At 69.6% G+C, this 56409-nt stretch carries 51 protein-coding genes and 3 pseudogenes (1 of these 54 cut by a window edge); 18 read left to right on the forward strand and 36 right to left on the reverse strand.

Annotated elements, in window-relative coordinates; genetic code table 11:
* Positions 1 to 387 carry the final stretch of a GNAT family N-acetyltransferase gene (locus ACZ592_RS34945; protein ID WP_471585736.1) on the forward strand. It extends 528 nt beyond the left edge of the window, so only the last 387 of its 915 coding nucleotides appear in the window; its start codon lies beyond the left edge, outside the window; its stop codon occupies positions 385 to 387.
* 90 nt (positions 388 to 477) lie between these two features.
* On the opposite strand, the gene ACZ592_RS34950 is transcribed toward ACZ592_RS34945, so the two are convergent.
* From ACZ592_RS34950 to ACZ592_RS34960, 3 genes are all read right to left on the reverse strand, one after another.
* Positions 478 to 1182: a 2-phosphosulfolactate phosphatase gene (locus ACZ592_RS34950; protein ID WP_471585737.1), complete on the reverse strand. Its 705-nt coding sequence runs from the start codon at positions 1180 to 1182 to the stop codon at positions 478 to 480.
* Between the two features lie 635 nt (positions 1183 to 1817).
* Positions 1818 to 2267, reverse strand: coding sequence for a spore-associated protein (locus tag ACZ592_RS34955; RefSeq protein WP_471585738.1), 450 nt, complete (start codon positions 2265 to 2267; stop codon positions 1818 to 1820).
* A gap of 224 nt (positions 2268 to 2491) precedes the next feature.
* Complete coding sequence (locus tag ACZ592_RS34960; protein WP_471585739.1) at positions 2492 to 2716, reverse strand: hypothetical protein; 225 nt, start codon at positions 2714 to 2716, stop codon at positions 2492 to 2494.
* Between the two features lie 87 nt (positions 2717 to 2803).
* Between ACZ592_RS34960 and ACZ592_RS34965 the strand changes: the two are divergent.
* The 3 genes and pseudogenes from ACZ592_RS34965 to ACZ592_RS34975 form a co-directional block, all read left to right on the forward strand.
* Positions 2804 to 3213, forward strand: a pseudogene (locus tag ACZ592_RS34965) (methylmalonyl-CoA mutase family protein); the annotation flags it as partial.
* Positions 3214 to 3445: 232 nt separating this feature from the next.
* Positions 3446 to 4312 (forward strand): GNAT family N-acetyltransferase, encoded by an 867-nt coding sequence (locus tag ACZ592_RS34970; protein WP_471585740.1) that lies wholly within the window; start codon positions 3446 to 3448, stop codon positions 4310 to 4312.
* Between the two features lie 197 nt (positions 4313 to 4509).
* The gene (locus ACZ592_RS34975) at positions 4510 to 5154 is read left to right on the forward strand and encodes a DinB family protein (RefSeq protein ID WP_471585741.1); all 645 of its coding nucleotides are present in this window, start codon (positions 4510 to 4512) and stop codon (positions 5152 to 5154) included.
* Positions 5155 to 5265: 111 nt separating this feature from the next.
* Here the strand turns inward: ACZ592_RS34975 and ACZ592_RS34980 are convergent, their stop codons facing one another.
* Positions 5266 to 5862, reverse strand: a complete 597-nt coding sequence (locus ACZ592_RS34980; protein ID WP_471585742.1) for a TetR/AcrR family transcriptional regulator — start codon at positions 5860 to 5862, stop codon at positions 5266 to 5268.
* A 326-nt stretch (positions 5863 to 6188) separates the two neighbouring features.
* Here ACZ592_RS34980 and ACZ592_RS34985 point away from each other — a divergent pair, with 326 nt between their 5' ends.
* Entirely contained in the window at positions 6189 to 7160 is a 972-nt protein-coding gene (locus tag ACZ592_RS34985) for an alpha/beta hydrolase family protein (protein WP_471585743.1), read from the forward strand.
* A gap of 171 nt (positions 7161 to 7331) precedes the next feature.
* Here ACZ592_RS34985 and ACZ592_RS34990 read toward each other — a convergent pair whose 3' ends face one another.
* The 4 genes from ACZ592_RS34990 to ACZ592_RS35005 all read right to left on the reverse strand — a co-directional run bounded on the left by ACZ592_RS34990 (position 7332) and on the right by ACZ592_RS35005 (position 13968).
* Positions 7332 to 8777, reverse strand: a complete 1446-nt coding sequence (locus ACZ592_RS34990) for an FG-GAP-like repeat-containing protein (protein ID WP_471585744.1) — start codon at positions 8775 to 8777, stop codon at positions 7332 to 7334.
* A gap of 199 nt (positions 8778 to 8976) precedes the next feature.
* Positions 8977 to 9774 (reverse strand): SAM-dependent methyltransferase, encoded by a 798-nt coding sequence (locus ACZ592_RS34995; protein ID WP_471585745.1) that lies wholly within the window; start codon positions 9772 to 9774, stop codon positions 8977 to 8979.
* A 184-nt stretch (positions 9775 to 9958) separates the two neighbouring features.
* Positions 9959 to 11839 (reverse strand): RICIN domain-containing protein, encoded by a 1881-nt coding sequence (locus ACZ592_RS35000; protein ID WP_471585746.1) that lies wholly within the window; start codon positions 11837 to 11839, stop codon positions 9959 to 9961.
* Between the two features lie 56 nt (positions 11840 to 11895).
* Positions 11896 to 13968, reverse strand: a complete 2073-nt coding sequence (locus ACZ592_RS35005; protein ID WP_471585747.1) for a hypothetical protein — start codon at positions 13966 to 13968, stop codon at positions 11896 to 11898.
* Between the two features lie 274 nt (positions 13969 to 14242).
* Here ACZ592_RS35005 and ACZ592_RS35010 point away from each other — a divergent pair, with 274 nt between their 5' ends.
* Both ACZ592_RS35010 and ACZ592_RS35015 read left to right on the forward strand, forming a co-directional pair.
* Positions 14243 to 15526, forward strand: coding sequence for an ROK family transcriptional regulator (locus tag ACZ592_RS35010; RefSeq protein WP_471585748.1), 1284 nt, complete (start codon positions 14243 to 14245; stop codon positions 15524 to 15526).
* Between the two features lie 158 nt (positions 15527 to 15684).
* Entirely contained in the window at positions 15685 to 16716 is a 1032-nt protein-coding gene (locus ACZ592_RS35015; RefSeq protein WP_471585749.1) for an NAD(P)/FAD-dependent oxidoreductase, read from the forward strand.
* Positions 16717 to 17254: 538 nt separating this feature from the next.
* Here ACZ592_RS35015 and ACZ592_RS35020 read toward each other — a convergent pair.
* Together ACZ592_RS35020 and ACZ592_RS35025 are read right to left on the reverse strand one after the other, a co-directional pair.
* Complete coding sequence (locus ACZ592_RS35020) at positions 17255 to 17728, reverse strand: hypothetical protein (protein WP_471585750.1); 474 nt, start codon at positions 17726 to 17728, stop codon at positions 17255 to 17257.
* A 216-nt stretch (positions 17729 to 17944) separates the two neighbouring features.
* Entirely contained in the window at positions 17945 to 18889 is a 945-nt protein-coding gene (locus ACZ592_RS35025; protein WP_471585751.1) for an SDR family oxidoreductase, read from the reverse strand.
* A gap of 173 nt (positions 18890 to 19062) precedes the next feature.
* On the opposite strand from ACZ592_RS35025, the gene ACZ592_RS35030 reads away from it, so the two are divergent.
* Both ACZ592_RS35030 and ACZ592_RS35035 read left to right on the forward strand, forming a co-directional pair.
* A complete protein-coding gene (locus ACZ592_RS35030) occupies positions 19063 to 19629 on the forward strand; it encodes a TetR/AcrR family transcriptional regulator (RefSeq protein WP_471585752.1) in 567 nt (188 codons plus the stop codon).
* Between the two features lie 53 nt (positions 19630 to 19682).
* Positions 19683 to 19929, forward strand: a pseudogene (locus tag ACZ592_RS35035) (IS5/IS1182 family transposase); the annotation flags it as partial.
* A 125-nt stretch (positions 19930 to 20054) separates the two neighbouring features.
* Here ACZ592_RS35035 and ACZ592_RS35040 read toward each other — a convergent pair.
* The 6 genes from ACZ592_RS35040 to ACZ592_RS35065 all read right to left on the reverse strand — a co-directional run bounded on the left by ACZ592_RS35040 (position 20055) and on the right by ACZ592_RS35065 (position 30087).
* Positions 20055 to 20807 (reverse strand): nuclear transport factor 2 family protein, encoded by a 753-nt coding sequence (locus tag ACZ592_RS35040; protein WP_471585753.1) that lies wholly within the window; start codon positions 20805 to 20807, stop codon positions 20055 to 20057.
* Positions 20808 to 20835: 28 nt separating this feature from the next.
* Positions 20836 to 22272 (reverse strand): aldehyde dehydrogenase family protein, encoded by a 1437-nt coding sequence (locus tag ACZ592_RS35045; protein WP_471585754.1) that lies wholly within the window; start codon positions 22270 to 22272, stop codon positions 20836 to 20838.
* A 35-nt stretch (positions 22273 to 22307) separates the two neighbouring features.
* On the reverse strand, positions 22308 to 23018 hold the full coding sequence (locus tag ACZ592_RS35050) for a CoA transferase (protein WP_471585755.1): 711 nt from the start codon (positions 23016 to 23018) through the stop codon (positions 22308 to 22310).
* 21 nt (positions 23019 to 23039) lie between these two features.
* Complete coding sequence (locus tag ACZ592_RS35055) at positions 23040 to 24302, reverse strand: pyridoxal-dependent decarboxylase (protein ID WP_471585756.1); 1263 nt, start codon at positions 24300 to 24302, stop codon at positions 23040 to 23042.
* Between the two features lie 1301 nt (positions 24303 to 25603).
* A complete protein-coding gene (locus ACZ592_RS35060) occupies positions 25604 to 26914 on the reverse strand; it encodes a lanthionine synthetase C family protein (protein WP_471585757.1) in 1311 nt (436 codons plus the stop codon).
* Positions 26911 to 30087 (reverse strand): lantibiotic dehydratase, encoded by a 3177-nt coding sequence (locus tag ACZ592_RS35065; protein WP_471585822.1) that lies wholly within the window; start codon positions 30085 to 30087, stop codon positions 26911 to 26913. Before ACZ592_RS35065 ends, ACZ592_RS35060 begins: the two co-directional genes overlap by 4 nt.
* Before the next feature lie 195 nt (positions 30088 to 30282).
* Between ACZ592_RS35065 and ACZ592_RS35070 the strand changes: the two genes are divergently transcribed.
* Positions 30283 to 30426 carry a hypothetical protein gene (locus ACZ592_RS35070; protein WP_471585758.1) on the forward strand — a complete coding sequence of 48 codons (144 nt, stop codon included), beginning with the start codon at positions 30283 to 30285 and terminating at the stop codon, positions 30424 to 30426.
* A gap of 337 nt (positions 30427 to 30763) precedes the next feature.
* On the opposite strand, the gene ACZ592_RS35075 is transcribed toward ACZ592_RS35070, so the two are convergent.
* The 14 genes and pseudogenes from ACZ592_RS35075 to ACZ592_RS35140 form a co-directional block, all read right to left on the reverse strand.
* The gene (locus ACZ592_RS35075; RefSeq protein WP_471585823.1) at positions 30764 to 32353 is read right to left on the reverse strand and encodes an amidase family protein; all 1590 of its coding nucleotides are present in this window, start codon (positions 32351 to 32353) and stop codon (positions 30764 to 30766) included.
* Between the two features lie 111 nt (positions 32354 to 32464).
* Positions 32465 to 32836, reverse strand: a complete 372-nt coding sequence (locus ACZ592_RS35080; protein WP_471585759.1) for a VOC family protein — start codon at positions 32834 to 32836, stop codon at positions 32465 to 32467.
* Between the two features lie 281 nt (positions 32837 to 33117).
* The gene (locus ACZ592_RS35085; protein WP_471585760.1) at positions 33118 to 33669 is read right to left on the reverse strand and encodes an EF-hand domain-containing protein; all 552 of its coding nucleotides are present in this window, start codon (positions 33667 to 33669) and stop codon (positions 33118 to 33120) included.
* Between the two features lie 134 nt (positions 33670 to 33803).
* On the reverse strand, positions 33804 to 36116 hold the full coding sequence (locus tag ACZ592_RS35090) for a molybdopterin-dependent oxidoreductase (protein ID WP_471585761.1): 2313 nt from the start codon (positions 36114 to 36116) through the stop codon (positions 33804 to 33806).
* Positions 36117 to 36270: 154 nt separating this feature from the next.
* Positions 36271 to 36375 (reverse strand): annotated as a pseudogene (locus tag ACZ592_RS35095) (IS481 family transposase); the annotation flags it as partial.
* 228 nt (positions 36376 to 36603) lie between these two features.
* Positions 36604 to 37833, reverse strand: a complete 1230-nt coding sequence (locus tag ACZ592_RS35100) for an IS701 family transposase (protein WP_471585762.1) — start codon at positions 37831 to 37833, stop codon at positions 36604 to 36606.
* A 74-nt stretch (positions 37834 to 37907) separates the two neighbouring features.
* Positions 37908 to 38876 carry a trypsin-like serine peptidase gene (locus tag ACZ592_RS35105; RefSeq protein WP_471585763.1) on the reverse strand — a complete coding sequence of 323 codons (969 nt, stop codon included), beginning with the start codon at positions 38874 to 38876 and terminating at the stop codon, positions 37908 to 37910.
* A 534-nt stretch (positions 38877 to 39410) separates the two neighbouring features.
* Entirely contained in the window at positions 39411 to 40058 is a 648-nt protein-coding gene (locus ACZ592_RS35110) for a TMEM175 family protein (protein ID WP_471585764.1), read from the reverse strand.
* 443 nt (positions 40059 to 40501) lie between these two features.
* The gene (locus ACZ592_RS35115; protein ID WP_471585765.1) at positions 40502 to 40828 is read right to left on the reverse strand and encodes a hypothetical protein; all 327 of its coding nucleotides are present in this window, start codon (positions 40826 to 40828) and stop codon (positions 40502 to 40504) included.
* A 54-nt stretch (positions 40829 to 40882) separates the two neighbouring features.
* Complete coding sequence (locus ACZ592_RS35120) at positions 40883 to 41125, reverse strand: maleylpyruvate isomerase N-terminal domain-containing protein (RefSeq protein ID WP_471585766.1); 243 nt, start codon at positions 41123 to 41125, stop codon at positions 40883 to 40885.
* Between the two features lie 242 nt (positions 41126 to 41367).
* A protein-coding gene (locus ACZ592_RS35125; protein WP_471585824.1) for an IS5 family transposase occupies positions 41368 to 42227 on the reverse strand; the annotation gives its coding sequence in 2 pieces (ribosomal slippage) (positions 41368 to 41870 and positions 41870 to 42227; 861 coding nt in all).
* 22 nt (positions 42228 to 42249) lie between these two features.
* Positions 42250 to 43836: an alpha/beta fold hydrolase gene (locus ACZ592_RS35130; RefSeq protein WP_471585767.1), complete on the reverse strand. Its 1587-nt coding sequence runs from the start codon at positions 43834 to 43836 to the stop codon at positions 42250 to 42252.
* A 203-nt stretch (positions 43837 to 44039) separates the two neighbouring features.
* A complete protein-coding gene (locus tag ACZ592_RS35135; RefSeq protein WP_471585768.1) occupies positions 44040 to 44522 on the reverse strand; it encodes a serine hydrolase in 483 nt (160 codons plus the stop codon).
* A gap of 596 nt (positions 44523 to 45118) precedes the next feature.
* On the reverse strand, positions 45119 to 45559 hold the full coding sequence (locus ACZ592_RS35140) for a hypothetical protein (protein WP_471585769.1): 441 nt from the start codon (positions 45557 to 45559) through the stop codon (positions 45119 to 45121).
* Between the two features lie 151 nt (positions 45560 to 45710).
* Here ACZ592_RS35140 and ACZ592_RS35145 point away from each other — a divergent pair, with 151 nt between their 5' ends.
* From ACZ592_RS35145 to arr, 5 genes are all read left to right on the forward strand, one after another.
* Complete coding sequence (locus ACZ592_RS35145) at positions 45711 to 46967, forward strand: sensor histidine kinase (protein WP_471585770.1); 1257 nt, start codon at positions 45711 to 45713, stop codon at positions 46965 to 46967.
* Entirely contained in the window at positions 46955 to 47602 is a 648-nt protein-coding gene (locus ACZ592_RS35150; protein WP_471585771.1) for a response regulator transcription factor, read from the forward strand. The genes ACZ592_RS35145 and ACZ592_RS35150 overlap by 13 nt, the downstream gene beginning before the upstream one ends.
* A 145-nt stretch (positions 47603 to 47747) precedes the next feature.
* A complete protein-coding gene (locus tag ACZ592_RS35155; protein ID WP_471585772.1) occupies positions 47748 to 47948 on the forward strand; it encodes a zinc finger domain-containing protein in 201 nt (66 codons plus the stop codon).
* Positions 47949 to 49111: 1163 nt separating this feature from the next.
* Positions 49112 to 49585, forward strand: coding sequence for a hypothetical protein (locus tag ACZ592_RS35160; protein ID WP_471585773.1), 474 nt, complete (start codon positions 49112 to 49114; stop codon positions 49583 to 49585).
* Between the two features lie 107 nt (positions 49586 to 49692).
* Entirely contained in the window at positions 49693 to 50121 is a 429-nt protein-coding gene (arr, locus tag ACZ592_RS35165; protein ID WP_471585774.1) for an NAD(+)--rifampin ADP-ribosyltransferase, read from the forward strand.
* A 119-nt stretch (positions 50122 to 50240) separates the two neighbouring features.
* Here the strand turns inward: arr and ACZ592_RS35170 are convergent, their stop codons facing one another.
* Positions 50241 to 50489: a hypothetical protein gene (locus ACZ592_RS35170; RefSeq protein WP_471585775.1), complete on the reverse strand. Its 249-nt coding sequence runs from the start codon at positions 50487 to 50489 to the stop codon at positions 50241 to 50243.
* Positions 50490 to 50661: 172 nt separating this feature from the next.
* Positions 50662 to 51228 (reverse strand): TetR/AcrR family transcriptional regulator, encoded by a 567-nt coding sequence (locus ACZ592_RS35175; protein ID WP_471585776.1) that lies wholly within the window; start codon positions 51226 to 51228, stop codon positions 50662 to 50664.
* 113 nt (positions 51229 to 51341) lie between these two features.
* Here ACZ592_RS35175 and ACZ592_RS35180 point away from each other — a divergent pair, with 113 nt between their 5' ends.
* Positions 51342 to 52265: an NmrA/HSCARG family protein gene (locus ACZ592_RS35180; RefSeq protein ID WP_471585777.1), complete on the forward strand. Its 924-nt coding sequence runs from the start codon at positions 51342 to 51344 to the stop codon at positions 52263 to 52265.
* Positions 52266 to 52556: 291 nt separating this feature from the next.
* Here the strand turns inward: ACZ592_RS35180 and ACZ592_RS35185 are convergent, their stop codons facing one another.
* The 4 genes from ACZ592_RS35185 to ACZ592_RS35200 form a co-directional block, all read right to left on the reverse strand.
* Complete coding sequence (locus ACZ592_RS35185; protein ID WP_471585778.1) at positions 52557 to 52982, reverse strand: NlpC/P60 family protein; 426 nt, start codon at positions 52980 to 52982, stop codon at positions 52557 to 52559.
* A gap of 29 nt (positions 52983 to 53011) precedes the next feature.
* Entirely contained in the window at positions 53012 to 53419 is a 408-nt protein-coding gene (locus ACZ592_RS35190; RefSeq protein WP_471585779.1) for a VOC family protein, read from the reverse strand.
* Positions 53420 to 53539: 120 nt separating this feature from the next.
* Entirely contained in the window at positions 53540 to 53719 is a 180-nt protein-coding gene (locus ACZ592_RS35195) for a hypothetical protein (protein ID WP_471585780.1), read from the reverse strand.
* A 469-nt stretch (positions 53720 to 54188) separates the two neighbouring features.
* A complete protein-coding gene (locus tag ACZ592_RS35200; protein ID WP_471585781.1) occupies positions 54189 to 54938 on the reverse strand; it encodes a S1 family peptidase in 750 nt (249 codons plus the stop codon).
* A gap of 133 nt (positions 54939 to 55071) precedes the next feature.
* Here ACZ592_RS35200 and ACZ592_RS35205 point away from each other — a divergent pair, with 133 nt between their 5' ends.
* Together ACZ592_RS35205 and ACZ592_RS35210 are read left to right on the forward strand one after the other, a co-directional pair.
* Positions 55072 to 55620, forward strand: a complete 549-nt coding sequence (locus ACZ592_RS35205) for a GNAT family N-acetyltransferase (RefSeq protein ID WP_471585782.1) — start codon at positions 55072 to 55074, stop codon at positions 55618 to 55620.
* A gap of 212 nt (positions 55621 to 55832) precedes the next feature.
* Positions 55833 to 56327: a GNAT family N-acetyltransferase gene (locus ACZ592_RS35210; protein WP_471585783.1), complete on the forward strand. Its 495-nt coding sequence runs from the start codon at positions 55833 to 55835 to the stop codon at positions 56325 to 56327.
* The last annotated feature ends 82 nt before the right edge of the window (positions 56328 to 56409 follow it).

Genomic DNA, 56409 nt, shown 5'->3' on the forward strand with positions numbered 1-56409 from the left:
CTCGTCCAGGACGCCTTCGACGAGTGGCAGGAGCGACGCCAGGCGTACGAGGAGTGGGCCACTCACACCGTCGAGCGCCCGGGGTTCGCTCCGGCGCAGTCGACTCTGGCCTTCGTAGGCGGTCAACTGGTGGGCGCGGTAATGGCCTTGGACGGTCCGGACGCGAAGGAGGGGCACCTGGAGCAGGTCGCCGTGCATGCCGGTCACCGTGGCCAAGGGATCGCCCGGCTGCTGCTGCGCCACACGTTCCGCGCGTTCCATCGGGCGGGCCGCAGTTCCTGCACCCTGTGGACCCATTCGGACACCGGTGCGCTCGGCCTGTATCGAGGAGTGGGCATGACAGTCCGGCACAGCTCGACGGTCTTCCGCAAGGACCTGCGTTCTTAGGCGCCGAGTACGGGGGCCGTGGTCCCTGACCGCTGCCGCCGCCTCCCCCATGGGGCGGAAACGGTCGCGCCCTCGCGCCCGGCCATGCCACTACGGCCGGGCGCGACCGGACAGGAAGTCAGGCACCTCAATAGGACGGAGCGCCAGAAGGGACTCTTCCCGACGAGCCACCATCGCAAAGGGGAATCTGTCGACTTCCAGGCAGAGATCGACATCGTCCGGGTCGTATCCGCTCCGCAACCCTGCGGCGAGGTCGGCCGCGGCGCGCGAAGCCCTCGCGCGGTGGAGGTAGGGGGCGGCCTCGGGCCGGCCCCCGTCCACGCACTGACCTATGTACTCAGCGCAGGCCAGGTCCTCCTCTGCCCGGCCTCCCTCACCCGTGACGACGAACGTCACCGGCCCTGCATTCTCGGTCCGCAGGAACTGTGCGGTCGGACCGGCCACCACGAAGCTCGCACACAGGACCAGCGGCGCGTCCGCGACGGCGAGCGCGCCGACGGTTCCTGCCGTCGTCTTCTGCACCAGCGTGCGCCCCATGAGATCGCGGGACCTCAGCAGGCCGGGCGAGTTCACCGCGTCGAAGCCCGCCGCCGGCGCCCCGTCCTTCAGGGCCAGCCACCCGGAGTGGCCGGCTTTCAAGGCAAGCGCCTCCCTCTCCGTCTCGGCGAGAACGATCCTCTCGACGCCACGCGCGAAGGCCCAGGCAGCCACGGTGAAGGCCCGCATGACATCGATGACGACCGCGACGCGAGGAACCGCGGTCACCTCCGGGATACCGACGAAGTGATGATCCATCGCGCCATTGTGAAGCACTTCGATCACTGGCTCTACCGGGGACCGTCCAGCCTGAACGTTCCCTTCGGGAAACAGCCGTGGGTCCCTGGGATCCACCCATTCCAGCGCCTGACTACCGATCAGCACCGGCCAGTTGTAGGACGACTCGCCGTCCCGGTAGGCATGTCGTCGTGGTCTCCCACCCCGTTCGCCAAGCCAGGCTCCGGTCGGCCCGGGGGCGGCGACCCGGCGCGCTCGTCGCACGACCCGCCGTTCCCACCTGTTCGGGGCCAAGACGGTTCAGAGTCAGCGCCAGCCGTGCGAAGCCAGTGGGTGAACCCGGCCGACGGGAGCCGTCCACTGTTCGCTGGTGACTGCCGTCGGGTTCAGGAGGATGCTCCCTGCGTGGCTGGAGCGAGCACGGCATCGGAGCTCTCCTGAATTGTCCTTTTCACCGGGCTGAGTTCATGCGGCCGACCGAGCCCGGAGCCGACGCGCCGATCTTTCGCAGGTGCCGATCGGGACAGGCGGCGTGACGTCTGGAAGGGGGCTCGGCGCTGCACTCAGCGCCGAGCCCCCTTCCACGCCTGACCGGTTCCTCAGCCCTCGCAGCCCCACTGCGACGTCGTACGCAGCGGGCGCGGAGACCCAAGGCCTCAGCGGATGGTAGTGACCCGCTTCTCCTTCAGTGCGGCACAGTTGGAGCCGTAGACGGATACGTAGACGTTCTTGATGTTGCCGCCCCAGTCGACGCAGTGACCCTTGCCGTAGACGGTGGCCGGCCCGGCGTAGGACGTGTAGTTGCCGGAGTCGGAGGCCCCCTGGTCGGTGTCGGCGACGTAGATCCACGTCCCCGTGTCCACGGCGCTTCCGGGAGAACTGCGGATGGTGGCAACGCAGTTGCGGCCGTTGGAAGAGTTGTACGTCAGGTAGACGGTACCCAGCGAACCCACCGGCGCGGAGTTGACGGTCTTGTAGCTGCTGCCGCAGACCTTCTGCGGGGTGGTGTTCGCCGCCGCGGATGCCGGTGACACCAGAACCACCGTGGAGCCCGCCGCCAGCGCGGTCACCGCAGCCACGGACAGCATGGCACGCGTAAGTCGCATATCTCCCCCTTGGGTCACTTCAAGCGTTTCTTCCTGCTAGGTGTGACACGCCCGACAGAGGAACGGTTGTCCTAGGTTCTGCGGTGTGGCCGAGAGTCGAGAAATTGTCTGAAAACAATGCCTGCCGCGTGTGGTCGGTGAGGTATTGATCGCACCCGGACGGCGCAGGTGGGGGCGCTCACCCTCAGGGCACCGCCCGCCCCCCTCCAGGATGCCCCTGCCACTCAGCGGGACAGGTCATACGTCAGGCGATTGAGGGAGGTCGAGGGGACGACCGTCACCGGGGCCCCTTCCGTATCCGGCTGGATGTGCAGGAACGCTCCGTCGAAGGCGACCCGCGCACCGTTGATCGAGGCCTTCCGGTCGCCCTCCCGCTCGTGCTGTCCCGACGAGATCGAAGGGGCGCTCAACTGCACCAGATTGGCCGCATACCAGGTGAGATCGCTCATGTCTCCAGCATCCCCCCGTGGACGGCCTCCTGCACGCATTGGGAGCCGCGGCTTCTTCTCCATGTTGTGGAATCCACGGTGGCGACACTCGCGATGATGGCGAAGGTTCAGGACCTCGGCGGCGCGGTCAGCGCTATCGAGCACGGGTTCCAGAAGTCGGAGATCGAGCGTTCCGCGTACCGGATCGCGCAGGAGACTGACTCCGGAGAGCGGGTCGTCGTCGGGGTGAACCGCTATCAGCTCGACACCGAGGAGCCCTACGAGCCGCTACGCGTGGACCCGGCGATCGCGGCCCAGCAAGCCGAACGGCTGCGCCGAGCCCGACCAACAGGCCGTCGACGCCGCGCTGTCCCCACTCAAGAAGGCAGCTAAGGGCGCGAACAACATCCTCTATCCGATGAAGAACGCCCTGCGCGCGGGCGACTGTCGGCGAGGTCTGCGACACGTTGCGGGAGGTGTGGGGGGCGTACGTACCCACCGACGCCTACTACGATTGACGCTGACGGACTTCCGGTGGCCGGCAGCCGGCGCATCCGACTGCGGTCGGGGCCTCAACCGTTCGAACCAGCAACGCAGCTGGACGAGCCCGTCCACCGGACCGCGGCGTCCCGCTCCGCCCCACCCCTCTCGGGCACATCACCGACCCCGGGCTGCGGCATGTCCTCTCGAACCGACTGGCTGGGCAAAACCAGGTGCGGCCGGTCGCCGCGATGGTGTGAGATCCGAGACATGACGATCGTTCTGAACAAGCCCGGCGTCGACGGACTGACCGGGGTCCTGGATGCCCTCCGCGAATGGCAGGACGACCGCACGCCGCTGCAACTCCATCCGGGAGACCTCGGCTGGGCCTGGGCGCTGGGTGCCGAGAAGCTGGCCGCGGCCGTCCGCACCTGGAGCATGGACGGACGGATCATTGCCGTCGGATACCTGGACGACCCTGATGTGCTGCGCATGACGACCGCGCCGGATCTGCGTCAGGACGGCGATCTGGCGCGTCAGCTGCTGGCGGACCTCGATGATCCGGAGCGCGGGGTCCTGCCGCCCGGGAAGGTCAGCCTCGAAATCCCCAACGGCGCCCTGCTCCGCGAGGTCCTCTTGGAGGTGGGCTGGATTCCGGACGAGCCGTGGACGCCGCTGCGCCACGACCTCGCCGAGCCGGTGAAGGAATCCGGCCTGCGGATCGAGGTGGCCGGTCCGGAGACGGCGGGGGTACGGACCGCAGTGCATCGCTCGGCGTTCAGCAGCGCGGCATTCACCGAGGAGACTTGGCACGTGCTCGCGGCCGGTCCGGTCTATGCCGACGCCCGCTGCCTGATCGGCTACGACGACCAGGACAACGCGGTGGCCGCGGCAACGGTCTGGTCGGCCGGGCCCGGCAAGCCCGGCCTGCTGGAGCCGATGGGCGTGCACGCCGACCATCGCGGTCGCGGCTACGGGACGGCGATCAGCGTCGCCGCCTCGGCGGTGCTGCGTGAACTGGGTGCGTCAAGCGCACTCGTCAGCACCCCGACCTCGAACGCTGCCGCCGTCGCCGCCTACAGGGCAGCTGGATACGAGCCGTCGTCCGAACGGCTGGACGTCAGTCGAGCTGCCTGAAACTGATCAGGCGGGTCCGCGTGTGGGACCACGAGAACGACAGCCGACGGCGGCTCGCCCGGAACCTGCGGGACTACGTCAGCCGATCCCGGACGGACGAGGAGGATGACTGGTACAGGTAGGTACTGGCACAGGTAAGTAGCCGTCAATCAGAGCCTCTTGTCGGCCGACGGCCGTACGTGACAGGCTCGCGCCCTGTGATCGATGATTTCGCGAAAGAGCGTCTGCGGAGCGACCTGCGAAGTGTCCGCGAGGCAATGCTCTGGAAGCTCGACGGGCTCGGCGAGTACGACATCCGCCGCCCCCTGACGCCCACAGGCACCAATCTTCTCGGCCTCATCAAGCATCTGTCGCTCTGGGAGGCCCGGTACTTCGGCGAAGCCTTCGACCGCCCGTTCCCCGAGCCCCTGCCCCGGTGGGACGATCCCTCGGAGCACGGAGCCGACCTGTGGGCGACCGAGCACGAAACACGTGCGGAAATCATCGACCGCTACCGCCGCGTGTGGCAGCACTCGGACGCGACGATCGCCGCCCTCGCCCTCGACTCCCCCGGCCACGTGCCCTGGTGGCCACGCCCCGACGTCAAACTGTTCAGCGTCCTGCTCCACATACTCACCGAGACCACTCGGCATGCAGGGCACGCCGACATCCTGCGCGAACAACTCGACGGTTCGACCGGGACAGCAGCCGGACACCCGGCCCCGCAGAGCGACCCAGGCCTCTGCGCGGCCATCGAGCAAGCCGCGCGGGCAGCCGCCGCCAAGCACGGTCACGCTGTTTCCACAGCAGCACTATGTTCCCGAGGCGAAGGCTCGGGGGCAGCGGCAGAGCCCCGCTCGTAGGCCCCTCGATGGACTGAGCCGCTTCGGGTCGTGCAGGGGCGGTCGCGCGGCGGACGGGGCAGGGAGCGGTCCTGTTCCGCCCTCGCCGGGAGCCCTCTGCCGTGACCTGCTTCAGGACGCGCGAGGTTGCCGCAGGCCCTGGAGGAGGAGGGCGATGAGGCGCCGGGGGTCGTAGCGGGGGTCGTTGTCGCGTCCGATGCAGAGGTTGCCGATGCCGCGCATCAGCTCGTAGGACTGCGTGCCGGGCCTGATGTCCCCGGCCTCGAGCGCGGCGTCGAGCAGTTGGTCGCAGACGGGCAGCAGGCGGTCGAGGAAGTACGTGTGCAGCGCGGCGAAGCGGTCACTGTCGGACTGCATCGCGTCGGCGAGTCCGTGCTTGGTGACCAGGAAGTCGACGAAATGGTCGATCCATTGGCGCAGCGCGTCGAACGGTGAGTCGGCGTCGGCCAGCAGGCGCGGCCCGGCCTCGGCGCACTCCTCGATCTGGTGGCGGTAGACGGCGGTGACGAGATCCGCCCGGGTCGGGAAGTGACGGTAGATCGTCGCCATCCCGACGCCTGCCTGAGCCGCGATCCGGCGGATCGGCGCGTCCACGCCGGAGGTGGCGAACACCGCGGCGGCGGCGGTCAGCACCGTCTGCCGGTTCCGCTGGGCGTCGACCCGCTTGCTTCGGGACGGCGACTCCCCTGCACGGTCTTCGGCGACCATCACGTACTCCTTCTCCACCGGCCGACAGACCGGTTGCTGCACCGATTACTGCACCCACAACTGCGACGGTCCCCGGCACCGGCCACGTCACCTGCCACTGCACCGGTCACTGCACCGGTCACTGCACTGATTGACAAAACGAAGCGCTGCTCCGGATACTAAATGGAGCAACGTTCCGTTTCAGCTTAGCCGAAACGTGCCGCTCCCGTCCGCCTGCCCATTGCCCGCGCCCCTCGCCCGCGCCCCTGCATCAGGAACGCATGAGGCCGCATCAGGACCGCATCAGGAGACCTGCGGGCGCAGGTACCACCGAAAGGGAATCCACCGTGAGCACATCCACCACCATCGCCGCCACCACCGACGCCTTGGGCGCGCCCGTCCCGGTCCTGTCCTTCAGCCCCGTAGTCCTCTCCGTTCCCGGACGTCCCGTGGACCTCCAGGTACGCGTCAGCGCACCCGTGACCGGAACAAGCCTTCCCGTCATCCTCCTCTCCCACGGCCACGGCCCCTCGAACAACCTCTCCTCACTGCACGGCTACGCGCCGCTCGCCGACTTCTGGGCGGCACGCGGGTTCGTCGTCATCCAGCCCACGCACCTCACCTCCAAGACACTGGCCGACGTGGTCGCCGACACCCCCGGAGCGCCCGACTTCTGGCGCTCCCGCGCCGAGGACATGTCCCACATCCTCGACCGGCTCGACGTGATCGAGAGCACCGTGCCGGAGCTGGCCGGACGGCTGGACCACATCAAGGTCGCCGTCGCCGGGCACTCGCTCGGCGGCTTCACCGCCGCCCTCCTCCTGGGCGCCGGGATCACCGACCCCGACACCGGGAAGGTGGTGCGCCTCGTCGAGCCTCGGATCAAGGCCGGCGTCCTGCTCGCCGCGCCCGGTCGGGGCGGCGACGTCTTCAACGGGCCCATGGCCGAGCGGTGGCCGATCATCGGGGCCACCGACTTCTCCACCATGACCACGCCCACGCTGGTCGTCGCCGGTGACAAGGACGACTCCCGGCACTTCACGGACATGGGGCCGGACTGGCACGCCGACCCGTACACCCTCGCCCCTGGGCCCAAGACCCTGCTCACCCTCTTCGACGCGGAGCACGGACTCGGCGGGATCGCCGGGTACGACGCCGCCGAGACCACCGACGAGAGCCCCGAGCGAGTCGCCGCCCTCGCCCGGCTCGCCGCCGCCTACCTCCACACCCGGCTCCATCCCGGCGCCCCCACCTGGCAGAGCGCGCGCGAGGCACTGACCACCGGTCCCGATCCGGTAGGACGCGTCGAATCGAAGTAGGGGTATGGCCCGCCCGACCGCGCGGGATCACCTGATCGGCCAAGCCGCGCGCGGTTCCCATGCATATCCCGTACAGAAAGTTCCCATACGGATCCCAGACAGAAAGGGGGGCGAGCCCACCAATCGGTGGACCCGCCCCCCTCACTCCCTCTCAGGAGCTGGATCAGCAGCTCAACCAGCCATCCGGTAGCCGTAGTTGCCGCCGCCCGCGGGGCCTCCGACGGTTCCCAGGTGGAAGCTGGTCGCGCCCTCACCGGTGACGCCGGACGTCCCGGTGGTCAGCTTCCAGACCCGGCCCTTGTAGCCGTCCTCGCCGTTGCCGCCCACGTACAGCTCCGTGGCACCGCCCTCGCCCGCGTCGACCACGGCCGCCGAGGCACCGAAGTGATCGCTCTTCTCCGACGTGCTCGGCACACCGCGGGAGTTCTGCGTGAACGTCGCCGCTCCGGTGGTCGTGATGCCGTCGGCGCCGCCGCGCAGCACGGTGATCGCGCCCGACTCCGCGGTGGTGACGGCATCCGAGCCGGTCTCGTACGAGGCACCGACGACCAGGTCCGCGTACCCGTCGCGGTCGGTGTCGCCGACGGCCACCGCCGAACCGAACCGGTCGCCCGCTTCGTCGATGCCCGGCACGCCCGCGCTGGCCTGCGTGTACGTACGCGACTTCACACTGTTGGAGACGCCGTCCGCGCCGCCGTAGGTCACGTACACCTTGTTCTGCTCCGGATAGCCGGTGACCAGATCCTGGTAGCCGTCCTTGTTCAGGTCTCCGAACGCCGAGGGCAGGCTGGACTCGTACTGGTACGGGCCGTTGAACGTGCTGCCCTTGACCAGACCGTCGGCCGATCCCTTCAGGACCACACCGCCCGGCTTCCCGCTGCCCAGGACGACCCCTCCGCTGGCCACGACGTCGGCCTTGCCGTCACCCGTCAAGTCGCCCACGTACAGCGTGCCGAGGACAAGGTCGTCCTGCGCGGCGGTCTCACGGTTCCACACGGCGGCCGGCTTGCCCGTGGCGCGGTTCAGCGGGCCGAGCAGGACGGAGACTCCGATGGACCTGCCGTTGTGGGCGCGGCTGACGAGGTCGTCGACGCCGTCGCCGTTGACATCACCCACGCCCAGCCCGCCGCCGAGCAGCTTCGGCGACTGTGCGGTGGCGTTTCCGGACGGCAGGGCGGCGCCTTCCCCGGTGATGCCGTCCTTGCTCCCCCACAACACCGTGGTCTTCTCGAGCCAGTGGACGACCAGGTCGTCGTACCCGTCGCCGTCCAGGTCGCCCGCGGCGCTGACCTCGCGCCACTTCCCGTCCTCGACGGGTTCCCCGGGAACGCCCGGGTCGGCCTGGCCGAGGATCTTCGATGTCTCGTACGTCAGCCCGGTGGACGAGCCGTACGCGACGGTGACGACGCCTGCGCGCTTGACGCCGCCGACGGACGCGGTGTGGGCCCCGATGGCGAGGTCCTGGTAGCCGTCGCCGTTGAAGTCGGCCTTGTCTCCCGCCGGACGGACGGCCTCGCCGGCTGCCGGTGCCGCGGTCGTCACCCCTGTCGTACCGACGAGTGCGGCCGCGCAGACGGCGGCCGTGGTGAGCGCTCTGTGGCGCATGTGGTCACGCATGTGGTCCCCCCACTTCTCATGGCGGACCTCTCCGGCCTGGCCACAGGGACCGGCGGCCGGAAAGGTCACCAAAAGATCAAATTACGCCAGATGATAAGCGTAATTGATCGAGAACGCTCTCAGGGGGACTGCTCTCAGAGCATCGCTCTCAGGAAGCCGCGTTCAGCCCGGACAAGCTCTCTCCGGACGTGAGGACCCGTCAGAGCTTGCGTGCCACCGCTCCGTACATCGCGATGGCCCGGTCGTCCACGCCCTCCTGCTCGGGGCCCGGGTGCCACTTGTGCACCTGGGTGACGCCCGGGTCCACGAGTTCCATCCCGTCGAAGAACGACGTGGCGGTCGGCAGGTCGCGCAGGGCCATTTCCATGCCCTGCTGGGCGTACTCCTCGGCGACCCGGCCGACCTCGCCGGGCGCGAAGTCGGCGGTGCCGATCGTCGTCGCCAGGAAGCTGCCCGTCGGCAGCGGTTCCAGCAGGCGCTGCACCAGGCGGCGGTCGTCGGGCGGGAGGATGAAATGGAGGATGCCGATGATCATCAGGCCGACGGGTTCGTCCAGGTCGATCAGCGCACGGAACTCCGGGCTGTCCAGGATGGCGTCCGGGTCGTGCATGTCAGCGTCGACGTAGGCCGTCGCGCCCTCGGGCGTGCCCTGCAGGAGGGCGCGGGCATGGGCCAGGACGATGGGGTCGTTGTCGACGTAGACCACCTGGGCCTCCGGCGTCACCCGCTGCACCACCTCGTGCAGGTTGGGAGCCGTGGGCAGTCCGGTGCCGATGTCCAGGAACTGCCGGATCCCCTGCTCCTTGGCCAGATAGTGGCCGGCCCGGTGCATGAACCGCCGGTTCTCCAGCATGTGCACGGGCAGCGCGGGCCAGTGCTGGCACATGGCGTCGCCCGCCTCGATGTCGACGAGGTAGTGATCCTTGCCGCCGAGGATGTAGTCGTACACGCGCGCCGAATGTGCAGTCGAGGTGTCGATCCGATCGCCTGCGCCCATGGGCCACTCCATTCCTCATCACCAACAACGGACCTGCTGAGCGACGTCGAACTGCCGCATCAGCCACAGATGTTGCCATGGTGCCATCGCGGGGCATGCCACCAGGTGCCCTTCGGAGCCCCTTCCGCCGAATCGGCCGGCCCGGCGGAACCCGGCGGAACCCGGCGGAAGGGGCCACGGTCGCTCAGCTCACGGGCTTGAGGCTCAGCGTCTGCTCGGCCGCGGTCCTCCCGCCGCCGACGCCACCGCCGGTCGTGTCGGTCCAGGCGCGGGTCGGTGTGGTCTCGGCGAGCCTGCCCTTGGCGGCCGACAGACCGATGACCAGGCCGCTGTAGCGGTTGACCAGGCGCACGGTGTCCGTGGCCCGTCCGCCGGCGTCCCGGCCGGGCACGACGAACCACTGCTGGCCGACGGTGGGTCCGGCCGCGGGTGCCGCGCTCACGCTCGGCCTGGCGGCCCAGGCGCGGCCGCCGTCGGTGGTGGAGTCGACGCCCAGGAGCCCGCCAGTGGCGGCGTTGGCGATGCGGTACGAGCCGTCGGAGTTGGAGGTGAAGACCCACTGGCCGCGTGTGGAGTTCTCGCCCGAGGGACGCGAGGTGGTGCCGCTGCCGTCGGCGGACTGGGCGAGGACAAGGCCTGCGCCGCTGCTGATCCTGTACGCGGTGCCCGTGTCGACGGGCGCGGCCGGGCTGCTGGTCTCGATGGTGGTGTCGTAGTACTCGCCGTCGGCGCCGCCCGAGCAGGAGAACGAGCAGTAGCTGCGGAACTTCTTGCCGACGATGGTGGAGCCGGTCTTGTTCACCGAGTCCAGCATCCAGCGGTACCAGGACCCGGAGCGGTAGTCGCCGGTGTCGCCGATCAACTCCCACTTCTGGGTGGCGAGGTCGTCGGTGGCGTAGAAGCGCTGCGGCTGGGTGCTGTCCTGAACGAGGGCCTCGGGCTGACCGATGTACTTGCCCAGGTAGGCGTCGTAGGAGATGTTCATGGTCAACAGGTCCGACTTGGCGGGCAGTTCACCGGCGGCTTGCTGCTCTTGTACGGATCCTTCGTTGGCCGGGTCGTAGTCGTGCTCCACGGGGGTGTAGCCGGTGGAGTTGTCGGCGTCGACCGGCTCCATGTTGCTTTCCAGGCCGCCGATGCCAGGCTGCGACCAGGCGCCGTCGTACCACTTCTTCCAGGATCCGGGGGCCAGCTTGCCGGACATGGGGGCGCGGGCGACGTGAGCCCGGCTGCCGTCCGTCCACGCGCCCGGTACGCCGCCCTTCGGGATGACGCGGGAGTTGTAGTAGACGTAGAAGTAGCCGGCCGCAGTGTCCGCGAACAGGCGCGCGTCACCGTTGCCGTAGTGGTACGTGTCGTGCGGGAACGCCTTGTCGTCGCCTCGCTTCGTGCTGTACGGCGAGGTGAGGACGTGGTCCTTGATGTCCCAGGTCTTGCCCTGGTTCTTGGATACGGCGTAGTCGATCGCGTCGTAGTGCAGGCCGTCGCCGAAGGGCTGCGGGGTGAACTCGTTGTGGACCAGGCCGTACCAGTCGCCGGTGTCCGGGTCGACCCACACGCCCATGAGGTCGCAGTAGTTCTTCTGCGCGTAGTGCGAGGTGTCCTTGGCCGCGGTGGCCTCGCGGCCGGTCGGGCTGTTGTTGCAGCGCCACGTGGTGTCGTTGTTGCGGTCCTTGGCGTTGGCCGGGTCGACCGCGTCGCTCAGCTTGGCGTCACGCGTGGCCGCGTCGAAGTCCTTCCCCGTGTAGAAGGTCCACTTGCGCGGGTCCTTCGCGCCGTACAGGGCGTGTGCGGACTGGTAGTGGAACGTGCCGTCCTTGTCGATGTAGGTTGCGGCGGGTGTGTCGTCGGGGTGGGTCCACGGGCCCTTCTGCCCGACCGCCACCTGGTAGGTGGGGGCGTCGGGGGCCGCGGGTGCGGGGATTGCCGGCGCGGGAGCCGCGGCGCCGAGCAGGACGGTGGCACCCACCGCGAAGGCGGCGAAGGCTCTGGTCCTGGAACGGCTGCCGGAACGACTGCGGGAACGGCTGCGGGAACGGCTGCTTGCTCGGGAACGGAGTGACACAGGTACTCCTCTCAGGGCCGGACACCCCTCGGGCGGCGCGCCCGCGGGGCGGTGGTTCACCATGCGAAGACCGCCCAGCCGCGGTGCGGCAGCGGGGTCGTGAGTTCCAGGAGGGCGCCTGCCGCGTCGGGGGTGTCCGCCTCCGGCGCGGGCGTTTCGGTGGCGGCCGCGACCGGCTCGGCCAGTGGCGCGAGTAGCGTGGCCCGTACGTTGCCGCGGGCGCCCGGCAGGTGGATGCGGGGGTGCGCGGGGTCCGCGCTGCCGTTGGCCACGGCAAGTCGGTGACCGTCTCCGGAGCGCGTCGCGTAAGGAATCAGGTGTGGCGCGCCGCTCACCAGAGGCAGGTGGGGTCGGTCGCCCTCCAGGAAACGGATCGTCCGGTGGATCAGGCTGCGGCCCTCGTCGCTGCGGGCCAGTTCGGCCGGTGCGGTCGCGGGCAGGACCGCGACGCGTCCGCCCAGGGCGTTGACGAAGTGGCATCGGCCCGCGCCCCACGGGCGGCCGTCGGGAGTCTGGATTCGGGTGAGGACCTGGGCGCCGTCCAGCGGTTCGATACGGGCCAATGACGGCTGGACGTCGACGCTCAGGACTGCGTCTGCGTCCGTTCCGCACTCGCCCGTGACCTGTTCGACGGCGTACGGCCCGGGCAGCGCGGGGTCGTCACGGCCGACCACTTCTGTCACTCGCAGGCCCAGGAGGTCGGTGAATCCTCGTCGGGTCAGGGCGTGCGCGGCCGCGCCGTCCAACAGCAGCCCACCGCGCAGCAGTTCATGTATCTCCTCGTCGTCGACGGCGAGGACCAGGCGGCCGAACAGGGCTTGGACCGGGCCTGGCTGGGCGGTGACGGGAATTCCGTAGCCGAGGAGGAAGTCCGCGGTGCGGGCGGGATCGGCGACCAGTTCCTGCATCCGGCCCGTCTCGGTCGGCAGCCGCGCGGCGGTGTCCTGCCGCCAGGGCAGTCCCACGCCGAGCGGGACCGTCTCGTCCGTGTGCCGTGCGGCCAGCCAGTCCAGGGCGGGCCGGGAGCGGCGCAGCAGGCGGTCGATGCGCGGGAAGTTCTCCGCGCGCTCGCCGTGGGTGGGGTGGAGGTTCAGCAACAGCGCGTCGGCACCGGCGAGTTGGGCGGTCGCCATTTCCGACCAGGTCTGGGTGTCGGACTTGGACCACGAGGTGTGCGGCCAGTTCTCGATCTCCGGCTCGCAGGCCGCGTGGCGCGGGCGCAGCGGGCGCTGCGCCTCCAGGGACCAGAGCGCGGAGGCGAGGCCGCGCGCGGGGGTGTCGGAGTACGGTGCGAAGTGCGGGCGGTGCGTCACCTTGCGCCCCACGGACAGGGCGGCGAACAGCGCCTCCCAGTCGCGGCCCTCCACCGAGTGCATCGCGGGCAGCGAACTCATCAGCCCCAGGCTCGAACGGCCGTCGGAGCGCCGTCTCACCGTCTCCGCCAGGCCCTCGGCGACCTCGAGTTGGGCCGTGCGCCACACCTGTTGGAGCAGCGCGCGCCAGGGGTGGGGCGGGCCGGGCTCGGCGATGGCGGCGACCACCTGTTTCCGGGTGACCGGCTCGCCGACGAGGGTGGTGAGCCGCTCCATCATGAGCGGCTCGAAGCCACCGCCCCAGCCGAGCGGGGCGTGGTTGTGGAAGCGGAAGTCGTCCTCGACCCACAGCACCCTGAAGCCCAGTTCGGCGAAGAGCCCGTAGTGCGCGTACAGCCAGTGGCGCCATCGGGGGCAGGCGAAGGAGGACTGGGCCGCGGCCCGTTGCCCGGTGGGCGAGACCATGGGCGCGAATCCGAGCGTGCCGATGCGGCCTCGGTCGGCGTGGCCGACGGTGACCCAAGGGTTGAGACTGACGTCCAGGCCCGCGGTGCTCAGCACGTCACGGGCCTCGCCCGCGGCCGCGAACCAGCGTGCCTCGTCCGCGCCGGCGAGGTGCTCGGTGTGCAGTTGCTCGGCTCCGAGCAGGAGCACCACCTCCCCCACACCGTTCTCCACGCACACCTTGGCCAGCGCGCGGGCCCGGTTCGCGAGGTCGCGGCCCGGGCGGAGTTGGAACCGCAGGTGATACCGCGCCCGTCGGGCGAGCTGCGGCGGCCGCGGATCCTGCCCCGTGCTGCCCGTGCTGATGTCCATCTGTGCGCGGCCCCCTTGCCGAATGCCTGGCGTTCGCTCAGCCCGGCCGTGTCGCCGTGCGGCCACAGAGCCGTAATTAGTTCGGCTAGGATCCAAAATAAATAAAGGCCCGTCAACAGGTTCACGACAAGCACGCGCAGCCGGCATGCGCAGCCGGGCGCCCGCGCCTCGCGACGGGACGATCACGCCCCCGCCTCCCCCACAGCCCGGCCTGCGCGTAATTTGGCGGGCACCGCGATACGCGACGACCAGCACGGACCAAGGAGCGGCCCTGGTGAAGGCAGACCTACGCGGCGCAGGCGTACGGGACTTGGGCAGGGCGGGACCGCCACGCGCCGGCGACCGGGCCTCGCTGCGCCGCTCCAACCTCAGCCTGGTGCTGCGCCTCCTGCGCGACGCCGGGCCACGGCCCCGCACCCGGATCGCGGCCGAGACCGGTCTGCCCAAGGCCACCGTCACCAACCTGGTCGCCGAGCTCATGGAGAGCGGTCTGGTGCGCGAGGGGGACGCCGAACGCCATGGCTCCGTCGGCCGCCCCAGCCGTACCGTGGAGATCGACGGCCGCACCGTCTGCGGCATCGGCGTCGAGATCAACGTTGCCTATCTGAGCCTGGTCGCGCTCGACCTGCGCGGCGAGGTCGCCGCCCGGCACCGTACCCCGCTGGACACCCGTGGCAGCGACCCGGCCACGGTCCTCGACCGAATGGCACAGGTCATCAGCGAGGCGCGCGCGGCGCTGCGGGCGCGGGGTGCGACCCCTGTGGCGGTGACCGTCGCGGCACCCGGCGTGATCAAGACCGGCAGCGGCGTGGTCTCCTACGCCCCCAACATCGACTGGCAGGACGTCGCCGTCGCCGAGGGCCTGCGGGCCCGGCTCGGCCCCGGGGCACCGCCGATCGGCCTCGAGAACGATGCCAAGCTGGGCGCCATCGCCGAGTACCTGGTCGCCGCGTCGGCCGACATCCACGACCTGATCTACGTGACCGGCGAGACAGGTGTCGGCGGCGGCATCATCTCTGACGGCCGGCTGCTCCAGGGTTCGGCCGGCTTCGCGGGCGAGATCGGCCACATGCCCCTGGATCCGGGCGGGTTGCCCTGCGTCTGCGGCCGGGTCGGCTGTTGGGAGACCATGGTCGGCCTGGCGGCCCTCCTGCGCCGGGCGGCGCCACCGCACGACCCGGTCCACGATCTCACCGTCGACCTGGAGCGACGGCTGACGGAGCTGCGTCACCGCGCCGACTCGGGCGACGGCGCCACCCTCGCCGCGCTGGAACAGATCGCCGACGGCCTCGCACTGGGCCTGGCGCTGCTGGCCGACGTGCTCAACCCGCGAGCCGTCGTCCTCGGCGGCTACTTCACCCACTTCGGCGACTACCTGATCGACCGCGTACGCGACGAGTTCGCCGCCCGGGTCATGGCCCCTGAGGCCGGTGGCTGCGAGATCATGCTGTCGACCCTGGGCTTCAGCGCGGCGGCACGGGGCGGTGCGTACCTGGCGCTTGACCAGGTGTATCAGGACCCGATCGGGACGGCTGTTGCCGTCGGGGGCGGTGGGTAGGGGGGGCGTAGGAGGCGGTCACGCTTGACGGTATGGGCGGCCGCCTGCAGGTGTGCCGGGGCGTATGTTCCGGGGCCCTGCTGCGCGGCCCGGGTTTCTTCCGGGGGCGGGCGGGAATCGAACGTCGGCCCGGCCGTCGACGTATCGAAAAGGACCTCATGTCAGCCGTTGTTGTCGTCGGAGCGGGAATCGTCGGCTCCTCAGTGGCCTACCACCTGGCACGTCGGGGCGTCCCCGTCACTCTGCTCGAGCGAGGGCCCGCTCCGGCCGCCGGGGTCACCGGCGACTCCTTCGCGTGGATCGGCGACGCGGGACGCCACTGGCCCGGCGGAGCACAGGACCTCCGCGAGTACGTCCTGGCGGACCACCGGCGCCTGGAGAGCGAACTGCCCCGCGTCACCGTCCGCCGGACCGGCTCGCTGTCCTGGACCGACGCCCCGGCTCAGGCCGCACGGCCGGGTCCGGGCCAGTTCCTCGTCGGACGAGATGACATCGCGAGCCTGGAACCCCACCTCCGGCACCCGCCCGACCGGGCCGTCCACACCCCGAGCGACGCGGGCGTCGACCCGACGGCATTGGCCCACGCACTCGTGGCCGCCGCCATGGCCCACGGGGCGACCGTGCTCCACGACACCGCGGCCACCTCCTTGCGACTGACCAACGGTCGTGTCGCAGGAGTGGTGACATCGGCCGGACCGCACGAAACCACCACCGTCGTACTCACGGCCGGAACCGACGTCCCGAGGCTCTGCGAGCCACTGTCGGCCGACCTGGCGATCACAGCGTCCCCGGCCACCCTCGCGCGGGTCGCGGCGCCTCCCGGCCTGGTCAGGACCATCGTGGCCCGCGATGATTTCGAGGTCCGAGAGGTACGGGACGGCGAACTGCTGTTGGTCGTACCGCAGGCTGGAGGCGGGGCAGCAGCGCATGAGCGGGCTGCGCGGTCCGCGTTCCGGAACCTGCGGACGGCCTTCGAGGGAAGCACCCAGTGCCGCCTCCTGGGCCACAGCACCGCCGACCGTCCCATGCCCGCGCACGGCCCGGTGATCGGGTACGCGACCCACGACCGGTCCGTCTACGTGGCGGTCATGCACTCCGCCATCACGTTGGCCCCCACCGCCGGACGGCTCATCGCGGACGAACTCGTGACCGGCAGACCGGCTCCCGAGCTGCGGCGTTGCCGCCCGTAAGGCCTCCTCCGCCAGACGGTCAACCGCGGCAGAACGGCCTCATGGTGATCCGAAAGGGCGATGCCGCGCAGGCGCCCCGAGGCCGTCCGCACAGAGCGGTGGCGGGCGCTACGGCGGGGTCCGGTCCTGCGCGTCCCCGGCGTCTCCGCGCGGACGCGTGCAACGATCCGCCGGGTCGAGGACCGGGAGATGTGGCCCGACGCGGGCGCCACCGCGCTCTCGCGCCTCGCGCGGGCGTTCAACAGTCGGAGCGCTGCCTGAACGCCTCCCAGATCTGTTCGCCCGGAATGGAGGTGGAAGTGCCGACGACGACCTGGCGAGCACGATGCGGCACCTTCCTCCATGAGCCAGAGGGGGCTTGGGCCGCCTGATCACCCGCATCGACGAGGAATTCGAGCGCCGAACCTTGACCGAGCCCAACACCATCGAGTAGGCCGCCACAGGCTGGTGGTGGACCAGAACGCGCGAACGGTGACGGACTGAGCTCGCATCCCTCCCCAGCCACGTCAACTGGCCGTGCGGACAGCCCTTGAGAGGGCTACCGCAACGGTCCCCGCTCATCGACGAACACGGTGGGCGCCGACTGGAACACATCGGCGTCCACCGGTCCGTAGGCGATGTTGAACGTGTCGAGCCAGTACGACCAGTCCTGCATCCCTGCCGCGCTGCTGAAGCGGTAGTTCAACTGCCAGCGCACCCACTGACCGGGGGCGAGACGCACTGCCGGAGGGCGTCGGGGCCGGGGCGGCAGGCCGAACAGAGGCTGCACTCGGGGCTGCACCCGCAGCCGTCCGTCAGCCTCACGCAGCTGGACATCCACCTTGCTCAGGTCCTTCCAGCTGTCGTACGCCTCAAAGCCGTCCCGTTCATGCATGCGGACCACATGTGCGGTGTCGACGTCGGTCCGGGGCAGAGCAAATCCGACAGGGGCGGCATTACGCAGCCCGGCAGCCTCCCCTCCCCGGGACTCCTTCGTCCAGGACGTGCGGATCCACTGCACGGTGATCTGCATGGCACCCCATCGGCTCGTCGTGGAGGTCACCCTATGTCCGTGGAAATCTGCGGCCGATCGATATCTGTGGCCGACAGCATCTGTGGCCGACAGTCATCGGGACTGCCCGGCGACCACTCGATGTGGCGATGGAGCGACAGCGGAAAGAACCCTCGCGGCACTGGCACCGCCGCCCATCGGACAAGCCCCCGGCCTCGCCCATCGCAACGCGCCCTGTCAGACGCCGTGCGCATCCGCCGCGACCGCGTCGCCGAAGTAGTGCCCCTGGTCGAGGTCCTCGATCAGCCCGGGCCCGGTCGGCTGCCACCCCAACAGTTCACGGGTCGCCGTGCTGGACGACGGTCCGTCGATGCCGATCAGGCCGGCCATCCAACTGAAGTGCGCGGCCGCCTCGTCGGGGGACACCGCTGCCACGGGCACGCCCAGGTGACGTCCGACCGCCTCCGCGACCTCGCGGATCGGCACGCCTTCTTCGGCGACCGCGTGCAGCGTCGAGCCGGCCGGGGCACCTTCGAGTGCCAGGCGGAAGAGGCGCACGGCATCCGTGCGGTGCACGGCGGGCCAGCGGTTGGCGCCGTCGCCGAGGTAGCCGGAGACGCCCTTCTCGCGGGCGGTGGCGACCACCGTGGCCAGGAAGCCGTGGTCCCCGTCGCCGTGCACGGTCGGCGGGAGCCGCACGACGGACGAACGGACGCCACGGTCGGCGAGCGCGACGGTCGCCTGGGCATTGGAGATCCGTCGGGCCGGGCCGGTCGCGCCGTCAGGGGCGGGATCCTGGCCGTCCCGTTCGGTCGCGACCCGCCCCGGCGCAAGGCCGAGCACGCCCGAGGCGATGAGGAACGGGCGATCGGAGCCGGCGAACGCCTCGCCGAACGCATCGATGGCACGCCGGTCCGCGTCGGCGGCCTCGTCGAAGCCACCACTGAACGCGATGTCGTGCTTGAAGGCGAGGTGGATGACACCGTCGGCGTCGCCGGCCGCGCCGCGCAGGGTGTCGAGGTCGTCGAGGGAGCCGCGGCGCACCTCGGCACCGGCCTCGGTGAGGGCGGCGGCCGAGGCGTCCGAGCGGGCGAGCCCGACGACCTGGTGCCCGGCGCCGATGAGCTCCGGGACGAGCGCCGAACCGATCCAGCCGGACGCGCCGGTGACGAACACACGCATGAGGTGAACCTCCGGGTAAGTCGGCCGTCCTCGGCACGAGGTTCCGGGCCGTTCAGGGCCACCGGAACGCGGGTGCACGACGGGCGAGCCATGCCGATCACTGCCATGTCAGTCGCTGACATCGCTACCGTAGCACTCCATGACAGTCACTGCCATCACGTAGGATCTTCGGCATGGGTCGATGGGAGCCGAACGCGCGGGGACGGCTCGAGCAGGCAGCGCTGGATCTCTACAGCGAACACGGCTTCGAGCAGACCACCGCGGCACAGATCGCCGGACGCGCCGGGCTCACCGAGCGGACGTTCTTCCGGCACTTCGCCGACAAGCGCGAGGTGCTGTTCGGTGGTGCGCAGGCGCTGGAACAGGCCTTCGTGGAGAACCTCGCCAAGACCCCGGAAACAGCGACGCCGATCGACGCGATGGCCGCCACGCTCGACGCGGTCGCCCAGTTCTTCGTGGAGCGCCACGCATTCGCCCGCAAACGGCAGGCCGTCATCATGGCCAATGCCGAACTGCACGAGCGCGAGCTGGTCAAGCTCGCCTCGCTCGCCGCCGCGCTCGCCGGCACACTCCGCCGCCGGGGTCTCGATGACCCCGCGGCGAGCCTCACCGCCGAGGCGGGTATCGCCGTCTTCAAGGTCGGCTTCGAGCGCTGGGTCGCCGGGGACGGTGAGCGCTCGCTGGCGGACTTCCTGCGGGAGGCGCTCGAAGGCCTCAAAGCGGTGACTGCCGGCGCGTGACCGCCTGCTGCGGTGCGCGCGGGACGTACCTGCGGAACGGCCAGGCTGCAGCGGCCTGGCGGCGTCTTCGGGACTGGACCGAAGCCGGCGCCTGGCCCCGCCTCGACGAGGTCCTGCCGGCGGAACTCCGCACAGGCGGCCGCTGCTGGACACGGACGATGCGGCGATCGACGGCTCGCACGTCAGGGCGCTCAAAGGGGAGCTCACACCTGACCTTCGCCGGTCGCCCGGGCCCGCCCGGGAAGCGAGCACCACATCATCGTCGACCGGCACGGAACTCCGCTCGCCGTCTCTGTGACCGTACGAGGTACGCGCAGACCTCCACCTCGCCCTCCGCCAACTCGCCTGCGGCACGATCTGCTTGAGACGCCTCAGGACCTCATTCGGAAATGATCAGTAAGTGCTCTCGTCCACGGCCTGGTGGGTCACGACGCGGATTCCTCGGAGGTGACCAGGCCTCGGTGCTCGCGGATCCGCCCGCCGCTGATCGCAAAGAGGTCGAAGAACAGGCTGTCGATGCCGTCGACCTCCCCGCGGCTCAGCGCGAACACCGTGTCCCGTTGCGCCACGTATCGCAGCAGCCGTCGATACGTGACTGCCGGATGTGTTGAAGGGGCGCGGCCGGGGAGCGCCTCGATCTCGCGGCCGTTCACCGGGTCGTACTGGTAGTAGCGGACACGGGGTGTGCTCAGGTGCTCGGCTTGTGCGTGATCTCCGCCGATGAGGACGTCGCTGATGAACTGGAGGACGGGCGGTGCGGGATCCGCGCCGTGCACGGAGGAGGCATGAGTGTCCGCCCGGCACGGCCGGCTGAGCAGGCCCACAGGTCCGTAAGCGTCCCGGTGTTCGACGAGCCGGCCCTCAGCGACACGGAAAACGTCGTACGACGTCTCCACCCGGTCGGTCAGACCGTGACAGGTGGCCTCGACCATGACCAGATCCTCCTGGACGACCATCTGCCTCGGGACGTAGCGGAATCCCGGCGGGAGGCCGGCGACCAGTTCGGCCAGAGCCTCGGGGCCGGTCGCGCGGCACAGTTCGCTGTGGCCGCGGAAATCGTGTGACGCGAGGCGACGTGCGGCGTCCGGGTTGCGGTGGATGAACAGGTCCCGCACCGCGCGTTGGACGATGTGGTGAGCACTCGAAGGTACGGCGGAGGTGACGGCTGGTCGGCGCATGGAGGCTCCCTGAGCGGGGGGATGGGCATTAGGCGAGGTGGTGCATAACGTGCTTCATGCGGGTGCACTCGTCGAGCGCGAGCAGCGACAGGTCCTTGCCGTCGCCGGAGTGTTTGAAGCCGCCGTGCGGCATCTCCGAGGCGAGGGTGATGTGGGTGTTGATCCACACGCATCCGTAGTCCAGGTCGGCGGCGGCACGCAGCGCGGTGGCGTGGTCCTGCGTGTGGACGCTGCAGGCTAGGCCGTACGGACTGGAATTGACCCGCCGGACGGCTTCGGTGGTGTCCGAGAAGCGCTCGACGGTGATGACGGGGCCGAAGAGTTCCTCGGTGCACAGAGAATCTCCGGCGCGTACCTCGTCGATGAGCGTCGGCGCGAGGAACCAGCCCTGCTCGCCCACCCTTTCGCCGCCGCACACCAAGACAGTGTGAACGGGGCGGTGGCTCAGGCGGTCCAGGATGTGCGCCAGTTGGCGCTCGCTGTTCAGGGGGCCGTAGTGGGCGTCGTAGTCCGCAGGAGGGCCGGTGCGCAGGTTTTCTGTGCGCTTGCGAAGTGCGGCGACGAAGCTGTCGTGGATCGGGTCGGCGACCAGGACCCGGGATGCGGCGGTGCAGTCCTGCCCGGCGTTGAGGAATCCGGCGTGGGCGATGGCCGCGGCGGCGGCTTCGACGTCCGCGTCGGCGAATACCAGGGCGGGCGACTTGCCGCCCAGCCCGAGGTGCATCCGCTTGACGTCGGTGACGGCCTCCTGGGCGATGGCGATCCCCGAGGGTGTGGATGCCGTGGCGCTCACCTGGCGTACGACGGGATGGGTGAGGAGGGACTGCACCGCGTCGCGCTCCCCGCACACGACATTGACGACGCCCGGCGGCAGGACGGTGCTCGCGCTCTCCGCCAGCATGAGGGCAGTGACCGGGGTGTTGTGGGACGGCTTGAGAACCACCGTGTTGCCCGTGGCGACCGCCGGGGCCATCTTCCACACCGCCATCAGCAGCGGGTAGTTGAAGGGGACCATCTGGGCGCAGACGCCAAGCGGTTCCCGTCGGACGTACGAGGTGTGGTCGGCGAGGTACTCGCCGGCGCCAGGCCCGATGGGGCTGCGCGCGCTCCCGGCGAAATAGCGCAGCACGTCGACGGCCGCGGCGACCTCCTCACGAGCCGTGAGCTGCAGAGGCTTGCCCGTGTTGGCGCACTCGGCGGCGGTGAACCGCTCGGTCTGGTCCTCGATGGCCGAGGCGAGCCGCAGTAACGCGCGTTGCCGCTCGCCCGGGGAGGTACGCCGCCATCCCTCGAAAGCGTCGCCGGCGGCCGTGCACGCCTGCTGGACGTCAGCACGGTTCGACCGGGCGGCGTGGCCCATGACGCGGCCCGTGCAGGGGTCGACGAGCGGAGTGAAACTTCCCGAAGCGGGTTCCGTGTGGGCGCCGTTGATGAAGTTGAGGTGGAGGGTGTCGAGGGGTGCCATGGTTCTGCCCTTCCTGTTCTTCCGTGGTCGCCGGGTCAGACGGTGATGCGGCCCGTTCCGTCGTGGCACAGGTGACGCCACTTCCATGCGTGGTCCCGGGCCGGCTCGTCGACGGGTTCGCCGCGGTAGACGACGCGCACTCCCTCGCCGTACGCGCCGTACGTGCCCGGCGCGTCCCAGGGCGGTGCGGACTTACGCGCTGCGGGGACAACCAGCTCGCCCTCGACGAGCTTGGCCAAGCAGCTTGCCTGACGCAGGATGTGATGGCCCTGGCCGTCTGCTGTCATCAGGGCCAGCGCCTTGAACGCCAGCCACAGACCACCGCTGGTGTCCCCCAGGTACACCGGGACGTACGGCATGTGCTCCATCAGCGCTCGCGCCTGGGCCACCGCGTCGAAGGACCGGCCATCGAACTCGTCCCGCATGGACACCCACGGCACGCCCAGACGTTTGGCCTCGGTAGCCGGTTCGACTCCCCAGCGCTGCCAGGCGCTGAGGCGGATGTTGTCGATGACGATGTCGATGTCACCGGGCTGGAGATCCCGCACCTCGCGGACATGGCGGGCCTCCTGGTGCTTTCCGGTGTTGATCCAGCTCCAGAGCTCGTCCCCCCGCTCCAGCAACTGGATCGGGTCCGGGCGGCCTTCGGGATGGGTCCACTTGGTCACTTCGCACCCCTGCTCCGCCATGATCATGCCGGCATAGGCGGGCAGTACATACGAGCCGAGTTCGAGGACTTTACGCATGCGTTTCTCCGTTCCGGAATGTCAGGGGACAAGGTGGTGCCGTGCCGACGAGGTTTCGGCGGTCCGACCCAGTGACTCTGCGATGTCTGCGAGCAGGTCCTCGGAAAAACCTTCGGGGAATCCGGGACGGATGACGATCCGTCCGGCCCTGATCCGCTCGCGCGGGCCCGCCAGTTGATAGGCCGGCACGTACCAGCCGACCTTGCGCATCCGCCCGCAGAACTCCTCCACCGCGCTGGATTCCTCGTCCTGCGCGGCGAAACTCACGACGGGCAGATCGGCCGGCGTATGCATGAGCTGCAACTCCGCTGTCCCCGCGATCAGTTCAGCCACCGAGCGGGCCAGCGACCACGTCGCGCCCAGCGCGGCGCGGTACCCCGCCGGCCCGACGTGCCGCAGCAAGTAGTGCTGTTGCAGCACAGGGGCGGCGGAGCGCGAGAAGCTCAGCCCCAACCCGGGTTGCCCGTCGCCGATGTAGGCGACGCTGTGGTGCAGTTCGTCCAGCCAGGGCGAGGCGCTGCGCCACAGGAGCCAGCCGACGCCGAGGCTGGTCATCCCGTATTTGTGGCCGGAGGCATTGATGGAGCACACGCGCGGCTGCCGGAAGTCCCAGGCCACGTCCTCGTGAGTGAAGGGCGCGACGAAACCTCCCGACGCCGCGTCGACATGCAGGGCGATGTCCAGGCCGCGACGTGCCTGCAACGCGTCCAATGCGCGCGCCAGGCCCGGCACGTCGTCGAATCGGCCGTGCTCGGGGCCGCCGAGGGTGGCGACCACTCCGATGGTGCCCTGATCGCAGCGTTCGGCGACCTGGGCCGGATCGGGCAGTTCACCTCCAGGAGCGGCCTGAACCGGGCGGCATTCGATCTGCCAGTAGGCACAGAACCGGTACCAGCAGGCGTGGGCGCCCGCGCCGACCACGAGGTTGGGGCGCCGGGCGGAGCCCCAGGGCGCCTTGGAGTCCCGCTGCTGCCAACCGCGGAGCAGTGCGATTCCGGCCAGCATCGCGGCCTCAGTCGACCCCGAGGCCGAGCACCCCGTCACCGGTCCCGGCGGTGCGTGCCACATGCGGCCAATCAGATCGAGGCACTCACGCTCCATCTCGGCAACCTGGGGATACTCGGCACGGTTCACCACGTTCAGGTCGCCGAACAGGGCGGCGATCGCTTGCACTTCGGGCAGGGCCCAGGTGGTGGTGTAGCTGCCTAGGTTCTGCTGCGGCAAAACTCCTAACTCTAATGCGGAATAAGGAATGGCTACCTGCTTCGTGTCGAATGAAGGCACGTTGTTCTACTCCCTCTCCCGTTGATCAATCAACTGCACACTGAAGAGCAAATCCAAGAGAAGAATAAAGAAGACGCAAGGATCACCGATTCCTTCATGGAGTCAGCCGCGAAGTCAGCCAGCAAGTAAACTTCGAGATTTCCACCGGCGGCCACCTTGATCATCTGCGCGGCGTCGGGTGCTGTGTATCGACTCTCCGTCCGACACGATGAGACACACGAAAACTGCGTCTGCCGCATGAAAGCGTTGAATTCTGTTTTCCGCCGACGGCGCTCCCCCAGCCCCCGGAGCTGCTCTTCGGCCTGGGCCGTCGACTGCCGCGGAACCTTCCTCACCTGCGTCGACGCTCCTCCGGCGTTGGTGCCGGGTCGGCGGTGCCGGGCCAGGGGACGGTTCGCCGCGCGGACGCGACAGGACGTGTAGCAACCTCATCGGCGTCACGGGCGTCCGCCGCGGAATTCAACGCTTTCACACTCAGGTCGCGACGACAGTGGTATGCCCGCAGCCATGGGGGCCCTGTGAATGCACGCCTCACAGCACGACGGGACGGACGGCACACGGCTCTTCGCACTCCCCGCGAAATTCCCGCCGAGTCGGTCGCCGCAGCCTGATGACTGCACCCACGACACGAACCCCACGGCATTTACCGCTCTCACACCCGACATCTGACCCCACGCGATCGAGCCAACGCGTGAACGGAGCTGGCACGCCACTCCCCCGACCGACCCCGTTCTCAGATGGCGCCGGCCGACACGGTCGCCGCGCAGTGATCCGGCTCCGCCGGTCGACGACGAGAGACAGCGCGGCCTCTCCCACGATGCACAGGCGCCTCTCCCACCCGCCCCCCGGCACCCCGGCACCCCGGCACCCCGGCACCCCGGCACCCCGCGGCCACTGTGCCCGCATGCCTGACGAGCAGACACCCGTAGACCAGGCCCTCCTCGCCTGGGACCGGATCGAGTCGTGGCTCGGGGAGCACGCCCCGCGCACCCACCGGCGTCTTCCCCCGCCCGCGACCGAGGCCGGGATCCGGGCCGTCGAGGAGGGCCTGGACCTGGTCATCCCCGCCGACCTCCGGGCGTTCTACCTGGTGAGCGACGGCACCGGCCGCGCAGCCGACTTCGACTGGCCGGCCTGGGACGGTCCGCTGCCGATTCCCGAGGACCAGTGGGATCCGGAGCGTGATCCCAGCGGATACCTGCTGCCGGCTGGGCACTGCCCCGATCCCTGCGGACAGGAGCTGACGCGGATCGACACGGCAAGAGGTGGTGACCGACGCCGACCTCGCGGAGGCGCGCCGCTCAGCACAACAACAGCGCCGCCTGCCACGGCAGTTCACCCAGCGGCGCGTCCGGGTTCGTCGCGAAGTGCAGGGCGAGCGCGGCGCCCGCCGCCCCGTCGAGGAAGCCGGGGCGGTGCACGACGGTGTCACCCCCGGGCTCGGCGGCGGGCCAGAGGTAGGGGTGTTCGGAATCGGCCGCGCGCGACAGGGCGTCGGTCAGCTCCGGAATGCGTGCCGTCAGCTCCGCTCCCCCGGGCTCACGGGCCATCAAGGTCACGATCGTGGTGAGCCCTGCCAGGCCGTGACAGAGGGTGGGGTCGCCGAAGGCCCGGGCCGTTCCGCCCGGCCGGTCGCAGACCGCGGCGACCGCCGCCACCGCCTCGTGGTTCCAGACGGGTTCCTTCAGTGCCAGTGCGGCCAACTGCAAGGCGCGGGCGACGCCGGGCGTGCCGTAGCACCAACCGGTGCGGGCCTCGGTCAGTTCGGTGCGGGCACCGGAGGCCGCCGCCAACTCCGCTTCCAGCGGCACGATGTTGGGCCAGCCGACACCGTCGGGGCTGCGGCGTGCAAGGAGCCACTCGGCGATGGTCCGGATGGCCTGCTCCTGGCCCGGTACGCGCACACCCGCCCGGTGAGCGAGGGACAGCAGCGCGAGCGGGCCGGGGATGCCGTGGGCGAGTCCGGCGTTGAAGTGTCCGCCGGGGACCCCGTCCGGCTCGCTGAGCAGGATCGGGTCACCGGTCCACCAGCCGGGCACCGTCCTGCCGCCCGGTTCGATGACCGTGCGGGTCAGCGCGACGAGGCGGGCGAGGACCAACTCGGTGGTCGCCCGGTGCTCGGGCCCGGCGGCCAGCAGCAGGCGGCCGATGCCGGACAGCCCGGCGACCACGTCGTATCCGGCCATCCTCGCCCCACCGGTGCCGGCCGCCGTCCGGGGCGCGTCCTCATCCACCAAGCGGCTTGCCAGCACGGCGACTTGGCTGTCCAGCTTGCCGAGAAGTGCCGCGTACTCGCCGGGGCGGGTGACGGCGGTCCTGGCGGCGAAGGCGACCGCGGGCAGCCCTGCGTAGAGCCCCTCTCGCGCGGGCCTGCGCACGCCGGCGACCGCCGCCGACAGGTGGGCGTGCGCGACCCTGGCGTACTCGGGCTCACCATGGGCGAGCGCCGCGAAGAGGAGCCCCACTCCGGCGTGGCCGTCCGCGAGGGACTGGGGGTGCCACAGCGAATGGGTCTCGGCCGATTCGGGGGTTTCGGCGGCGGCCACGCGTGCGGCCAGGGCGGCCGGGTCGGCCAGGCGCTCCGCGAGGCGCGTGACGGGGTTCTCGGTCATGCTCCGGCCCTTTCCCGGTCGAGGTGTGCCCGGACCGCGCCCCGGGCCACCGCCAAGGTCTGTGCCTCGGCCGTACGGTCCGTGCCCAGGCGACGGTTGCAGTGCATGTGGACGAGGGAGGCGAGCACCGCGTCCGGGGAGACGCTCAGCGCACCCCGCTCCTCCTCCGCGCGCACCAGCTCTCCGAAGCGTGCCGGGGCGTGGTGGTGGGGCAGCGCCACCGGATCCGGCAGCCCCTCCGGCGTGATCCTGGCGAGCGCCGCGCGCCTGCGTGCCGCGAATGCCTTGTGGTGCTGCTCGCGCTTGGGGTACGTATCCACGATCCAGCGTCGCCAGTCGCCGCCGTAACCCCGGTGGAAGGCCCGTACCAGCTCGGTCACGTCGTACGCGGTGGACAGGATCCGGTCGTCCGTGGGAGCCGCGAGCCGCTCGATCACCAGGCGGCTGTCCGCGTGGAACACGTCTTCGGCCGCGTCCAGGAGTGTCGGGCCGCCGTAGCGCTCGGTCTCCGGGGCATAGCTGTCGAGGCGCAGGCCCCGGGCGAGTCCGTCGGCCGCCAGTTGCCCGGCCAGGTCGTGGAGTTGGGGCAGGATGACGCCGTTAAGCAGCGCCGGGTCACCGTGCAGCCGCAGTCGCAGGTGCGGGGCCGGATCCGCGTACCGGATGAAGAACCAGCGGTCGACACCCACCGGCCCCGCGGGCGAGGAACCCACTTCGGTCAGGAAGCGGCGCAGCGGCCCGGTCAGGAGTTCGTCCTGCCGTTCGGCGGAGGTGTAGAGCGTCGCGTACAGCCAGGGGCCGCCGGGTGCGATCTCGGCGGGGCCGCGCCGCACCACCGGTCGCGAGGTGCGGGCGGGCGCCTCGGCCTTCCGCGGTCCGCAAGGCGTCAGGGTCACCACGGCCTCCGCCTCGTGGGCGCCGTCGGGTCCGTGCAGCCAGCCGCCGTCGGTGTCCTCGCCCAGGGGCAGTTCGTGGACCACGGCCGCGCCCTTGCGTGCGCATTCGCGGTGCAGGAGCTCCCGGTGCGCGGGGACGGTGAGGTTGAGGGGGATGCGGTGGTCGCCGACGGTGAGCTGGACGTGGTCGGGCACGTGCCAGAGGGCGCGCCACTCGTCGAGGGGCAGGCCGGTCGCGTCCAGGCGCCAGCGTGCCGGGCTGAGGACGGTGCGTCCGGTGCGCACGGCGGGCAGGAACGGCAGGTCCTCCGCGGCACCCCACTCCCACAGCCGCCACTGCTTGCGGCCGAACGCCGCGGCCTCGATGAGGAAGCGGACCGCGTTGGGCGCGGTCAGTTCGCGGTTGAGGACGTGGAGGGCCGACGGGGTCAGCTCGCGCCCCAGCTCCTCGGAGACGATCCGGAAGCCCTCGGAATCGGCGCAGACGGCGATCGAGTCGAGCGTGAGGTCGGTGACGCCGTGCGCGGCGGGGCCGGGGTGGGCGCCGACGACCAGGCGTCCGTCCAGCCAGGTCGGCACTTGGGCGACGTTGGCATGCCGGTGGTGTGAGGCCTGGTGGTGCACCTGGACGGGCAGGCGCCCGGTGGTCTGTCGCGCGGCCCGCACGGTGTGCCGGACCTCCTCGGTCTGCGCGGGCGGGAAGAGGTGGGCGAAGCGGCCCATGAGACCACCGGACGCGGTGGCCGCGCCGCCCAGGACGAGGGTGAAGTCGCCCCGGTCCACCGCGGCGGCCGATTCGGCGGCGATCTGCACGACGAGTTCGAGGGCGGCCGGCCGCGCGGTGTCGGCCGACTCGTCCCGGTCGGCCGTCTCGAACCTGCGCAGCCACCCCTCGTCCAGGGCGACTTCGCGCGCACCGCGCGCCTGCGCCTCGGCCGCGAGCCCGAGCAGCAGCCTCTGGCGTTCGGCCCCGAGAGGTGCGGGGCCCGGGTCGGGGCGGTGACTCGGGGGCAGCCGGTATCCGGCCGGGGCGCCGAGACCGATGTCGGGGTCGAGGAGTTCCTTGACGGGCACGTAGCGCCCGAGGCCGTACCGTTCCACGAAGTCCTGGTGGTAGGCGGTCAGGCGGCCCGGCCCCGGGGGCGAGAGGCGCCACAGTGCGGCGGCGGCCCGCTCAAGTTCCTCGGCGACCGAGCGCGAGAGGACGACTGTGCCTTCCAGGCGGAGGTCCACTTGGACGGCATGCGCCGGGGTGGCGGGTCCGGCAGGTGAGGTGGGGTCGGCGAGGGAGGCGGGACCTGTGGACGCACGGTCAAGTGCCTCGCGCCAGGAGGCTGTTCCCTCTCCGAGCGGTGTGCGGCGGTACGCGTCGAGGGCCTCGCGCAGTTCCGCCGTCCACCGGGCGGCGGGCGAGGCGGCAGGAAGCAGCGCCTGTACGTGGGCCAGTGGGTCGGGAGCGTCGAGCGGCGGGCGCAGCTCCGTCAGCAGCACCTCGGCTCCGATCAGCCGGCCCACGAGGTCGGCCACGGCACCTTCGGGAGCCGAGGGGAAGAGCGACTCGACCTCGCGCACCAGGTCGTCGCAGCGGACGGGCCTTGCGGCCGCCTCGACCACGGCCTGCACGACCGGGGTGTGACGGAGCGTCCGGGACGTGGGGCGGCTTTCCCCCTCCCCTCCCGAAGGGGCAGCGGAGCCGGCGGTGTCGGACCCCGGTCCGGCCGGGGCGAACGGCAGGACGAGGCGGCCGCCACGGACGAAGCACAGCCCGTTCACCACCACGCTGAGCCGCATATGTACGGCCGGGTCGCGCTCCCACACGGCGATCAGCCGGGCCAGCCAGCCGGCGTCGAGCCGTGCCGCCCGGTGCCCCGCACCGGTGAGCTCCCCCTTGGTGGCCTCGCCGAACGAGCCCCACAGAACACCCGCGAGCAGGCCGAAGGGGGTGGGCCGGGACGCGGCCCGCAGCAGATAGCGGGTCACTGCCCGATGGGCCTTGCGCAGGTCGGACGCGGATACGGGATCGCCGGCTAGGACGGCGTCGACGGTGCGGGCGAGCGACGAGCTGGAGACCGCCAGCGCCTCCTGGAAGCGCGCGTCGGCGAGGAGCTCCACGAGGTGGGCACGGAGCTCGCCGGCCTCTGCGCCGGTCTCGTCCGGCCCGGAAGCCCCACCGTCCCACCAGGTGGCGCGTCCCCTCGCCCGGGCCAGGAGCGGCGCCCTCAGCAGCACTCCGTCCGCGCAGCGAAACACCGGGAGCGGGCTTTCGTCGTGCCGCATCTCTGCCACGACCCCTCACTTGATGCACCATGAAACTGACTCGATGGTCCCCGAATGTTTCCCCCGGGAATGCCGACCACAGTAACCCCATGTGCACCTCCTCGTAAGTCTTGACTTCGTCCGCTATCCGTACCTAGATTCCGTTTCTGCCGCCCAAGGACGGCGATTCGACAGGTTCCACAGGAAGGAATTCCCATGTCCGAAAACATGACGCAGGACCTCTTCGACATCGACCTCACCGAGACCGCCATCCAGGACATCGCTCCCGAGGGCGCCGCTGGCGCCATCTCGGGCGACGAGTCCTGCTTCCGTACCTGCACGACCTGTTCGCTCTGCTGACGCAGGCGTAGTGAGGCCCGGTTCCGGCGGTACCCCCTACCGCCGGAACCGGAGCCGCGTCGAGGTGCTGCCCTTTCGGGCACGGAATTCGGTCCGCCAGGGCACGATCTCTCACCCTCCGCCACCTCAGCGTTGACGCGGCAGGAGTTTATCGGTGACGCTTTTCAGAGCTTCGATGGCTCTACGGATGAGACGACAGGGACACGCCACTTCGCCGAACACGAAACAGCCGGTTTCCCGCAATGCGCACACTCGCATGCGCGACGGGAATACCGGCTTGTCCGCGTTCTGAAGTTCTGGAGTTCTGAAGTTGTCCGTACTGGCTCTTAGATCACGTTCACCGCGTCGCGGCGGCCCCCACCGTCGGCAGGTAGCGCGGAGCGCGCCAGGCATTGAGCCGCTTCTCCACCCCGGCCCCCAGCGACAGCAGCTTGGCGTCCTGGTGGTCACCGGCCATCAGGAGCAGGCCGACCGGCAGTTCGTTCACGGATCCGGCGGGCACGGACAGGGACGGGTACCCGGCCACGGCCGCGGGGGTGGACGACGGGATGACGTCGTTGTCGCCGCGCGCGCAGTCGGTGGTCCACGCGGGCGGGTTCGTGGGCGCGGCCATCGCGTCCAGGTGATGCTTGGCCATGGTCTCGTCGATGGAGCGCCGGGAAAGATCCTTCAACTCGGCGCGCATCGCCAGGTACTTGGGATCCGAGGTGGACGGCGCGGCGAGCGCCTGCTCGAAGAGCTCCTGGCCCGCGAAACAGGTCTGCTCCGCGGGGTGGGCCCGGTTGAACTCGATCAGCGCGGCGAGGTTCCGGGGTCCCTTGCGCGTGCCGAGGTAGGCGTCGATGTCCCGGTGGAACTCGCTGAGCAGCGCCGGGAACTCCAGTTCGGCGAGTCGCGCCTGGTACGGGGGCGTCACCTCGACGACCTCGGCTCCGGCCGAGCGCAGCTTCTTCGCCGTACGGGTCATCAACGCGTCCACGTCGGACCCGAGCGACGGCAGCCGCCACAGACCGATCCGCTTGCCGCGGAGGCTCGCGCCGCGTTCCCTTTCCCACACCGCGCCCTTGCCCTTGCCCTCGCTCAGGACCTCCAGTGTGAGCGCGGTGTCGATCACGTTGCGCGCCATGGGGCCCGCGGTGTCCTGCTCCGCGGAGATCGGCACCACGCCCGACTGGCTGACCAGGCCGAGGCTGGGCTTGTGGCCGACGACGCCGTTCATCCCGGCCGGGCACACGATGGAGCCGTCCGTCTCGGTACCGATCGCCACCTGCGACAACGACGCGGCGAGCGCGGCGCCCGAGCCGGCGGAGGAACCGCAAGGATTCCGGTCCAGGACGAAGGGGTTGTTGGTCTGTCCGCCGACCGCCGACCACCCCGATGTCGGCTTCGCCGCGCGGAAGTTGGCCCACTCGGACAGGTTGGTCTTGCCGAGGATCACCGCGCCCGCATTGCGCAGCCGGGTCACCAGCGCCGCGTCGGTGTCCGGCGGGCTACCGGCGAGCGCGAGCGACCCGGCCGTCGTCGGCATGTCCCGGGTGTCCACGTTGTCCTTGAGCAGGACGGGAATGCCGTCCAAGGGCCCAAGTGGCTTGCCGTGCCGGTGCCGTGCGTCGCTCGCGGCCGCCTGGCGCAGCGCCGTCGGACTGGTCCGCAGCACCGAGTGAATCTTGGGATCGATCTTCTCGATCCGCCGCAGGTACGCCCGTGTCAGCGCGGACGACGTCAGCGACCCCTTCGCCATGCGCGCCTGCAGCTCCGGGATCGTCACGGTGTCCAGGTCGATCCCGGATGGGAGAGGTAAGTCGGTCGGCGCCGGCGGATGGCCGGCCCCCTGCCCGGGGGCCTGCGCCCCCGCGTTGGGTACGCCCGTCAGAAGGGCCCCCGTGACGAGGGCCATGGTGATTGCGGCAATGCTCCTTTTCCCCATGCGCATCAGCGGACTACACGGGCAGCGTCCGGCGCAAGAGCCGAAGGCCTCCTAGATCGTGAACAGGCCGTCAACGCCCCGGAACCGCACCGGCGGAGCCGCTCCCTGGCGTCAGGCGCGGCACAGGCAGAACGGGTGCCCCGCCGGGTCCGCGTACACCCGGAATCCGCGTCGCCCGTCCTGGTCGTCCAGATCCAGTGGCATGGCTCCGAGCGACAGCGCTTCGCTCTCGGCCGCGGCCATGTCCGTGACGTCGAAGTCCAGGTGCAGCTGCTGGGAGTTGTCGTCGGCGCGCGGCCACTGGGGCGGGCGGTGCTCCGGGACGCGCTGGAAGGCGATGCGGTGACCGCCGGGCACGTACAGGTCGTACCAGTCCTCGTCGTACTGCTTGATCTCGCCGCCGAGCAACGCGGCGTAGAAGCCGGCGAGCGCGACTGGGTCGGGGCAGTCCAGGGCGACGAGGCTGTAGCGGGCGACGGGCATGATGCGCTCCTTGTGCAGAGTGACGGATCGACAGTGGGACAGCGGCCCAGGGCCCTGGCCGGCTCCCGGTGGCGAACCGACGTCGAACACCTGGTCCATTCAGTCAACCAGCTAAGCGTGGAAAACCGACAGCCGCGGCGCACTGTCGCAGCCCGCCCCCGCAGTGCGCACGCTGCCACCCCACCACGCCCGACGCGCTGCGCGTGCCGCGCGACCCACGCGGCCGCCGGCCAAGAGGCAGGCCCTGGCATGAGCGCGGGTCGGGGGCGTATCCGGGACTGTCAGGCCGTGACCTTGCCGAAGATGTGGTTGGCGGGAGCCTCGGGGTCGTCGCCGTAGAAGAACTCTTCGAGTGCCTGATGGAACTCGTCACGGTCCAGTCCGCCGGAACCATCGAGGTCCAGAGCGGCGAAAACGGCGGCGCAGTCCTCGCCGGGGACGGCGGCGACCGAGTCGAACATCTGCTGGAACTCGGCCTGGTCGATCTTGCCGTCTGCGTTGAGGTCTACGAGGTCGAAGAAGCAGTTGGTGACCGGCGCGATCTGCTGCGGATAGAGCGCGCGGTCGACCAGGACCCTCTTGAAGCCTTCGGTCATCTCCCGCGCATCGACCCTCCCGTCACCGTCCTGATCCATCGGGGCGATGACATTCGACCAGAACTGGTCCATCCCCTCGGTGAGCCGGCGGACGGTCTCGGCATCAGCGGTGGTCTCGCGGGCGCTGATGTAACGCTCGCTCATCTTGCGGACGTCGTGCTGGGTGATGAACCCGTCGCCGTCGACATCGGCGCCCCTGAACCACTGGCCGTACTTGAGATCTTGGAGTGCAGTCATGACTGCGCACCGTATTCACGCGGTTACGGCGGTGCAAACGTCCGAGTGGAGGTTGGGCGCCGGTCGGACCTGCCGATCGAGCGCCCGACGAGGGTGAACACGGCAAACTCGCCCGTCGTCGAGTTGGCTTCGTTTCAGTGTTCGAGGTGTGGTGGTGTGAAGGCGAGTACCTTGTCGACCGGCCCGTCGTAGACCTCTACGTCGACGAGAGCACTGTGCGCACTGGGCCCCTGGGACAGACGTGAGCACCCGCGGTCCCCGGTGAGGGTGTTCGGGTTGCCGTGGCGGTCCATGGTTCCGCTCCGGCCCGCCTGGACCGGGTCCCACCACGCTCCGGTGGACAGCTGGATGACGCCGGGCACCACGGCGTCCGACAGGATTGCGCCTGCCAGGCAGCTGCCTCGGTCGTTGAAGACGCGCACGATCATGCCGTTCTCGATACCGCGTGATGCCGCGTCGTGCGGGTTGATCGTGACGGGCTCGCGGCCGTGGATCTTCGACTTGAGGCTGTGGCCACCGTTGTCGTACTGGCTGTGCAGGCGCGAGGCAGGCTGATTCGAGATCAGGTGCAGCGGGAAGCGGTCCGCCAGGTCGGCGCGAAGCCACTCCACGGGTTCGAACCACGTCGGATGTCCGGTGCAGTCGTCGTAGCCGAACGAGTCGATCTTCTCGGAGAAGATCTCGATCCGGCCCGACGGCGTCGTCAGGGGGAAGCCCCGCGGATCGGAGCGCAGTGCTTCGAAGCTGCCGGGAAACGGCCCGCGGAGTGTCGGCAGCTCGACACCGGAGGCACGTTGCCAGAAGTCGTCGAAGTCCGGCAGGGCCGCGTCGTCGCCGAGGTTCGCCCGTGTCTGGACATAGAGGTGCCGGACCCATTCGATCTCGGAACGCTCCTGGGTGAACTCGCGCTCGTAGCCGAGCCGGGCGGCCAGAGCGGCGAAGATCTGGTGGTCGGTGCGTGCCTCGCCGGCCGGCTCGCGTACCTTCGGCATCGCGACGAGGTGAGGGTCGGAGAACCCCGCGGCGAAGTCGTCACGTTCCAGGCTGGTCGCGACGGGAAGCACGATGTCGGCGAACTTCGCCGTGGTGTTCCACCAGGCCTCATGGACCACCACCGTGTCCGGACGCTGCCAGGCTCGGGTGAGGCGGTGGAGGTCCTGGTGGTGGTGGAAGGGGTTTCCTCCGCACCAGTAGATCAGGCGCAGGTCCGGCAGGGTCAGGCGCTGACCGTCGTAGTCGATGGTCGCGCCCGGTTCGAGCAGGGTGTCGGCGATCCGGGCGACCGGAATGAAGTCCGCAACAGGGTTCGCCACCCGAGGCATCGACGCCACAGACGGACGGCCCGGGGCAACACCGGTCGCGTCCATCGTCGCGTAGCCCGCGCCCCAACCACAGCCGGGCCGGCCCAGCGAACCCGCCATGGCCGCCAGCACGACCGACATCCAGATCGGCTGCTCACCGTGGTCCGCCCGCTGTATGGCGTAGTTGACCATGATGAGGGAACGCTGTGCGGACAGGCGGCGGGCGAGATCGGAGATCGCGTCGCGGCTGATGCCCGTGATCCTCGCGGCCCAGTCGGCGTCCTTGACGACGCCGTCCACGTCGCCGGTCAGGTAGGCGGCGAAACGGTCGAACCCCTCGCAGCAACGGGTGAGGAAGTCCTCGTCGTACCAGTCGTTGACCAGCATGGTGTGCGCGAGGCCGAGCATCAAGGCGGTGTCGGTGTTGGGTATGACCGGCAGCCACTCGGCGTCAAGGAAGTCGGCGGTGTCGCTGCGGATCGGGCTGACGTTCACGAACCGCACCCCGGCCTCGCGGCACTTCCGCTGCAGGTCCCGCGTCTGGTGCCGGGCCAGCCCGCCAGGATTGACCTGGCTGTTCTTCAGAGCCAGTCCCCCGAAGGCCACGACGAGCTCGCAGCTCTCGGCGATCTCGTCCCACATCGGCATCCGGGACTGGTAGCTCCACGGAGCCCCGCCGATCACATGCGGAAGGATGACCTCGAGAGCGGCGGTGCTGTACGTGTTGCGCGAATCGGTGTAACCCCCGCCCAACGCCAGGAACCGCTGGAGCTGCCCCTGCGCGTTGTGGAACCCGCCCGCACTGGCCCAGCCGTACGAGCCGCCGAATACCGCGCCGTCCCCGTACTGTGCGCGAACCCGGCGCAACTCCGCGCTCACCAGCGTGAGCGCGTCGTCCCAACCGACCTCTACGAAGGCGTCCGCGCCTCTGGCCGTTTCCTCGGCGCGAGGCAAGCCGTCGAGCCACCCCTTGCGCACCGCGGGACGCAGCACACGCGCACTGTCCTCAGCCGCCGTCACCATGCCCGGGCCGATCGGTGACGGCGCGGGATCATCACCCCGGGGCTCGATGCGCACCAGCTGACCCGAATCGACCACAGCTACGAAACTGCCCCAGTGCGTCGCCACCGGTATGCGTCGTTCCACCGTGCATCAACTCCATCCCTGAAGTCCTTCCGGCTCTCGGACAACGGCCGCTGCACCACAGGGGTTCCGCGTCAGTCAACGGGCCGCAGGACACAGGCTCCCCTGCCGAACGCTGCCCAACCCTGACGGCGCGCACGACTCCCACCGCCCCCACTCTGGGGGCCTGCGAGCGCGGTGTGGCTCCGGTGGCGATTCCTCCAGCAGGACGGCGATGGAAGCGTTTGACTTTGCCGTTGGTCTGGGGCCGGTAGGCGCGGGTCGGTTTGCCGTCACGCCGAGTCCGGCCAAGGCGGCTTACCAGGGCGGGCCCTTGCGGTAGGCCCAGGTGTCGGCGGTCAGGACTCGCTCAACGCCCTTCCTCTGGCCCGCAGGTGGCTAGTAGTGCTTCGTTAGGTTCTGGCTCTGGTGAGTGGTCGGCCGCAGGTGGTGCAGGTGCCGGTCCAGCACCGCAGCATGTCCTTCAGAGCGTCGAGGACTTGGTAGAGGCTCAGGCTGGAGTCGGTGCTTTTGGGTGGAGCCGCCGGAGGGTGAGGAAGGCCTGGGCGGCGGTGACGAGGGTGACGTGGTGGTGCCAGCCGCGCCAGGTGCGGCCCTCGAAGTGGTCCAGGCCCAGGCCGTGTTTGAGTTCGCGGTAATCGTGCTCGATGCGCCAGCGCATCTTCGCGAACCGCACCAGGTCGGCGATCGGGGTGATGGCGGGCAGGTTGCTCATCCAGAAACCGGTCGGCTCGCCGGCGCCGTCCGGCTGTTCGACCAGCAAGGTGTGCAGCGGCAGCACGCCGTTCCAGCAGGCACGTCCGCCAGCCTGTTCCTGGGCGGTTGCGCGGGCGAGTTTGCCCGCCGGCCGCACCGGGAGCACAGCGAAACGGGAGGTCATACGGCCCTTGCTGCCCTGGCGCCAAGTCACGTCCTCAAAGCGGGCAGAGGCCTCGACGGAATCGGCCAGAGTCTGGTGTGGTTCGCGGTAGCAGGACCGCGTCGGTGGCCCCAGCCCACCATAGGGCGGCCGATACGGCTCCGCCGCCTCCGGCTGGACGGCCTCCTTGGCCTCGACGGCCACCACATAGGACAAGCCGCGTTCCTCCAGGGCCTGCCGGAAGCCGACGCTGCGGCCGTAACCGGCATCCGCCACGATCACCGGCACCCGCTCCGCCGGACCCGACAGCTGATCGAGCAGGTCCAGGGCCAGCCGGGGCTTGGGGACATGCCTTACCTCGTCCGGCACCCCCGCCGCCCGCCTCCGGCCCGGGTCCTGGTCCCATTCCTCGGGCAGGAACAGCGCCCACTGCAGCGGACACGAGGCCGTGTCGGTGGCGGCACGCACGCTGACCGCGACCTGGCAGTTGGCCCGCTTGCCCACCGCACCGCAGTACTGCCGGGCCACTCCCACCAACGCCCTGCCGCACTTGGGAAACGACACATCGTCGATCACCCACACTTCGGGCCGGATCACTGCACACACTCGCTCAGCGATCCGCCGCCGCACCGGCGCCCAGTCCCACGGCGACTGGCTGACGAACTGCTGCAGTGCCTGCATGTTCCCGTCCGGCAGCCGATCCGCCATCGGCTGGATCGACTTCCGCCGCCCGTCCAGCATCAGCCCCCGCAGACAACACTCGCCCCAGCCCCGCTGGTCCTTGCGCGGCACCGAGGCGAACACATCCGCGACGAAGAGCTCCAACTCCACCCGCAGACGGCTCACTTCATGCGCATCCACACACCCAACATGCTCCTGATCAGCCCCAACGACCAGACCTAACGAAGCACTACTAGATCGTTACGGGACAACGCTCAGGAGTCTGAGATTGCCTGGTGCCAGGCGGCTTCTTCATGGGATCCGTAGAGGGGGCCGACTTCTCGGCTGGCGGTGCCGGTGTGACCCCGGATGACGCCGATGACCTTGTCCCAGTGGCCGGGCTGCGACTGGACGAAGAAGGGGCCTCCGGATGCTCCGCCGCCGAGGCGACAGTTCACAGCGATGCGGGTGGCGTTGTCCGGGTCGGGATAGCCGCCGGCATCCGAGCACGCGTACTGCTTCGACATGTCGCCCTGGCTGTTTCCGTAGCCGACGACGGTAACTCGCTGGTAGGGGCCGTCGTTGAAGTCGACCAGGTTCATGATGGAGACGTCACCGGCGTTCTGGCCACAGCAGTTCGGTCCCAGCGTCATGAACGCGGCATCGTGATTGCTGGGGTTCTGGGGGTCGTATCCCCGAGCAGCCACCCAACTGCGGAGCGGGAAGCTGTCGAAGGGCCGGTTCCCATCGACATAGGCGGGGACGTAGAGCGCGCTGACCACCGCTCCGTTCGAGTCGCTCAAACAGTGGGCGGCTGTGGCGGCCAGGTTCTTGTTGCGACCCCCCTCCACCGTCACCGCGGTGCAGCTGAAGTCCTGTTGCGGCTTGTGAATGAAGAGCCTGCCGACACTGCGTGCGTCGTGCCCGGCCAGCATCTGGGCCGGGGTCGCGGCAGCAGCCCGGGCCGGGGCGACACCGGCCGAAATAGTCGTGGTGGACGTGTCGGCCGCGATCGCTGCAGCCATGCGCGCTGGCGTCCAATAGGCGCGCACTGCCGTATCGGTGGCGCCGTGGTGGACGACGCCCGAACCGGCGCCGCTGGGGCTGACCACGGCCGGCACAGCTGAGACCGAGCCTTGGGAACCATCGGCGGCTGCGGACGGCGACGCCAAAAACGCCGTAGCCAGTGCAAAGGCCCCCACACATGCGGACCCTGCCTTCACCCTTGCCTTCTTCTTCCTCACCACGGGAACTCCTCGGCCTCCCGACGGCCTCAACAACCGCCAGGACACATCGATGTGAAGGACTCCGAAGCAATAGCCCACCGGGGGCTGGGGCCGGTACCACCCGAAGCTGAACGTACCCAACCTAGTCGTCACGATTGATGTCGTAGCCAGCCTTACCGGCCAAAACTTGGGCCAGACCCCCGAAGAGATGCTTGCAGACACCTTCCGCTCGTCAGCCGATTCGCCGAGGTGCGCAACGGACTGAAACCGGGGTGTTCGCGGCGCCCGGAATTCGTCCTGTGCGCGCGAACCCCTCGGATTCTGTTTCTGATCCAGAAGGCCGCTGTCCGGTCTTCACTGCGCGGGTCGCTGAACCGATGCGCCGCGGAGATGCCGGCGCGCGCCACACGTCTCCAGGGCCGCGCGTGGGTCATCGCGTCGGCAGCGGCCTCGGAACTGTCGTCGGGGTCCACCACGGCTACCGGTGGCGAACCGTCCGCGGGGCACCGCACGAGCCCATCGTCGGCGGGAGCGACGATTCCGGACTGCGTCTCATGCCTTTCCCTGCGAGCCGAGTCTTCGGGTGTGGTGGGCGACGACGTAATGGGCGGGAATGAGTGTGAGCCAGAACCACATGGCTGCTGCCGTATTGATGAAAGCCAGAGGGATGGAGAGCCCGAGGACCAGGACGCTGGCGCCGAGTCGGGCAGTGAAGCGATGGCGGGCCACGGCGGCGGTCGATGCCGGTGAGGGATGCACTTGGCGCTGTGTGAGCAGCAGCAAGATCGCGTGTACCGCATGGATCGCGGCCATGGCACCCGCGTAGAGGGCAACGGTTTCGGGCTGGGAGGCGTACTGGGCCAGGAGCGCCGTGGGGAACGGCAGCAGGGCGACGAGGCCAAGACCCAGCAGAACCAGACGCGTTACCGCGACCGTCTCGGTGGGCAGCGCGGTCAGGATCCGACGGTGGTCACGCCAGAGTCCGGCAAGGAGAGCGAAGCTGAGGGCGAAGGCGCCGACTTTGGGAAGGGCCTCGGCCAGGGCCTTGTGGAATGCGGCGTCGTCCAGGTGGGCGGGGATCGCGACGTTGATGACGAGAAGGGTCATCGCGATGGCGTAGATGCCGTCGGACAGAGCGATCAGGCGTGCCGCGCCCGGCTCCCTCGTGTGAAGGTGGGCCGGTTTCACTGGATCGGTCATACCGACGACAGTAGGGCTACGCACTGCCTTTGGCGGCAGGGCATGTCGGTCGGATACGTCGGCGTAGGAAATCTGGTCCGGCCGCGGAACGTGCGGAAAATCCCTCGACCTCGGGAGAGGCGGTGGGCACTCTCGTGCGGGCCGGTGAGGGGGGCCCGCGCTCCGGACAACAGGGTCCGCCCCCCATCACGGGCGTTAGAGCGTGCTGAAGCCGCTCTCCCCCGGTCGGAGGCAGCCACGGGGCTGTCCAGCAGCGCGCATCACGCATCGTCAAGGTCGAAATGTGCCTGCCGGCTCCCGGCATCGGGCCCTTGCCCCATCGACTACGACATCCTGAAGTAAGCCGCCCTCATCCAGTTCGGCACCTGATCGACCGGGCGGCACTCAACTGAACAGCGGGAACCGCTCCGCGTCCGCGCCGAGCCGGTGCCGCTCGGGGTCGGTCAGCGGCACTCGCCCGGTGGCGGCCCGAGCGTAATGCTCGCCGTCCCAGTCCATCGGGACTGCCCGGCCCAGCAGGCCGTCCAGCGTCGCTCGGACGCATGCCAGGCCCGCCCCTGAGAGGGTCGCCGGGCGTCCGGCAGTCCGACGATCAGGTCCAGGTGGTGAATGGTGGCCTCGACGGCGAGAGTCGTCAGCAGGTCCCCGACGGTGAGCACACGCCCCTGCGTGCCGATCCGCAGGCCGGTGTCCGCCCGCCCCGCAGCGAGGACCAGGGCCGCCGCCGTCTCCAGGTACAGCTCCCGCAACTGCCCGAAGTCGAGGAACATGCTCGCACCCACCCGGGACCAGCGCCGCCCGTGGGCCGCCCCCACCGCATCCGGCTACCAGTCCCGCCAGTACCTGACCGCGTCCCGGTCGACCGGCCCCTCCGCCGGGCTGTGCAGCGCCACCAGCCCGCGTTGCGCGTCGGCCAGGCAATGGAAGACGAGATCCCGCACCGCCCAGCCTGTGCATCCGCTCGGCGTCCACGACCGCTCGTCGCCAACTCCCCGCACAACATCACTGAACGCGCCGTACGCCGAACCCACCGCCTCTACCGCGCCGTTCTCCACGTGACCAACCACGCCGACCCTCTCCTCCCCATCCGCCGGGCTGTCAGCCCGTCCCGACCGGCCTCGAGCCTCGACTCCATGGACCCAGGATGGCCCTGCCCGGCCCCAGGCGCTGTACACGCCGTCCTCCGCTGCCACTTGGCCAACAGAACCAACGGCGTGTCTTCGCACCACAGAGCACCTACCCCACTGATGCGAGCGACCACGCGAGCCCACAAGATCGCCCGGACAGCGCCTAGGGCGTTTCGTTTGGATCATCGGGCGGACCAGATGAAGATGCCGGCGAGGTGGAGCCCGGCGAGGTAGATGGTCGCGGTCTTGTCGTATCTCGTGGCGAGGCCGCGCCACTGCTTCAAGCGGTTGATGCACCACTCGACGGTGTTGTGCTGCTTGTAGGCATCACGGTCGAAGCCCGGCGGTCTGCCGCCGCGGCTGCCGCGGCGGAGTCGGTGGCCGCGCTGGTCGGCCGGGACGGGGATGACCGCTCGGATGCCGCGTCTGCGGAGGTGGTCGCGGATGGCGCGGGAGGAGTACGCCTTGTCGGCCAGGACCACATTGGGCCGGGTGCGGGGTCGCCCGCGCGGGCAGGGGACGCGCAGGCGGGCCATGACGTCGGGGAATGCGGGTGCGTCACCGGCTTGCCCGGCGGTCAGCACGAAGGCCATCGGCCTGCAGCGGTCGTCGGACGCCAGGTGGATCTTCGTGGTCAGTCCTCCGCGGGACCGGCCGATGGCATGGTCGTGCGGCTCGCCGGCCGGGACCCCTTTTTACGGGCCCCGGCCGCGTGCTGATGCGCGCGCACGATCGTGGAGTCCACCGAGACTGCCCAGTTCAGGTCCTCATCCGCGTCAGCCTGTGCCATCAGCGCGGTGAAGACCCGCTCCCAGGTGCCGTCCACCGCCCACATCCGCAGCCGGTTGTACACCCCGCGCCAGTTGCCGTACTTCTCCGGCAGATGGACCCACTGAGACCCCGTCTGAAACTTGAAGGCGATCGCATCGATCACCTCACGGTGATCCCGCCACCGCCCACCCCGCCGAGGCGTCCGGTCCGGCAACAACGGCTCGATCCGCGCCCACTGCGCGTCGCTTAACGGCACACCCGGACCAACGATCAGATGATCCGAACGAAACGGCCTAGTCGGCCCGCTTGACGCAGGTCTCGTCCTTCTTCGGCAGCTTGCCGGTGGCCAGGTAGGTGTTGACCTTGTTGTCCACGCAGTCGTTGCCGTAGAGCCCGTAGAGGGCGTGGCGATTGGCGCCCTTGAGGGTGAGCAGTTTGGAGCTCGGCAGCTGCTTGTGCAGGTCGAGGCTGCTGCGGTAGGTGGTGCGGGTGTCACCGGTGGCGGCGACGATCAGCGTCTTGGCGTCGCGGCGCACTTCGGTGGGCTGCTCACGGGGCGCGTCCAGGAAGGCACAGGTACTGATGTTGTTGACTACCGGACCCATGATCGGGTGCTCGGCCCGGCTGCGCTGGATGTCCTTCCAGTACGTTTCGGGGTCGCGAGGAGCGGGCTTGTCGCCGCAGATGATCGTGGCCTGCACGCCGGAATTCGGCGACCCGCCGGTCAGGGCGGACTTCAGCGCGGCGGCGAAATCGGGCGACAGTTCGGTGGGCTGTCCTTCCGCCGCCTTGGCAAGTACGGAGACCTGCTCGGCGAACGAGGCCCGCGCTTCGGGGGTGTCGTCCGAGTTCCCCGCGACGAAGAGGAACGGCACCTGGGTGTCGTCGAGTTGGAAGGTGCTGGCGCCCGTACCGACGGCCAGCGGGCTGCGCGCGGACGCCGCGACGATGCGGTCGAGGGTGGCGAGCACCGCGGCGCGGGTGCTGCCAAGGCCGTAGGTGGCGTGGCGCTTCGCTGCCCAGGCCGCCCAGTCGGAGAGAGCCCGCTCGTTCTCGCGCTCGGAGCCCTTCAGCAGCCGGGGACCGTAGTCGGCCGGGGCGATCGCCCCGTCGAGGACGAAGCGGTCGTATGTGCCGGGAAACATCTGGGTGTAGACGGTGCCGAGGTAACTGCCGTACGAGTACCCCAGGTAGGAGATCTTGCGTTCGCCGAGCGCGCCCCTGATGACGTCCATGTCGCGGGCCGTGTTGCGGGTGCTGACGTGCGGCAGGACGGAGCCGCTGGTGGCGCGGCACTTGTCGGCCAGGCCCTTCTTGAAGGCGACCTGGCGCTCGAAACTCCCCCGGCTGAGACCGGCCGAGCGGATGTCGGTGCCGACGGGCCAGCCGCAGTCCAGCGGGGTGCTGCGGCCTACGAAGCGCGGGTCGAAGCCGATGATGTCGTAGCGCGGCCCGGTCTTCTTCATCATTTTGCGCACGTCCGGCGGGGACTGGACGGCGGGCCCGCCGGGGCCGCCGTTGTTGAGCAGGATCGAGCCGATGCGGTGGCGTGTGTCGGTGGCCTTGAGCCGGGATATCGCGACAGTGATCGTACGACCCCGGGGGTCGGCGTAGTCCAGCGGTACGAGTATGTCGGCGCACTGCACGCCGGCATTGTCCAGGTCGCGGCCCATCGCGTCGTCGGGCCCCTTGGCACAACTGCCCCAGCCCGGACGCTGGTTGTAGTAGCGGTCGAGGCCGGTCCGGGCGCTGCTCGTGGCCGAGCTGGTACTCGCGGCCGTGCCGGTGGCCGTGGCCAGGGCGGGAGTCGCGGTGAGGGCGGCGGTGAGGGCGAGGCCCGCGGCCGAAGCACGGCGGGCGGTGGTGGTGAGCAGGGTCACGCGGTCTTCTCCTGGAACGAGTGGGTGCGGTTGGTGGGGCGGAAGGCGCCGTCCACGACGGAGCGGAAGTCGGCCTCGGCCTTGTCGGTGTCGGGGACCTGGTGGAGGGCGATGGCGATGCTGCGGCCGCCGGGGCCGAGCGCACCGCGCGCGGTGTCCGCCGGGCACGGTCCTGCCGTGTCCCCACCACGTACCGCCGCACTTCAGTGGCGACGAGACCAGGCCCGGCCCGTAGCGGGCGCCGGACCACAGCCCGGTCGGGGTCGGCGGGAACGGTGCGCTTCATCTCGGCGAGCCGGCGCCGCGGTCGCGATCAGGTCACGCGGCTCGAAGTGGCGGTAGCGCCACTCGTCCACGGGTCGTTTGTCGGCAATAGCCTCGACGTAGTCGGGAAGGCCACTGGTGCGCTGGAGCAGCTGCCGTACGGTGAACTTCCGCCCGTCGCAGCCGTTGCCCCGGATCAGCCCCGGCAGACACCGCTCGACCGGAGCGTCCAGCTCGACCCGTCCCTCGGCGGCCGCACTCGGGGTCGGCCAGCGCGGCGGCCGTAACCGCGCTCCCGTGCCGGGTGACGAGGGTGTCCAAGGACGCGGTGAATGCTCCACGTGCCGCCGCCTCGCACCCGGTGGGCGCGCTGGGCTCGGGTGCCGCAGCCGAGGCGATAGAACCGCTCGAGGCGTTCGCACTGGGAGCGGCGACCGTCAACACAGCCGATGTCAGGGCCGAAGCCACCGCATACCGGTCCGGCCGGGCTGTTCTGACGGGGTATTTCTCTGCTCTGGGATGTATATGTGTCACACCGTCAGACGCTAGAGTCTGTGCCGCCTCTACTCACTACAGCCTGCACCCCGACCCCCCAGGGAGCCACCTGTACCCACGGGGTGGGGTGATCCCCCCAACGGGACGGAGCGGCCGGCCTGATGAACTGGCCCCTTGCCCGCGCAGGTGGCGCCGATGACCGCCCGCGCAGGTGGCACCGATGACGCGCCGTCCCCGGCTGAGCTTGCTCCTTGAGGTCGCGATGACCGTTGCGCATCTGACCCACGGCCGCTGTGCCTGCCGTGCTCGGCGGCCATGCCTGCACCCTGGGCTGTGGCTGTCGTTGAGCACGGCATGACTATGTGCGGTCCGAGGAAGTCCACCAGTTACATGACACACGAGCGGGCGATGGAGGCCTGCACCTGCTTTCCGTCAGGGGGCAGCTGCACCTGGATGCGGAGCCCGGCCGAGCGACGGCCGGGCTGATCGAGATGTGTGACCTCCTCCACGGGCACCTGCGAGGTCAGCGTGACTTGGGGAAGGCGGTGCGCAGTGCAGAGCCACGGATGATGAACGCGACTTGGATGATGGGCAGCATGCAGACGACCTGCATCACCGCGTACCACGGCGGGCAGACACCTGGGATCAGGTCGACACCGATGATCGCGATCGGCATGATCACCGCGAGGGCGCTCACGCGCTCGAAGGCCCTTCGGGATCCCCGGGAAGCGGAGACGGTCATCCTGTAGATCAGGACAGCGACTACAGGCAGCAGGACTGCCCGGACCCACATGAACGTGTTCACCATATGACCGCTTCTCGACACCACGATGACCGCCAGGAGGGCGACGGCGCTGAGTACGCCGTAAACCTTGATGCTGCTCTTCGCCGTGTTGAAGGCTCGTCGGGTGTGGGCATGGTCGTGGTGGCCGGCCGAGGGCGGGGTGTGGATGTTGGATTCCATGCTCACCGACGCTACGAAGCGCTCGACCGACGCGGTATCCGTCTGGACGCACGGGTAGGTGGGGATAGCCCTACTCCCCGGCTGACCAGGGCGGTAGCGGGCCCCGCGCGGTGCACAGTAGAAGCACCGAACGGAAAGCAAAGGAAGAAACATGAGACAGCTGGGTTCGTGGCTGGCGCGGGCCGGCGTGGGGTTCGTACGGGCGTGCGCCGTGGCGGCCATCAGCATGCTGGTCCCGGCCTTGTGGGCAGCCGCCGTGGCGCTGGGGATCTGGTGGGGGGCGGGAAACCCATGGTCGTGGGTCGCGCCGGTCGTGTTGGTGTGCGGGGGCACGCTCTCCCTGTCCCGCCCGGTCTGCCGGACGGTCCGCTTCCTCGTCACGAAGTGGACGGCCACCGTCATCCCCGCCGGATACCGGGAGGCCGGGCCGGTGACGCGGATGTCCACCGGGTACTGGTGGAACGGCTTCAGTTACGAGCGCACCCGCCGCGACGCCCTCTTGGATCAGAAGTGGCGGGTCCGGTGGAGGGATCCCGCCAACTGGCGCGATCTGAGGTTCACGGCAGTTGCGCCGCTCACTGCGGGCGTGGTCGCGTCCCTTCCGCCGGCCGGGGTGGCCGTGGCGGTCCTCGAGCTCGGCCAGCCGGAGTCCACTGCGCGCGTCGTCGGGGTGCTCGGCCTGGTTGTGGCCTTCGCTAGTGCCCCGTATGCCTGGCGGTGCGTCGTGCCAGTGGCCGTCCGCTTCCTACGCCCGTCACCCGCTACGGCGTTGGCGGACCGTGTGGACGAACTGACCGCCCAGCGCGCGGATGCGACGGCCGCTCAGGCCGCCGAGATCCGCCGGATCGAGCGGGACTTGCACGACGGGGCGCAGGCCCGCCTGGTCGGGCTCGGGCTCTCTTTGGCGACTGCGGAGAAGCTGATGGAAACCGACCCTGACCAGGCCAGGACGCTGATGCGGGAAGCGCGGGCTGGTGCCACGGCGTCACTGACCGAGCTCCGCGAGCTGGTTCAGGGAATCAACCCGCCCGTGCTGAACGACCGCGGGCTCGTCGATGCCGTTCGCGCTCTTGCCCTGGACAGCCCGCTCGAAGCAGCTGTCAACGCCGACCTTCGGCTCCGCCTGGACCCGCCGATCGAGTCTGCCCTGTACTTCGCCATCGCCGAACTGCTGACCAACGCGGTCAAGCACGCCCGTGCGACCCTGGCCCGGATCTCCATCACCCAGGACGACACCGGCATCGTCATCGATGTCGAGGACGACGGCCGCGGCGGAGTTGGCGTGCGAGCCGACGGCGGACTTGCGGGGCTGCGTCGCCGGCTCGCGGTCTTCGACGGCACCCTGGAGATCACCAGCCCGGCAGGCGGCCCGACCCGGGTGAGGATGATGGTGCCATGCGAATCGTAGTAGCCGAAGACCTCTACCTCCTGCGTGACGGAATGGTTCGCCTCATCGAGGCGTGCGGGCACCAGGTGGTGGCGACGGCAGCCACCGGACCCCAGACGCTTGAGGCACTGCTGACGTGGCGGCCGGACGTTGCCGTCATCGACGTCCGCATGCCGCCGACCCAGTCGGATGAGGGCCTGCGCGCCGCTCTTGCCGCCCGCAGCGAACTGCCCGGACTGCCGGTCCTCATCCTTTCCCAGTACGTCGAGCAGCTGTACGCCCGCGAACTCCTGGCCGACGGCGCCGGCGGCATTGGCTACTTCCTCAAAGAGAGCGTCTTCGACGCCGATCAGTTCATCGATGCCCTGGAACGCGTCGCCGGTGGCGGGACCGCCATGGACCCGGCCGTCATCGCCAAGTTGCTGTCCAGCGGGTCCTCGCATCGACGGCTCGAACGGCTCACCGAACGCGAACACTCCGTGCTCGGCCTCATGGCCGAAGGATTGTCCAATCAGGCCATCGGCCGGCGGCTCTTCCTCAGCGAAAGCGCCATCAGCAAATACACGACCTCCATGTTCGGCAAACTCGGCATCTCCGATGACGACACCAACAACCGCCGTGTCCTCGCCGTTCTCACCTACCTGAACAACCCCTGACCCCCTCGGCTCCGACACAGTCGGCGATTCATAAGTGGTCCCCGTTTCAACACCGGACGCTGACGGTATCGCCGCAGGCCAGTTCGTTTCACGGGTCGTTTCCTTCCCCTTGGCACGTGAAACGTACTCCTGAAACGATCCCGACGTGATCACCGATCCCTACCGGCTCGTCGAGTCGTACGCCTGCCCGATGTCCACCTGCCAGGTTCCGGTGGGCTCGCCCTGCCGCACCACCTCCGGAAAGGTCGCGCTCAAGTACCACACCGCCCGCCTCCAGCTCGTGCCCCGCGAACACGAACGCCTCTACTCCGCCCCCGACCGGCACCGATACCAACTCACGGCCTGAATCTAGATCTTCCGGTCCCGTCCGATGGCCCGGCCAACCTGATCGACGCAGGACGACGTGACTCATAACCTCTCGATGTGACGGACAGGACTGAGGCGCGGGATGCCTTCAAGAACAGATGCTCCAACACCGCGCGCTTGCTCGCACCATGCGTGCGAACGTGCACGCCCCCGCTCTCGCTTGCATGGCCGACGGCCCTCAACACATTCGCGCACACCCGCTCGACGTGACGCTTAATCAACTGGACATCACTCGTCGGCGAGCGAGGCACCATAGCGGGCAATCCCCGGTTACCGAAACCGGCCTTCCTTCGGATCATTGATCCTGCGCCGACCACCTGCGGGCGCATCCCGGTCAGTTCCAGGGGACCCCGATGGTCCGCGTGACGGAAGGACCCATACGCGCTTCACCCTGTCCGGCAAAAGGACATACACGAAAGGCGCGACCGACACGAATGACCAGCCAATGCAGCGAAATACAGCACGACGCGTTCAGCCCCGCCCGCATCTGCACCACATGGAGCGGAACCGCGAGCGTCGAGGCCGCGGTCCAAGCGTTTGGAATATCGCGATCAAAAGGGTACGACCTCGTACGGAGAGGCGATCTCCCCTGCCGCATGCTGGTGATCGGTCGAGCAGCCCGAGTTGTCACCGCGTCCCTCCTGCGCGTCCTGGAGAGCGGCGAGCCCGAGTACAACCGAGCCCCCGATGCGGTCACCACGTCATCCTGACCCACGCCACGACGAAGCCCCGCCGGACGTCCTCCGGCGGGGCTTCGTCAGTCACGCCAGTCACCTGCGAGTCACAGACCCCCCGGACACCACGCTCACTGGCGACCAGAACTGGAAAAACGTGTCGGCATTGGACTGGCTGGACACCTCTGGACGGCATTTACAACCTGTGCCATGTCGTACCACGAGGCCGACTCGCAAGCACCACGGACTTCTCACCGAGATTCGGAGGAGGTGCGGGCCAACTCGGCCTCGCACCAGACGTTTCCACCCCGCACCCCCGCCTGACTCCGCGAAGAACATCACGAAAAGAGCGCCACGATCGAACGGCACGGCCGGCGATCCGTCCGCGTACCTGGTCGGCAACAGGCTGTGAAGTCGCACCCTCCTGGAAGCGGGCTCCCCCGCGTTCTCGGGCGATACGGTCGCAGCCATGATCACTCAGATAGTGACGCTGGCCGGTGTGCTGATCGGCGCCCTGACGTCGTACCTGTCCGTCGCCATGGCCGAACGCTCCAAGTACCGACGCACGATGGCAACCCGCTGGGACGAGCGAAAGCTCAACACGTACATCGAATACGCCGCCTGCGTGAAGGAAGCAGCTGACGCCTCGAAACACGCGCGGCTGGCGGAGGAAGGGTCGGACGCCCACAAGGGGTTCATAGCCACGATGGAAGAAGCCGAGCTCAGACGCTCGGCGCTCTTCGAAGCGCTGCTGATGCTGGCAGATCCTCCCGCTATAGAGGCAGCCCATCAGGTCAACCAGGGCCTGTGGGAGATGGTGAAGCATGCGCGCACCCACGAACCCCCGCCTGTGGTCGGCGACCTTCACGAACGTCTGAACACCTACCACGAGCGAGCCCGCGAAGACCTGGGCATCAACAAGGACGCATGGCAGGCCCTCTGACTCAGGAGGCACGAGGGTGGCCGGCTGAGGCGTGGCGCTCTCCGGTCCCCGTGTCTCTCACGCCCCGCGAGATAGCGTGTCCCGGACCGTTACTTTTCAGGGAGCGCATGGTGAACCCGCCGATTCGCTGGGGCAGCGATGACCCCGGCCCCTTCTTCCACGGAACGAAGGCCGACGTGGCCGTCGGGGCGCTGCTGGAGCCGGGTTACGGCTCCAACTACGGCAAGCGCGACACGGCCAACTTCATCTACTTGACCGCCACGCTGGACGCCGCCGTCTGGGGAGCCGAGCTGGCCGCGGGCGAGGGGCGCCAGCGGATCTACCTGGTCGAGCCCACCGGCTCCTTCGAGGACGATCCGAATCTGACGGACAAGCGGTTCCCGGGCAATCCCACCCGGTCCTACCGCACGCGCGAGGCGCTCCGTGTCGTCGCGGAGGTCCGGGACTGGCAGGGGCACCCGCCCGAGGTTCTCCAGCACATGCTGGAACACCTGGAAGCGCTCAAGGCCCAGGGCATCGAGGCCATCAACGAATAGCCACGTGGAGCGGAGGGCTGCTGCCCCCGGCGTGATGCGCCAGGGGCAGCAGCCGTTCTCGGCTCCACGTCAGCGGGACACATGCCCGCCGCGCGGCCACCGCTCAGCGGTGTGCGATGTCAGCGGTAGTAGATGGGCATGATGTGCTTGCTGTCGTCGCACCACACCTCGTTGTAGCCGTTCTGGTGGGCGTTCGGAAGCTCCGACGCTTCGCACGCCGCCTTCGAGGGGTAGGCCTCGGCGCCGACGGGAACCCAGCCGGCCCCGGGCGGATCGGCGGCGAACGCAGTGGTGCTGGTCAGCGGAATGGCGACCGCGGCCACCCCGACAGCGAGTCCGACACCGATACGAGTACGCCACGACTTCATAGGTATCTCCTTGCCTGCCTTTGACGCTCCGAGTTGGTCACGCTCGGAGATCGGCGAACCGACCGTTCCACATTGAGGCTCCAGGCTCACACGGCTCCAGAGACCCAGGGGCAGCTCCGCGGAACCGAAGGGGCACAGAACAGTGTCCCGGTGTATGCCCCACACGCTTGGTTCAGCTCCGTGGGCTCAGTCCCGCCACGGCCAGCCGGAACAGCCGGTCGGCTTGAGCGGCCGGGTCCGGGTGGTGCTCCGTGGCCAGGACGATGCCGACGGCCAGCGTGATCAGGTCCGCGACGGTGACACCTGTGGCCACCGCGCCGTCCTGCGCGGCGCGGTGGAGCAGCGGCTCCGCCGCTTCTTCCAGCGCCGCCGAGCACGCGTTCTCGTGCACCGGCTCCGACCCGGCGCCGTCGTAGGTCAGGACGGCGGCCAGGCCTCGGGCGGCGACGCAGTAGGCGACGACGTCGGTCAGCCATTCCAAGAGCGCGTCGCGGCTGTCGCCCGTGCCGGTCAGGTCGCGGGCGCGGACGCACAGGACCTCGATCCGTTTCCGGGAGACCGCTTCCAACAGGGCCTGGCGGGTGGGGAAGTGCCGGCGCACGGTCGCAGAGCCCACCCCCGCGGTGCGGGCGATCTGTTCCAGGGAGGCGTCGGCGCCGTGGGCAGCGACCTCTTCCTCGGCCACGGCGAGGATGCGCGTGTAGTTGCGCCTGGCGTCGGCGCGCTGGCGGTCGGGCATGGCGTCACCTCCATGGTTGCCAAGTGGCGGGGCCCGCCATATCGTACCGACGCAGAAACGGCGGGCCCCGCCGTTTACGGGGCACTCGATTGGACACTCACCCGAGGAGCACCATGTCCGCAGATTCCGCGCCCGTCCTGGTCACCGGCGCCACCGGCAGGCAGGGCGGTGCCACCGCCCGCGCCCTGCGTGCGGCGGGCGTTCCCGTCCGCGCCCTGGTGCGCGACCCGGCCGCCGACCGCGCCAAGGCCGTCGAGGCGCTCGGCGTCGAACTGGTCGCCGGCGATCTCCACGACCGCGATTCCGTGGTCCGGGCCGCCGAGGGCGCCCGCGCCGTCTTCTCCGTGCAGATGCCCGCCATGTCGGCGGACGGCTTCGACTTCGAAGGGGAGACGACTCAGGGCGTCAACCTCATCGAGGGCGCGAAGGCCGCCGGAGTGACGCAGTTCGTGCACACGTCCGTCACCGGCGCCGGCCGGCACACCGAAGTGCCCGGCTGGGCCGAGGGCCGTTGGGCCTCGATGGAGCCGACCCTGGGTGCCAAGACCGCGATCCAGGACCGGGTCCGCGCCGCGGGCTTCCCTCACTGGACGCTCCTCAAGCCGGGCTTCTTCATGGAGAACTTCCTCCCGTCCATGGCGTTCCTGTTCCCGCGTGGCGTCGAGGGCGGCCTGGTGAGCGTCCTGAACCCCGGCACCCGACTGTCGCTGGTCGCGGTGGAGGACATCGGCAGGGCCGCAGCGGCGGCCATCACCGCGCCGGACCGGTTCAACGGCGTCGAGTTGGAGCTGGCGAGCGACTATCTGTCGATGACGGAGATCGCCGAGATCCTCTCCCGGGCCCTGGGCACGCGTCTGCCCGCGCCGGACATGACCGAGCAGCAGGCACTCGCCGCGGGAATGCCGAAGATGGGCGCCTCGCACGAGTGGCTGAACGTGGCCGGCCAGCCGGGCCGCCCGCAGTACGCCCGGGACCTCGGCATTCCACTCACCGACTTCGAGGAATGGGCGCGGGAACACATGCGGGCCGATGCCTGACTCCAGCAGGCCGCAAGCGAGGTCCGACCGGACTCGGTGACGCAACTGCCCGGCCCTTGGACGCCCCGGCAGCTCGCCGGGGCACTCGTGGCACCAGCTCGACCTTCGCGCCCCGGACAGGATCGACGTGACATTGGCCGTGGTCGCTCCCGCCGTCGTCGTCGCTGCGGCGAGCGGAGGAAGCGACTGGGCTGTCACCGCCGACGGCTCGTACCGCGTGGTGGCAGCTTCTCCCACCCCGTACCGCGCGGCGAAGGCCGTCCCTGAGACCTACGGACAGGGAGGTCGAACTCAGCGGCGCGTGGTCACTCTCTTGGCACCCACTCGTACCCCGTACCGCTCGCGCACCGCGAAGTCCGCCTGTCGCCACACCGCGGGATGCCCGACTTCGGCGCAGAGGTGGAGCAGTGCGTCGTCTCCGACGCAGACGGCGACATGGGCGCCGAAGGCATCAGCGGTCGTGTTGAACAGGAGCAGGTCGAGGGGGCGCGGGTGCGACACGTGGACTGTGGCTTCCGTGTCGCTCCAGAGCTCCGCGGACCGCAGGACCGGAGGGGCCAGACCGAAGTGTCTGAGCACCTCGTATGCGAACAGCTGGCAGTTGGCCCCCGAGGCCAGGCCCGGCCGGGCGGCCACGGCGGCAGAACCCGGGAAGCGTGAACCGTCGTACCGGACGGTCCAGATCTCCGCTGGAAGACTGGTGAACAACGAATCCATGGCGCCATCGTGGCCCGGCCGCAGACAACTCATGAGTCGATCGCGACAAGCTCCACTTCGAAGCCGTCGTCGTTCTCCAGGTAGGCCGCGTAGTGCCCGCTGCCTCCGGCGTAGGGGTGACGTTGGGGGAACATCAGCTGCCAGCCGTGGTGGGCGGCGTCGGCCACCAGCTTGTCGACCGTGCCGGCGTCCTCGACGTGGAAGGCCAGGTGGTTCAGGCCCGGGCGGTGGCGATCGTGCCGTGCGGCGGTCAGGGACGGTGACTGCTCGACGACCACGTACGTCGGCCCGAGCTGCCAGCTGCGTCCGCCTTCCCAGCTCTGGAAGGGAACGTGTCCCAGCTCCAGCAGCAGCCAGCCGAGCGAGGCGAGCGCACGGGGGAGGTCCGGCACCCACAGTTCGATGTGATGCAGCGTGCCGTGCGACGGCCTGCTCATACGGTGACCACCTCTCCCCCACCACGCGCGCACCTCATGAGGCGTCTTTCGCCCGTGCAGTCTGTTCGCAAGGCGGCCCCGCCATCAAGCGGCGGGGCCGCCATAGCGCCGCCGCACGGCCTATCTCCGGCGAACGGGAAGGATCTGGGCGAAGGCGCGTAAGACCGTCGCGCGTTGTTCCGGGGCGGTGCCGCGGACCGCGATGGCCAGGGCGACCAGGAACGTCACAGCGATCACGATGACGACGGCGAGCAGGATCTGAGGGGTTCCGGCAGCGAGTTGAGTCAGGATGGTGGTCATGGCGTTCCTCCGTCGGCAGGCCAGAGCTGGCGGGGCTGGGGCGAGAACCGGAACGCCGGAAAGCCGGTGATCCGGAAAGCCGACTGGCCAACGGAGACGCGTCTGGCATTGAAGGAGTTCCAACGGCACGACAGCGCCGGGACGTTCGGCTTCAATGGTCAGGGGCAGGGCTGCGTCTGGGGTTGGCCCGGTCGGCCGGGGTCACTTCCCGTGCGCGGAGGCGCTCATGCGCCGAAAGTACGCAGCCATGTCCACCACTCCCTGCGGTCGAACCCCATGACGGGTCCGGGCGACACCGTGTCGCACCGCGTACTCCCAGCATGCCCTGTCGACCTCTCCGTGCGCCAGAGGGCAACTACGTTGTATACGTGGGGTGTTACTCACCCAGAGTCATCGGTCCCATGCCTCCGCGCGCCGAACCCGGCCGTCGCCGCAGGGACTGCGGCCAGACAGAACGGCCGCCTCCGCGCTACCGCCGAATGACCGAGTGGATCCACGAGAGCTGCCGGGAGATCTCCCCGGCCTCGGCGATCTCCTCCCGGTCGGAGCCGTCGAAGACTCCGACGAGACGTTCGGTGCCTCGCGGGCCGACGCTCATCACCGGGCCCCCGGAGTCGCCACCGGCCGGAATCCCGGAGACCTTCTCCATGCAGAAGTCCGAGCCGCCGGGAGCGGTGTGTCCCTCGCACCGGCGGTCGTCCGGTCGTACGACCCGCAGGTCCGACTGCTTGAGCACGGGAGACTGGCAGGCGTTCTCGTCCCCGGCGCAGGTGGCGCCCCACCCGTACACCCGCACCGCCTGGCCGGGGCGGACGGGGGCCGTGACCAGGCGGGCCGGGCGGACCTTCATCGGCGCGACCTTGACGAGCATCATGTCGGCGTCCGCACTTCCCACCCGCTTGCCGGGCACCGGGCGAACCGTGTCGCCTTTGCGCATGTCGAGGTTGCCGACCCGGAAGGAGATGCGCCTGTCCGAGACCGGCTGCGCCTGATCGAAGAAGCAGTGCGAGGCACTGATGATCCACTGGCGTGAGACAGCTGTCCCGGTGCACTCCGGTTTTCCGTCGACGAGCATGCGTACCGCCCACGGGCCGTAGGTGCTCTTCGATCCACCGATCACGGCGGAGGCCGGAGCGGCCGACAGCGGCGCGCCCGCGACCAGCGGCAGGGCCACCGCCAGCAGCACGCGCACACGACGCACCAGAACACGACGCACCATGGAGAACAGCTCCTCGCAGCGAGATACGGCAATACGGGTAGTGAGACAGCGCTGAACCGAACCGTTCCACGCGAGCCGTACGACGCCGCGGTACGACACAGGTGATCGGCTGCGCTGCGATAGGTTGCCCGCCATGGCTGAACTGGGAACCGTCACATGGCCACCTGCTCCGATACGGACCGAACGGCTCGTGCTCCGCGTGTCCGAGGCCCGGGACCGTGCGGCGTTCATCGAGCTGTTCGCCTCACCGGAGGCGCACACCTACCTCGGCGCCCCTCGGTCACGCGACGAGCTCGAAGGCGCGATGCCTGAGCTACCCGGGTACCGGCCCGGCGTTTTCGTGGTCGACGTCGACGGGGCGATGATCGGCACGGTCTCGCTCGACCGACGTGACGCGGAGCGTCCGGGGCACGTCCGTCCGGACGCCGGGGAGCCCGAACTCGGATACATGTTCCTGCCGCAGGCATGGGGACACGGGTACGCCGCCGAGGCGTGCGCGGCGGCACTCGACTGGTTCGTCGGCGTACTCCCCGGCGAACCAGTGGTGCTCTGTACCCAGACCGCCAACATCCGCTCGGTGCGGCTGGCCGAGAAGCTGGGGTTCACCGAGGTGGAGCGGTTCGAGGAATTCGACGCCGAGCAGTGGTTCGGGGTGTGGCGCTCGGTCACACCGTCCGCTTGAACATTCTTCCGGGACATGCGGCACCCACCGCCGACGCTCCGTCGCCGAACGGTCGCTCGGCTTGGCCCCGTCGCCCCATGAGATACCCGCCAGGGCCGGTTCGTGCAGGCGGTGGGGCGTGGAGGAGGGAAGACGTGGGCGCGTGCGGCGATCACGACCTACGTGGCGGGCGGATTGGCGACCTCGCGTGAAGGCTCGGTTAAAGTCGGGCCATGTCTGCCGAGCCCGTCCCTGTTCCCGTTCTCGCGTTGCGTCCCGCGACGCGCGCCGACCTGCCCGTGGTGCTCGCTCTGATCGCTGACGAGGAGCGGGCGGTGGATCCGGCGACGGTCGTGGTCACGGAGGCGTACGAGAGCGCCTTCGCGGCGATCGAAGCGGACCCACGCAACGAGATATTGGTCCTGGTGGAGGAAGCCCACGGCCAGGGTGAGAACGGGATCGTGGTGGGATGCCTGCAGGCTACGTACATCCCAGGGCTCGGCAGAGGGGGCACCGACCGGGCCCTGATTGAAGCGGTACGGATTCGCGCGGACCGGCGAGGCTGCGGGCTGGGCCGCATCTTGATGGAGCGTGTGATCGGTCGGGCACGCGAGCGCGGCTGCGAGCTCGTCCAGCTGACGAGCAACAAGCAGCGCGATGACGCTCACCGCTTCTATGCCGGGCTCGGCTTCGTCCGCAGCCACGACGGGTTCAAGCTCGGGCTCTAGAACCCTGTGCCGGACGACGAAGCGTCCGGCACAGGGCCTGGGATCACTCCGTCGAACTGCTTCCGCGGGCGCCGCGGTTCGG

This window comes from Streptomyces sp. NPDC040622, assembly GCF_055593965.1.

Bases quoted from the DNA above. Each gene is read 5' to 3' on its own strand.
- ACZ592_RS35185 (WP_471585778.1), bottom strand. From the start codon at position 52,982: ATGGATTCGTTGTTCACCAGTCTTCCAGCGGAGATCTGGACCGTCCGG.
- ACZ592_RS35075 (WP_471585823.1), bottom strand. From the start codon at position 32,353: ATGGGGAAAAGGAGCATTGCCGCAATCACCATGGCCCTCGTCACGGGG.
- arr (WP_471585774.1), top strand. From the start codon at position 49,693: ATGGTGAACCCGCCGATTCGCTGGGGCAGCGATGACCCCGGCCCCTTC.
- ACZ592_RS35015 (WP_471585749.1), top strand. From the start codon at position 15,685: ATGTCAGCCGTTGTTGTCGTCGGAGCGGGAATCGTCGGCTCCTCAGTG.
- ACZ592_RS35115 (WP_471585765.1), bottom strand. From the start codon at position 40,828: ATGTTCCTCGACTTCGGGCAGTTGCGGGAGCTGTACCTGGAGACGGCG.
- ACZ592_RS35025 (WP_471585751.1), bottom strand. From the start codon at position 18,889: ATGCGTGTGTTCGTCACCGGCGCGTCCGGCTGGATCGGTTCGGCGCTC.
- ACZ592_RS35040 (WP_471585753.1), bottom strand. From the start codon at position 20,807: ATGCGCCGACCAGCCGTCACCTCCGCCGTACCTTCGAGTGCTCACCAC.
- ACZ592_RS35030 (WP_471585752.1), top strand. From the start codon at position 19,063: ATGGGTCGATGGGAGCCGAACGCGCGGGGACGGCTCGAGCAGGCAGCG.
- ACZ592_RS35150 (WP_471585771.1), top strand. From the start codon at position 46,955: ATGCGAATCGTAGTAGCCGAAGACCTCTACCTCCTGCGTGACGGAATG.
- ACZ592_RS35190 (WP_471585779.1), bottom strand. From the start codon at position 53,419: ATGAGCAGGCCGTCGCACGGCACGCTGCATCACATCGAACTGTGGGTG.
- ACZ592_RS34970 (WP_471585740.1), top strand. From the start codon at position 3,446: ATGACGATCGTTCTGAACAAGCCCGGCGTCGACGGACTGACCGGGGTC.
- ACZ592_RS35065 (WP_471585822.1), bottom strand. From the start codon at position 30,087: ATGCGGCACGACGAAAGCCCGCTCCCGGTGTTTCGCTGCGCGGACGGA.
- ACZ592_RS35005 (WP_471585747.1), bottom strand. From the start codon at position 13,968: ATGGACATCAGCACGGGCAGCACGGGGCAGGATCCGCGGCCGCCGCAG.
- ACZ592_RS35175 (WP_471585776.1), bottom strand. From the start codon at position 51,228: ATGCCCGACCGCCAGCGCGCCGACGCCAGGCGCAACTACACGCGCATC.
- ACZ592_RS35170 (WP_471585775.1), bottom strand. From the start codon at position 50,489: ATGAAGTCGTGGCGTACTCGTATCGGTGTCGGACTCGCTGTCGGGGTG.
- ACZ592_RS35205 (WP_471585782.1), top strand. From the start codon at position 55,072: ATGGCTGAACTGGGAACCGTCACATGGCCACCTGCTCCGATACGGACC.
- ACZ592_RS35145 (WP_471585770.1), top strand. From the start codon at position 45,711: ATGAGACAGCTGGGTTCGTGGCTGGCGCGGGCCGGCGTGGGGTTCGTA.
- ACZ592_RS34990 (WP_471585744.1), bottom strand. From the start codon at position 8,777: ATGCGTGACCACATGCGCCACAGAGCGCTCACCACGGCCGCCGTCTGC.
- ACZ592_RS35160 (WP_471585773.1), top strand. From the start codon at position 49,112: ATGATCACTCAGATAGTGACGCTGGCCGGTGTGCTGATCGGCGCCCTG.
- ACZ592_RS35045 (WP_471585754.1), bottom strand. From the start codon at position 22,272: ATGGCACCCCTCGACACCCTCCACCTCAACTTCATCAACGGCGCCCAC.
- ACZ592_RS35020 (WP_471585750.1), bottom strand. From the start codon at position 17,728: ATGCAGATCACCGTGCAGTGGATCCGCACGTCCTGGACGAAGGAGTCC.
- ACZ592_RS35210 (WP_471585783.1), top strand. From the start codon at position 55,833: ATGTCTGCCGAGCCCGTCCCTGTTCCCGTTCTCGCGTTGCGTCCCGCG.
- ACZ592_RS34950 (WP_471585737.1), bottom strand. From the start codon at position 1,182: ATGGATCATCACTTCGTCGGTATCCCGGAGGTGACCGCGGTTCCTCGC.
- ACZ592_RS35110 (WP_471585764.1), bottom strand. From the start codon at position 40,058: ATGACCGATCCAGTGAAACCGGCCCACCTTCACACGAGGGAGCCGGGC.
- ACZ592_RS35080 (WP_471585759.1), bottom strand. From the start codon at position 32,836: ATGCCCGTCGCCCGCTACAGCCTCGTCGCCCTGGACTGCCCCGACCCA.
- ACZ592_RS34955 (WP_471585738.1), bottom strand. From the start codon at position 2,267: ATGCGACTTACGCGTGCCATGCTGTCCGTGGCTGCGGTGACCGCGCTG.
- ACZ592_RS34995 (WP_471585745.1), bottom strand. From the start codon at position 9,774: ATGGGCGCAGGCGATCGGATCGACACCTCGACTGCACATTCGGCGCGC.
- ACZ592_RS34960 (WP_471585739.1), bottom strand. From the start codon at position 2,716: ATGAGCGATCTCACCTGGTATGCGGCCAATCTGGTGCAGTTGAGCGCC.
- ACZ592_RS35085 (WP_471585760.1), bottom strand. From the start codon at position 33,669: ATGACTGCACTCCAAGATCTCAAGTACGGCCAGTGGTTCAGGGGCGCC.
- ACZ592_RS35060 (WP_471585757.1), bottom strand. From the start codon at position 26,914: ATGACCGAGAACCCCGTCACGCGCCTCGCGGAGCGCCTGGCCGACCCG.
- ACZ592_RS35180 (WP_471585777.1), top strand. From the start codon at position 51,342: ATGTCCGCAGATTCCGCGCCCGTCCTGGTCACCGGCGCCACCGGCAGG.
- ACZ592_RS35070 (WP_471585758.1), top strand. From the start codon at position 30,283: ATGTCCGAAAACATGACGCAGGACCTCTTCGACATCGACCTCACCGAG.
- ACZ592_RS35050 (WP_471585755.1), bottom strand. From the start codon at position 23,018: ATGCGTAAAGTCCTCGAACTCGGCTCGTATGTACTGCCCGCCTATGCC.
- ACZ592_RS35200 (WP_471585781.1), bottom strand. From the start codon at position 54,938: ATGGTGCGTCGTGTTCTGGTGCGTCGTGTGCGCGTGCTGCTGGCGGTG.
- ACZ592_RS35140 (WP_471585769.1), bottom strand. From the start codon at position 45,559: ATGGAATCCAACATCCACACCCCGCCCTCGGCCGGCCACCACGACCAT.
- ACZ592_RS35195 (WP_471585780.1), bottom strand. From the start codon at position 53,719: ATGACCACCATCCTGACTCAACTCGCTGCCGGAACCCCTCAGATCCTG.
- ACZ592_RS34980 (WP_471585742.1), bottom strand. From the start codon at position 5,862: ATGGTCGCCGAAGACCGTGCAGGGGAGTCGCCGTCCCGAAGCAAGCGG.